We start from the raw sequence: 57,671 nt of genomic DNA, 5'->3' as shown, positions 1-57,671 counted from the left end.
AAGATCCCATGGTCAGCGGCCTGATTACCAAACCGCTTAGTCATTATACTATTAAATCCTTGAAAATGTCAAGCACTTTTTTTGATTAAATTCTACTTTTTCTCCGTCAGGACCAACTACCGTAAAAAACTTGACTCCAAACTCGAAAAACGGAAGTTCTTTTACCAGATAATCCAGGCTGTGAAGCCCGATCTTCTTCGCTTCATAAAAAGCTTCATCAATATCATATACATCCAGGGCAATGTGATCAATATGGCCTGCCCCTCTGGTTTTTAATTCTTCCAGACCTGCTCCTGCCATCTGTATTAATTCCAGAGTAAAACCTTTGAGATAAACAAAAGCAATCTCTATTCTTCCATCCGGTGTATCCAGATACCCTTCTCCCGTCTTACGGAAGCCAAGCTTTTCATAAAATACAATGGAATCCTTCAGGCTTCTTACTTTAACTGCAAGATGTGCCCAGCCCTGTAATCCGGATTTACAGCCATATTCCGCACTGTTATCGTGGCAGAATTCCACAACTTCGTGATTCGGTCCGACAAAATTTGCCCCTCTCACCCCCTTCGTGCCAAGATGCTCATAACAGGTAATCCCGTTACTGGTAGATGCATGATATTTCAATCCTTTTTTTAAAGCCAGTTCCACACATTTTTCTAAATCCGGTGTATCAATTGCATAATGGTCTAAAATGCCGTCTTTTCTTTTAGCCACTTCAGCCAATTCGCTGCCGGAAGGCTGAAATAACTCCAAAACCAGATCACCCAGCTGCAGAAAAGCGACATCAATTTTATAGGGATTCATTACTATTTTTTCATGAAATTTTTTAAATCCCAGATTCTCTTCATACCAGGCAACAGCCTCTTTTAAATTTACTACCGGTATCCCCAGATGCTGAACTCCGGTTATATTCTCACTCAAGTTCATAGCCTGTCCTCCTTGCCATTTTCTTACTTTATTGTAGCACAACTATCGGCAATGAGAAACCTTAATTTTTCTTTAATTTTTCCAAAATAGCATTATAGTAATTCCTTTTTTTCGTTATTATATATATAGGAATTAAATCTGCCTGTATTCCCTTCGGTGATAGCCTTTGAATTTATACAAGGCTGTTTCCTGATCTGCATCCAGATAATTCATCCAAACTTCTGTATCAATAATTCCGGTTTTATATCTGCCAATGTAGTCATTGTAACTGCACCACCAGTAATCTCCCAGATTTTTTACAGTATGACAGACAACCGGAATCAAATGTATCTTACCACAATATTTAAATACATTCACCCAGCCTTCGATTTCCTCGCTTTCATAATATCCGCAGATCCGCTTCTGAAGCCGGTGATCTGCATTTTGATTATAATAACGGGAAAACTCTCTGGTTACTTCTTTCAGCACTTTTGTATTCACCCTGCTATTGTGCGTACTGATCACCATATGTACTTCTGTATCAGTGATACAATATGCAAAAATCCGGAATTCTATTTTTCGCCGGACTAAGGCGACAATATCCAGAAACTTTTTCTTGTCAATTTCATCTGCAAATACATTTTTTTGATTTTTCCATTTTAGATTTGAATAATAGACGTGCGTATCCCTCACTATACGTGGCATTAGATTGCCCTCCTTCATATCAGCAAATTTTCATATACTCCATTTCTCACTTTTACTGCCCCTCTTAGTCCTATGATGGTGCAGTGACAATATATCCCATTTTTCGACAAATTGCAATATGTTTTAATTTTTTGCAATAAGTTGTGTCAATTATTGCTTTTTCTTATTCCACAAGAAACATTCTGAATCTTAAGTGCCACGTTTCGTTGCTGTTTTATACAGGATTCGACAAGGTAATCTGGGTCGTTTGGGCCTAAAAAAACAGGCATCCCGCGAAAAAGCGGAATACCTGCCTCTATTTTTTATTTAAAATAAGCTACACCGGATTCAAAGATTTTCAGATCCTGTTCTCCGTAAATATTAATTGCCACAGAAGCATCACGTCTTTCTGAATGTGCCATTTTACCAAATACACGGCCATCCGGGCTTGTAATACCTTCGATGCAGCAATAAGAACCATTTACGTTCCATTCGCCATCTGCGCTCAGTTCTCCGTCAGCATTTACATACTGAGTGGCTACCTGTCCATTGGCAAATAGTTTCTGCAGCCATTCTTCATTTGCTACAAATCTTCCTTCCCCGTGAGAAGCCGGGTTTACATAGGTCTTTCCAAGTTCCGCCTGTGCAAGCCAGGGAGATTTATCGGAAACTACTTTTGTATATACCATTTTGGAAATATGGCGTCCAATGGTATTGAAAGTCAATGTCGGCGAATCGGCAGTCTGTCCTGTAATTTCTCCGTTTGGTACCAGCCCCAGTTTAATCAGAGCCTGGAATCCGTTACAGATACCAAGTGCCAGACCGTCTCTCTCATTTAATAATTTCATAACTGCTTCTTTGATTTTCGCATTCTGGAATGCGGTAGCAAAGAATTTTGCAGATCCGTCCGGTTCATCACCTGCAGAGAATCCACCCGGGAACATAATCATTTGGGAGCTGTTAATTGCTTTTTCAAAGATATCAACAGAATCACGAATATCAGCAGCACTTAAGTTTTTGAAGACTTTTACAATGACGTCTGCTCCGGCACGTTCAAATGCCTTCGTGCTGTCATATTCACAGTTGGTTCCTGGGAATACAGGTATAAATACCGTTGGTTTCGCCACTTTATTTTTACATGTATAGACATTTTTCCCATGAAACAGACCATTTTCGATCACTGCATCTTCAACTGCGGATGTTACACTTATCGTAGATGGAACATCTGATTCTTCAGAATCCGGTACAGACTTAAATACTTTTTCCAATGTTCCGGTCCAGCTTTCCAAAGCTTCCTCCAAAGTGATCCTGGTATCTGCATATTCAAATACCGGAGTATCCAGTACTTCACCGATTACGGTATAGGAAATGGAAAGTTCTCCTACTTTACCATCCGGTACTTCTGCCACAATATTACCAAATCCTGCTGCAAACAGATCTCTCTTGTCTACATTATGCTCTATTCTTACTCCCATATGGTTTCCAAATGCCATTTTACTTACTGCTGCAGCCAGTCCTTTGGCATCCAGTGTATATGCGGAAATAATCTTTCCAGCTTTTACATCTTCAAAGAACCTGCCATACTGATCCATGATCTGTGTATAATCAGGCAGATCATATTGATCTGTCTCTATCTTTAACAATACCAGCTTACTTCCGGCTCTTTTAAGTTCCGGTGTGATTATGTGTTTGTCACTGGCAACGTCTACTGCAAAAGATACTAAGGTAGGCGGTACGTCAATTTCATTAAAGGAACCGGACATACTGTCTTTTCCGCCGATGGATGGAAGTCCAAATCCAAGCTGTGCGCTGTATGCACCTAAAAGTGCTGCAAACGGCTGGCTCCAACGGGAAGGATCTTCTGTCATACGTCTGAAATATTCCTGGAATGTAAAACGGATTTTGCTGTAATCCCCGCCTGCTGCCACTATTTTTGCAACAGATTCCAGAACTGCATATACAGCACCGTGATATGGACTCCAGCTTGATAAGTACGGATCAAATCCATAGCTCATCATGGTTACGGTATCTGTCTTTCCTTTTAATACCGGAAGCTTCGCTACCATAGCCTGGGTTTCTGTCAGCTGATATTTTCCTCCAAATGGCATAAATACAGAGCCTGCTCCGATGGAACCGTCGAACATTTCAACAAGTCCCTTCTGGGAACACGTATTTAAATCTTTCAGCGTATCCAGCCATTTTTCCCTGACATCCCCTACTTCTTCTCTTACAAAGAATTTATCCTGCTCGGATGGGATATCTACCGAGACACTGGTTTCCTGATGAGCACCGTTGGTATCTAAGAATGCTCTGGAAATATTAACGATCTCTTTTTCTCTCCAGATCATAACCAGTCTCTTCGCTTCCGTTACGACTGCCACTTCGATTGCTTCCAGGTTTTCTTCAACTGCATAAGCCAGGAACTGCTCTGCGTCTTTTGGATCCACTACAACTGCCATTCTCTCCTGTGACTCTGAAATCGCAATTTCTGTTCCATCCAGACCTGCATATTTTTTCGGGACTTTATCCAGGTAAATATGAAGTCCATCCGCTAATTCTCCGATTGCAACGGATACTCCGCCTGCACCAAAGTCATTACATTTTTTAATTAACTTACTTACTTCTCCACGGCGGAACAGACGCTGGATTTTACGTTCCGTTGGTGGATTTCCTTTTTGTACCTCTGCACCGCAGGTTTCAATGGATTCCTCCGTATGTACCTTGGATGATCCGGTTGCACCGCCGCAGCCGTCACGTCCGGTACGTCCGCCCAGCAGGATAATAATATCACCCGGATCAGATGTCTCACGGATAACGGCTTTTCTTGGAGCTGCCCCCAGGACTGCACCGATTTCCATTCTCTTAGCAACGTAATTCGGATGATAAACTTCTTTTACCAGTCCCGTTGCAAGTCCGATCTGATTCCCATAGGAACTGTAGCCGTGTGCTGCGCTTCTTACAATCTTCTTCTGGGAAAGTTTTCCCTTTAAAGTCTCTTTAACAGACACCGTAGGATCAGCCGCTCCTGTTACACGCATTGCCTGATACACATAAGTACGTCCGGAGAGAGGATCACGGATCGCTCCGCCAAGGCAGGTTGCCGCACCGCCAAATGGTTCGATTTCAGTCGGATGGTTATGTGTTTCATTTTTAAAGTTGATCAGCCATTCTTCTGTCACACCGTCGATTTCTACCGGCACAACAATACTGCAGGCATTGATTTCATCTGATTCTTCCTGATCCTCCAGTTTTCCTTCTTTTTTCAGCTTGCGCATCGCCATCAGAGCAAGATCCATCAGGCAGACAAATTTATCGTCTCTTCCTTTAAAGATTTCTTCTCTATCCTTTAAATACTGCTGATAAGTTCCAACGATCGGATCTTTATAATAACCTTCTCCAAATACTACATCTTTTAATTCCGTTGAGAAAGTAGTATGGCGGCAGTGATCGGACCAGTATGTATCCAGTACACGGATCTCTGTCATGGAAGGATCTCTTTTTTCTTCACCCTTGAAATAATTCTGGATATGTTTGAAATCCTTAAATGTCATAGCCAGATTTAAAGAACCATAAAGCTCTTCTAACTTTTCTTCGTCCATTATGGTGAATCCGTCAAATATTTTCACATCTGCAGGCTCATCAAACTTCGTTACCAGAGTCTGTGGCTTTACCATGTCAGTTTCTCTGGAATCTACAGGATTGATACAATAGGATTTGATTGCTTCGAATTCTTCCTCGTTAATGCTTCCTTCCAATACGTAGGTAGTAGCTGAACGGATAATCGGTTCTTCATCCTCATTCAGGAACTTTACACACTGTACTGCGGAATCTGCCCTCTGGTCAAATTGTCCCGGAAGGAATTCTACCGAAAACACTTTTGCCCCATCTGCTATATCAAAACTCTCTTCATATAAGGTATCTACCGGCGGTTCGGAAAATACCGTATTGCAGGCAGCTTTATAAACTTCGTCGGAGATATTCTCCACATCATAACGAATCAATACACGAACACCTGTTAATGAACTGATTCCTAAATAACTGTGAATCTCATGTCTTAATTCTTTTGCCTGCACTGCATATGCCGGCTTCTTCTCCACGTACACTCTTCTAACGTTGCTCATAGGTTCCTCCATGCTTTTGTGATTATTTCTTAGGTTTAACTTCTTTTTTATTCTACCACCTGGTGGTAGTTATGGCAAGGAGGGTTTTTCGTTAAAATTTACGGGGCATTTCTTTCCTGCCAAAACGCCTCCAGCTTCCCCTCCAGATTATCCAGTCGGCAAGTCTCATAGTTATCCCACTCCCTTGGGAACAGATACTGGTACTGCCTCTGCATAAACCGTTCATCTAACAGCATGATCACCCCCTGGTCATCATCTGTCCTGATTACCCTGCCCGCTGACTGCAATACTTTATTCATTCCCGGATACAGATATGCATAAGAAAATCCATCCATATTCCGTTTATCATAATAATTTTTCAGAATTTCCCGTTCATTGCAAATCTGCGGTAATCCGGTACCAATGATCAGTGCTCCAATCAAACGGTCTCTTTTCAGATCAATCCCTTCGGAAAAGATCCCGCCCATTACGCAAAACCCTACCAGACTGTTCTTCTGCTCACGCTCAAATTCCTGCAGAAATTCTTCCCGTTCCTCTTCTTTCATATTGCTGCTCTGGCATATGCAAATCACATCTTCTCCCATCTCTTCCCGAAAGATTTCCTCTACTTCTGTCATCAGCTTATACGACGGAAAGAACACCAGATAGTTCCCTTTCTGTCCCTCTATGGTTTTTTTAATATACCATGCCATTTTCTGATATTCGCCAAAACTTCTTCTGGTATATTTACTGCTGATATCCGTACCGATTAATACCTTTTTTTTACCGGGATCGAAGGATGATTCTGCATAGATTGTATAGTCGTCTTCTGCTTCACTTAACAGCTCCATATAATATTTTACGGGAAGCAGCGTTGCCGAAAAGTATATGGTACTATTTCCTTTATCCAGACATTCCTGGATATTTTTTGACGTATCTATACAAAAAAGTTTTACCTTGAAGCGTCCATCCTCTTCCATTTCTGAATATATGACATAATTTTCATCCAACCGCTCATGGGTATCCAAAAATGCCCTTGCTTCAAAATAAAGATTTGTAATGATTTCTTTTACACTGGGTTGTTCCGATTCCTCCAGGAATTTTTCAATTTCAGCACACAAATTCATTAATGCAATGACAAGAGGACCTACATTTTCTAAAACTTCATAATTCTGGCACTCCCTTTTCATTTCCAGCATAATCTTATTACATTTTTCCAATTGGCGTTCCAGTTTCCTGCTGTATGGCTTAACGGCTCTTTTAACCTCCAGAAGCTCTTCTTTATACAGGCTTGCACTGAACATCTGCCTCCCACGTTCCACCAGGTTGTGGGCCTCATCTATCAGAAACAGATAATCTCCCTGCATCCCCTCCCCAAAAAAGCGCTTCAGACTGGCTCTGGGATCGAATACATAATTATAATCGCAGATAATGGCATCTACCCATACGGATAAATCCAATGATAATTCAAAGGGACATACCATCCATTTTTCTGCCTGCTCCAAAATATCCTCCCGAAAAAACCGGCTTTTTTCATTCAGAAGTTCATAGACGGCATCGTTGATCCTGTCATAGTGGCCCTTTGCATAGGGGCAGTCCTGAGGATTACAAAGAGTCTCTTCACAAGGGCATATTTTCTCTTTTGCCGTTAAGATAATCACTTTGTACTGAAGTCCCTGCTCTTTTAAAAGTTCAAAGGCTTCTGCCGCTACTGTTCTGGTAATGGTTTTTGCAGTCAGATAAAATATCTTATCTCCTAATCCTTCCCCCACCGCCTTCACTGCAGGGAATACCGTTGAAATCGTCTTGCCAACCCCGGTCGAAGCCTGAATAAATAATTTCTTTTTTCTTTGGATCGTGCGGTAAACAGCACCAGCCAATCCTTTCTGCCCATCTCTGTATTCAAAGGGAAATGCGATCTCCCTGATAGAATCTGTCCGTGTCTGTCTCCATTCCTTTTGAAAAACCGCCCATTTCTGATACTCCGCCACCAGTTTTTGAAACCATTCCTGCAGATCTTCAAATCTGTATTCCTGGTAAAACCGCTTTATCACCTCTGTATCCAGATTACAATAGGTCATCTGTACTCCTATATTTTCCAGCTTCTCTTCATTGGCATAAATATAGGCATAACACATTGCCTGTGCCAGATGAACCCCCACCGGTTCATTCAAAAACTCCAGATCCCGGTAAACACCTTTGATCTCATCAATCATGACCCCTGATTCATCTACCTGTATTCCGTCTGCCCTTCCCTCAATACTGATTGCAAAATTTTCAAACTCCACCAAATGTTTCAGCGGCACCTCTGCCTTATATGCCGCCCCCATCTGACCCTGGATTTTCCGGTGCAGCTTACTGCCAAGCTGCATAGCTTCTTTATCCGCCATCGCCCCTCTTCGATTATCTATATCACCGCTGCGCAAAATGAATTCTACCAGATTACGCACTGAAATCCGTATTACATCCAATTCCCTGTCTCCTCTTCCAACCGATTCCTGAAAATCGTTCTTAAAACAGTACTAACGATAGTATGTTCGTATATGGTTCTCATTATAGCACAAAAAGCGCATAACCTCTATCCAAGATTATGCGCTTGCTTTTCCATATGATGTGAAACGGCTTTTCGGGGTAAATCCCCCCGAAGTGGGGCGTGCAGATGGCGGAAATGAATATTCAAACCCGCTCTAAGATGCGCAATACTTACTTAATACATTCTCGAACTGCATATCTTCTCCGCCGTATTTTACAGTAAGTACACGTGTCAGGTCTAAGCTTAGCACACCTAATATAGATTTGGCGTCAATGACAACTCTGTTATAGAATACATCGATATCAAAATCACATTTACCTGCAGTTGATACAAATTCCTTTACTTCATTGATTTCGGAAAGCTTAATTTTCCTTTCTGACATACTTTTCACCTCACTTAACCATGTTTGACTAATTTATTTGTTGCCATATTATGTCATGTCAAAAAGAATTTGTCAACACTGCATTTTTGTGATCTTTTTATGGTATCGATTTCGCTCCGTCATTTTATCCAATTATATTAGAAAAGAATTTTTCAATCTATGAATTATAACTATTCTATTTCGTTTCCAACTCTGATGATTACCTACAACACCAGCAAATTATCTATGAATATCTTCCAAAATTTTACATATTAAAATTAAAATTCCAGCATGTATTTTCTTCGCTTTAATGGTACAAGTTTACGTTGCAGCTGCTGATTCTGACGTTCTTTGATACCAATACTGTTACAGAATCCTTTCCAAAGCTTTTGAAACTCCAGCTCCCTTTCCGATGCCCGGTATAAATCCTCCGGGTCGTTCACTTCGCCGGAAACCACTACCCACTCTTTTCCAATCTCATGCACCATAAGCATCTGATTAGTTTTATCAAATAACAAAAAATTTTCATTGGGAAAACGATTGGCAAAATGATCTCCGATTATAGGAATAATTTTATTTTCAGGCTCGATTACAGAACTGAGTATTTTATTTTGAAGTTCCTTAAACCGTATAAACCCCAGATAGTGATGTGCTTCATTCCCCACGCTTCGGGATAACTCAAATACTTTACATACATGAGGGTTTCCCAGGTTCTGTATCACCGGTCCCCGGTAATTACCGCTAAGCCCCAGCACAATCATGCGGTAAATTGCATCTGCTTTGTCATTCTCTTTGGACAGGGTGGCCTGATAAAGCGCCTCATAATCTTCTTCCACCATCTTTTCCCGTATTGTTCTGGCTACCTTAAATGCTTTCTCATGATCCACCGGAACATCCACATACCTTGCAAAAAGTTCATAATTAACATCCGTTCCTGTCTGCAGTGCCACATTGCCGTGCCCCAGCCTGCTGGCCCAAGCATCGTACACTCCGGTAAAGATACCATCCGTACTGTCTTCACATCTGAATATTGTCTTCTCCATATGCTTACCTCCTGATTTCTATAGAGCGTTCTTAAATTACTTATGCCTGAACAATCAGCTTTTGTGCATAAGCATTCATATTTGCATCTACGTTATAATCATCAAACAGGCTCAGCTGGCGATATCCGTTTGCTTCAAAGGGAAGCTTTTCTCCAACGCTCAACAGATTGCGCAGAATATAATCTTCATCAATTTTAACAGGATACATCATTCTTCCCTGACAGGTAATAAAATACAATGCTCTTTTGAGTACTACTCCCATCTTCTTTAAATCCTCAAACTTCAGATTCCCAAATCTTCTTGCCTGCACTATTCTTCTTGCCGATTTTGTTCCTATTCCGGGTACCCGTAGTAATGTAAAATAATCTGCCCGGTTAATTTCAATTGGAAAATTCTCCAGATGCCCCAATGCCCAGTCACATTTCGGATCAATCAGCACGTTAAAATTCGGCCGTTTTTCTGATAGCAGTTCTCCCGCCTGAAATCCGTAAAAACGCAGCAGCCAGTCAGCCTGATACAGCCGGTGTTCCCGTAAAAGGGGCGGTCCCCCCGGCAGCATGGGCAGATTTGAGTCTTCATTCACATGCACAAATGCAGAATAAAACACACGCTTTAAGTCAAACTTCTGATACAGGGACTCTGCTACCGAGATGATCTCATAGTCATTCTCCGGCGTCGCTCCGATAATCATCTGGGTACTCTGTCCTGCCGGCACAAATTTTGGTGCACTTCGATATACCGCCACGTCATATCGGTTCTCTTCCCGTCTGCTCTGAATCTGCCGCATAGGTGCCAGAATTGTTTTGCGGGACTTATGAGGCGCCAGCTTCTTCAGACCTTCTGACGTGGGGAGTTCCAGATTAATACTCATCCTGTCTGCCAGAAACCCGGTCTTATCTATTAAATCCTGGGAGGACCCCGGAATTGCTTTCACATGGATATATCCCTGAAAATGATATTCATTTCGCAGCTTATACAAAGTCTGATAAAGAAGCTCCATAGTATAATTTGGATTATGCAGTACCCCGGAACTTAAGAATAACCCTTCAATGTAATTTCTGCGGTAAAATTCCATTGTCAGCTCACATACTTCTTCCGGTGTAAAGGAAGTACGCACTACATCATTGGAAGCTCGGTTGATGCAGTACTTACAGTCAAATATGCATTCATTTGTAAATAAAATCTTTAACAGCGATATACATCTGCCGTCTGCTGAAAAACTATGGCAGATTCCCGGGGCTATACAATTGCCGATTCCTTTTCCATTTCCCTTGCGGTCAACACCGCTGGAAGTACAGGCCACATCATATTTCGCCGCATCCGATAAAATCTGTAATTTGTCATATACACTCATCGATTCCTGAATCTTCATATATAATCACACCCCGAACATTTGTTTGTATCTATTGTAGCACACGTTTGTCCGGGATGCAAGTTTTTTTCGAACATATATTCGTTTTTTATTTGTTGATGAACCCTTAGAAAAAGCAAAAATATCTTCCCGTTATCTGCTTATAGACGAGATACTCTTCGCCAAACACAATCTCAAGATATTTTTCTTCCTGTAAGATCTGAAGATGAAGCACCAGAATCGTACATACCGTCACGGCCAAAAGTACAGGATTAAAAAATGCGGTTAAGATTCCAAGATACATCAGATCAAATCCTAAGAATGCAGGATTCCTGCTATATTTATAGATGCCTTCTGTTATCATACTGGTATCTTCCTGATCCGGTATCCCTGCACGCCAGCTGTCTCTCATAGTCCACATGGCAATGATAAAGATTACTACTCCTGCTGCTGCCGCAATAATGCCTGCAATACGGATGAATTCATTAAAATACCAGTGTGTTCCTTTTAATATACTGCCCAGTTCAAAAAAAACAATAAGTACCGTCAACACACCCAATACTCTTTCCACCAAAAGCGTAACAAAGTCTTTTTTGCCTTTTCCCATCTGATTTGTCTTTATTCCCTTTTTTCTCTGAAATAGCATTTTTGAAAAGTATGCCCCATAAAAGCATATTAGAATAATAACTCCACTTATTTGCATAATACTCATTTTCATCCATACTCCTCCTCTTTCCATAACATATGTTCATCTGTTCACATATGATAACATATATTTCCATAAATGCAAAGTATTTTCTGAATTTATTATTTCATTTCAGGTGGTTTTTATTCCAAAATTTTCAATATCTGCAAATGGTATGTAGTTTACCCTCTGATATGCAAAACATGCAGTGCTGAAAAAGCCACTGCATGTAATATCATAACTATTTAATTTTCCGCAATGCTTCTGCAGCATCACTGATATACTCATTTTCGGCCTCTTCAAAACATCCTTCATCCGCCATTCTTGCGAATTCCGGATCGATCGGCATTTTGCCTAACAGTTCTACGTCCAGCTCTTTTGCAATGTCTTCAATATGGCTTTCTCCAAAGATCTTAATCTCTTTGCCGCAATCCGGACATTTTAAATAGCTGTAGTTTTCAACGATTCCAAGCACCCGGATGTTCATGCTCTTCGCCATACTGTATGCTTTCTTTACGATCATACGTACTAAATCCTGCGGGGAAGATACAATCACAATTCCATCTACCGGAAGTGACTGGAATACCGTAAGGGGGACATCACCTGTTCCCGGAGGCATATCCACAAGCAGATAATCCAGTTCTCCCCAGATTACGTCCGTCCAGAACTGTTTTACCATATTAGAAATTACCGGACCTCTCCAGATTACCGGAGCTTCCTCGTCCGGAAGCAGAAGGTTTACAGACATAACTTTAATATCATTTTTAGCGAGCATCGGATAAATTCCCTGATCGTCGCCCTGTGCAGGACCGTGGAGTCCATACATTTTAGGAATAGACGGACCGGTAATATCCGCATCCAGAATTCCTACCCGGTACCCCTGAGCGGTCAGCTTATTTGCAAGAGATGCGGTAACCATAGATTTACCAACTCCACCCTTACCGCTGACGATTCCGATTACATGTTTGATCTCCGTATAGATATTAGGTTCCACAAGAAAACTTTTCGGATTCTTGCTTGGACACCCTTCGCAACTTTCTTTGGTACAGCTTGAATTGCTGCATTCTTTTTCTGACATGATTTTTCCTCCTTAAAACTTATTATCTTTTTATATCCATCATTTCTGATTTTTTGATTTTTGAATTTTCTCTCCTACAGACTCAATGTACTTAGCTTCCGGAACAGCTTTCTTTTTTAATCTTCCATATACGGACTCCCGGAACAGTGCATATAGGACTGATACCAGTGGTACAAAGACCAGCATTCCGAAAAGTCCCATCAGGCTTCCGCCCAAAGTTACGGCAATCATAACCCAGAGGCTTGGCAGCCCTACGGAATTTCCAACAACTCTCGGATACATAAAGTGCTCATCTATCTGCTGAAGTACAATAATAAATACAACAAACCAAAGTGCTTTAATTGGGTTGGTTACCAGAATCAGCAGCGCTCCCAGTCCGGTACCGATAAACGCTCCAAGCACCGGAATTAAGGTTGTAAATCCAATCAGTACCGAAATACTGATCGCATATGGAAAATTGAATATTAACATTCCAATATAGCAGAGCAGTCCAAAGAGCAAGGCTTCCATACACTGCCCCGAAATAAACCCGGTAAATGTCCTGCTTGTCAGATGTCCGATTTCCGTAATTCGGTCCGCCCTGCCCTGAGGCAGATAAGCATACAAAATTTTACGGAACTGGGTACCCAGTTTTTCTTTTTGTGCCAAAATGTAAATAGAGAAAATGACCCCCAGCATGATAGTTGTCAGCACACCGATCACTGATGTTGCCACTCCAAGAGTGGAAGACAATACATTTGTAACCCCGCTTTGCAAGACTCCCAGCACCCGTTCTACGATAGACGGCCAATTCACTTCTAATTTTGAGATATAGTCCGTAATATCCGGATAGTTCTTCGCCAGACCTTTAAGCCAGCCGTCTAACTGGTCTATAAATTGCGGAAATCCCTGATTCAGTGACTTCACTGTGTTTACCATTTCCGGAATTACAGTCATAATAACAAATACGATAATTCCGATCGCAAGGGCATATGAAAGGATAATGCCGGTAAAACGAAGGACATTTTGCTTATCTTTAATCACTTTTCCCAGGTACTTCTCAAAAAACCGAAGGGGCACATTTAGCACGAATGCGATCGCACCACCCAAAATGATTGGTGAGCAAATGCCGATGACATAACTTAACCCCCGAAAGAGTAAGTCATGATTATTCAACCCCCAATACAGCACAATAGCAAAAGCGATTGCAATAAAAATAGTTTTCTTATTATTGATTTTAAATTCCAAGCTTTAAGCTCCTTCCTTATCCTACAAGTATTTTTTCCTGAGGAAGCTCGATTGGAGATATCTTTTTTCTTTCTGTAAAGGAAAGAGCAAATGACAGACTTCCTAATCTTCCGCAGTACATTAGTATCATAACTGCAATTCTTGAAACCGGCAGTAACTCTCTGGTAATCCCAGTGGTCATGCCTACCGTACCGATACCGGACATGGCTTCGAACATTACATCCGTAAGCTGCAGGGGCTGAATGGTACAAATCAGCATTACTGCCCCCAAAGAAAGAATTAGGTTAATACACAAAACTGCACTTGCCTTCTTAATGGCTTCATCATCTATCCGGCGCTTAAATATATTAATTCCTCTGGTCCGCATCATGGATGCACGCATGTACATGATAAATACCACAACCGTAGTTGTCTTGATACCTCCCGCTGTAGAACCGGGGCTGCCGCCAATAAACATCAAAATGGTTGTCAGAAGCTTACTGCTCTGGGACAGCGCCGCAGTATCGGTTGTATTAAATCCAGCCGTTCTAGCTGTTACTGAATCAAACATCGCGGTGAGAAAAGCTTCTCCATTCCCCATATGGGCTGATAAATTATTTCTCTCAAAGATGGCAAACAGAAATGCTCCGCCAAATACCAGAATACCGGTTGTAATGATAACAATTTTTGAATGTACATGAAATTTCTTAAAATGCCATTTATGAATGATAATATCATCCCACACCAAAAATCCAATTCCACCAATAATAACCAGAGACATGATTGTCAGGTTTACCAGCCAGTCCCCGGAATACTGCGTCAGGGAAGCATAGGGTTCATATTTCCCCATCAGGTCAAATCCTGCATTACAAAAGGCGGATATGGAATGAAAAATTCCGTTTCCAACTCCTTCAATCAGCCCGAATTCCGGAATAAATCGAATGGAAAGCAGTATTGCCCCGGTTCCTTCTATAATCAGGGTCCCAATCAATATCTTTTTTACGAATCCCACCACTCCGCCAAGCTGCATGGCATTGAGGCTCTCAGATATCAAGCCCCTTTCCCGAAGGCCAATCCTTCTGTGCAAAGCCATTGCAAGAAGCACTCCAAATGTCATAAACCCAAGCCCGCCAATCTGTATCATTGTAATAATGACAATCTGGCCGAAGAGACTCCAGTGGGTATACGTATCAACCACTACAAGCCCTGTGACACAGGAGGCACTCGTTGCTGTAAACATACAGTCTAAAAACGGCGTTACGGTCCCATTTCTACTGGAAACAGGAAGCATCAGAAGCAGTGTTCCACCCATAATCAGAAGAAAGAATCCCAGTGCAATAATCTGCATTTTTGATAGTTTCTTACGAGTTATTTTTATCATTCTGCCAATTCTGATTTCACCAATGTCCTACGCTCTAGAGACTGCTCTAGCCAAGACTTTTCAGGAAATCCAGAACCCTTTCTTCATATTCTTTTCTTGCAATATAATAGCTTTCCGCATGTGAGGCTCCTTTTACAATCCAGATCTGTTTTCTGGACGCACATGCATCGTAGATTTCTCTGCCCATGCTGGCGGGAACAAATCTATCCTTATCGCCATGAATAATGAATACAGGAATGTCTGTATTCGCTACTTCTTTTCTGGCATCACAGTCTTTAAAACCATACCCGGCTGTAAATTTATTAATCAGATTCACTACCGGCAAAACCGGATATACCGGACAATGATATTTATTCTTTAAAAGATACGCAAATTCTTCCCAGGGGGATGTGAATCCGCAGTCCGCCACAATTCCCTTTACGGAAGGAGGAAGACTTATGGAACTGGCCATTAGTACAGCTGCCGCTCCCATTGATATTCCATGCAGGTAAATAGAACATTTTCCATTATAACGGTCATGCAGAAAACGTGTCCAGCGGTAAACATCTTCCCGGTCCAGACAACCATATCCCACATATTTACCTTCGCTGGCGCCATGTGCTCTGTCATCCACCAACAGAACGTGATAACCGTTTTCATGGAAGAAATAGGACATGGCTGCATACTCATTATCCCCACAACTGGTATATCCATGTACTGCCAGCACAACTTTTTCTGAATCTTCTTTCGCCGGAAGCAGCACACCTTTTAACTTAAGTCCGTCAAAGGAAGTGATACTGACCGGCTCAGTTTTTTGCTGATCCAGCCATGCCAGCCTGTTGCGTATAAACGGCAGGGTTGTTTCCCAATGAGTTCCCGCTTTCGCTTCTTCCGTTGCATGTCTGGGTGGATTTTCCACTCTGGGCACTGCCCTTCTCCAGAAAGCATAGGAGCCTGCGCCTACTGCTGCGATCCCTGCTGCAATTGCTGCTTTTATTACTTTTGAAGTTTTCATAAACATCTACTCCTTTCTACTACCATTCCAATAGCTTCTTTAAATAAAGGCAAACGACATTTGAAAAGCTGCTGATATCACGGATATATGCAAAATCTTTCCCGAAAATCTTTTTCTCCGCTGCCAGGTCATGTTCTTTCCCTGCAAATACTCCCAATACAAATATTCCCATATTCCGAAGCTTTCGCACCTCGAAAGCAGTATCTGACACTGCATAATCCCCATGATACGGTTTGGGATTCCGACTACCTGGACGGTTTACAATCACATCATTCGGCCTGCCATCACTTAATACAATCAAAATTTTATTTTCTTCTTCCCGCTGATACAGGGAATCACCTGCCGCCCGGATTGCCAGACCATCACGGTTATTCGAAGACGTGGTATACTCAAATATCTTACGGTTTGCACTTCTGCTCTCGTCATATTCACGAAAACGCTGCATTACCGTATAATCCCAGAAGCTGCAAAAACTCATAACCCGGTGAGGAATCCCCACGTTACTAAGCGCCTCACTGATTATAAACGACTGAAGTGCTACCTGCCCCTGACGGTCCCTCTGGGATCCGCTGGCATCCATCAGAATATCCACTACAAATTCCGAAGAATTCTGCTTACATGCTTTTGTAAAGAGCTTCCCGGAATCTGCCCTGCCCACCCTCCACAGGCGGCTTGGAACAATCTGACCATAATCCGATTTTACATAATCGATCTCATTGCGAAGCATCAGGGAACGTCTAAGATTATCTGTCATAATTTCAATATTGCGTCTGGAAAGCGTTTTGCTGTTATGATAGACCAGACGATTCTTATCCGCCTGCTTTTTGGCATTTACATATTGTGCATTTACACGTACTGTATTTTCCAATACACCATCGGTATAATACAGGCTGCAGTCTGCATGGGCTCCGGTACACAATCGGTGATTGATACGCTTTTGTTCCAGCGGATTTAAATATGAACGGCCATAAGTCAATTCAATATACCCATAGACTTTTGCAGCTGCTTTCTCATCCAGGATAATTACACGCTGACCGCTTTTTTTCTTTTCCTGCTCCAAAGACTCTTCTTCCTGCATTTCATCAAAGGAAGTAACCTGATTGCCCACCTGCTCCAGGTACTGTTCCAGCAAATCTTCATACATGTCTTCTTCTAACAGGTCTTTCCAGTCAAACTCTTTCAGATCCTCAAATGTAACCGCAAGAACGTGTTCCAGGTCCCCATGCTTTTTCACAAAATTTTTGTCTACTACAGTGTTATAAAGATGATCCACCGTTTTAATAATCTCCATGGTATCCTGTACTTCTTCAAGCTGCCTTACCGTCTCTGCCGTATCCAGAATCATCTTCTCCGCCGTGAGATTACCGGTGAGCGCCTGGCGCATCAGACAGATCTTTACTCTGCCCATAAAAGACTGGGTCATTTTCCCAAAGTCATAATCTAATATAGCTTCAAACGCTTTTTTACGTATTCTAGGCACTCCCGGCCGTTCCGCTGATACTTTTCTGACAGATGCAGCATCAACGCAGATCTGCGCAATATTCATAAGCTGGGCTTCTTCTGCACCGTAGTATACCTTCTTAACAATATACATCGCAAACTGATCTTTGTCAAAAAAGCGGGCAAAAGCTCCCTGCTTTATTGCATCATAAAGGGATATATATTTAGACTTGCGAAAAGAAGCCACATCCAGCTTTACATCCAGCTGGTAATCGCCGCTTACTGTCCACATCAGATTCTTTATTCGGTTTTCTATCTCTATTTCATCCTCAAGGGGATCTGTATTCTGTTCTAAATCTGTCATCTGTCTACCTCAAAACTGTTATACTGCCAGTGACTATATCTTCAAAATATACTGGCACTGCTCCAGTCCTCCGGAATACGCGTCATTACGATATCTTCAATGAGTTCCCGTTCAAATATATCAAAACTCTTATTGATGATCCCCATGCGTATAGCCAGTTCCGGCGCAAGTCCTGCCTGAATCGTTTTGATCGCCCCAATCAATCCGCGAAGATCCAGCGGTTTTGTAGAAATCTCATTATTAGAAGCTTTCTCCTGTAAATCCATAAATACACCTGTCAGCTGCTTCAGCCCGGTTCCTTTAGCATCCGGGAAAAGTTCTATTAATATTTGCAGAAGCGTTTCCTCTGTAACCGGAGGCATATCAATTACCATAAACCTGGAAACCAACGCTTCATTTAATTCCTTTGTACCTGCATATCCGTAATTCATGGTTCCTATAAAACGAGCCGCTTCGTGCAGTTCGATTTTTTCATATCCCGGAATATCGATCATTCTCCGGTAATCCAGGGTTGCATGCAATACGGATACCGCATCATTTTTTGCCATGTTAATTTCATCAAAAATTCCAAAGCCGCCATTTACGGCACATTCATATACCGGACCGGTACGCAGCTGAACCTCGTTATTTTTAAATGTATCCGTTCCGATCAAAGAGGAACTGTCTGTATTCACATTAAACGATATATTATAGGAAGGCCTTCCAAATATATATGCCAGATTTTCAGCCAGGACATTCTTTCCGGTAGCCTTAGTTCCGGAAAGTAATACATTTTCGCCCTGAAGAAGGGCTGTTGCTGCCATTTCAAATACTTCTTTTCCAAGAAACGGTATCTGCGGCTTTACAATACGGTTTGTAAATCTCTCTTCTGCCGGGTATTTCTTCCGGAACTTTTCTATATCCGCTAACAGCCCTTCGCTTACCTGCTGCTCTTTCAACGACGCAAATATCTGTTCCATGTTTTCCTCCTGTGATTTCACATTTCTTATTTGCAAAAGTGGATACATCTAAATGTACCCACCCAATTTTCTTATATTTCTGTAAAAGAATAACGCTGTTTAATTCCGGATGCCATAATATCAAAGACGATCGTGCCGTCTATTAAAACGGATTTCTCAAATGATACGTTTTTCCCTTTAAATTTATCCAGGATGAACTGTTCCGGATCTTCTGTATCAATTTCATCCACAAAGATGTCCCGCATTTGATTGTTGGAACATTGATTATATATTTCCCAGACTGTTTCGTAGCTCTTCATATGAATCCTCCCAGACATTTCTGAACTTCCACGGTTGCAGCGCGCAGACTGTATGATCAGGCGGGCACTGTTTTTTCAAACACGTTCTAACAATAACCGTTCTGTTTCCCCCGGATTTCAACCATGATCTCATCTAAAATACAGTTTGCCGCATCTTCTTTTGACATGATGGAAAGCGGTATTTCTTTCTTTTCTGTTATAATTGTTACCACGTTGGTATCCGTACCAAATCCGGCACCATCCTCTTTCAGGTTATTTGCAATAATCATGTCCAGATTTTTCTTGTGGAGCTTACCCCTGGAATTCTCAAGCATATTTTCAGTCTCCATGGAGAATCCGCAGAGAAACTGTCCCTGCTTTTTGTGCTCACCTAAAAACTTTAATATATCATCTGTTCGTTCAAGCTCCAGAACCAATTTCTCCCCGGATTTTTTCACCTTTTCTTCGCTCACAAACTGAGGACGGTAATCTGCCACAGCGGCTGCTTTGATAATAAGCTGCTGCTGTTCATAACGGCTGCAGACCGCTTCGAACATCTCTCTTGCGCTCTCAATCTGAATTACTTCTACAAATGGCGGTTTCCCAACGCTTGTCTGTCCCGTAACCAGAGTTACCTTTGCACCTCTTAGCATACAGGCTCTGGCAACTGCATAACCCATTTTTCCGGTAGAATGATTGGTAATATAGCGAACCGGGTCTACCGCTTCCTGGGTAGGGCCTGCGGTTACTAAAACATTCATGCCTTCCATATCTTTTTCATGGGCGATTTCTTTTAGAACATAATCCAGAAGTACTTCTGCATCCGGCAGCTTTCCTTCTCCCACATCCTGGCATGCCAGCATTCCGGTAGCCGGGGCGATCACTTCAAAATCATTCATTTCCAGCTTTCTTAAATTATCCTGGACGATTTTATTCTGATACATACGGGTATTCATGGCTGGTGCCACTATTTTTTTACAGGTACATGCCAGAACGGTAGTTGTCAGCATGTCATCTGCCAGCCCGTAAGTGAGTTTCGCGATAACATTTGCCGTAGCAGGAGCCACAAGAACCAGATCCGCTTTTTTAGCCAGTGCCACATGTTCCACATTATATTGAAAATTCCGGTCAAATGTATCTACCAGACAGCGGTTATTCGTCAATGTCTCAAAGGTAATCGGATGAATAAAATTCATCGCATTTCTGGTCATAATAACATGTACATCACAGTGCAGTTTGACCAGCATACTTGCCAGATTCGCAATCTTATATGCCGCAATACTGCCTGTTACTCCTAAAATTACAGTTTTTCCTTTTAACATCTGTTTGTTCTTCCTCTCAAATCCTGTATATATTATCAAGTCAGATACCATGCCCAAGCGGCGGTTATCTGACCCTAGCAGCAGCCACCAGATGAACATGCGGACATGTCCGGCTGGCTTGCTGCACGCGGAAATAAACTTTTTAATCGGCGTTGATAGCGTTTATTTGAGTATTTTTGAAAACTCATGCCAATATTCTAACATATCTTTCTATAAAATGCACCTGTAATTTAAATCTTGTTTTTGGACACTGATCGTGCTATACTAACGCCGTAATTGTATTGTATCCCATAAAAGTGTGTCCTAAAAATGATTTTCAAGACACAATCCCGGGAATAATAACAAGGAGGAAAAAAATGAATAACACAAACACAGTAATGGCGAGAAAACCTCGCACACTGGGCATGGTACAGGTTGCACTGTTCGCAGCACTGATTATAATCCTTGCCTTCACACCATTTCTGGGGTATATCCCGCTGGGCTTTACGCGAGCGACGATTATCCACATACCGGTAATTATCGGTTGTCTTTTATTAGGTCCGAAAAAAGGTGCCCTTTTAGGGTTTGTATTTGGACTGACAAGCTTTATTAATAATACGATTAATCCAACAGTTACGTCCTTTGTTTTTTCGCCATTTTATACGCTTGGCGATATACATGGCGGCATTGGCAGTGTTATTATCTGTTTCGTTCCAAGAATTTTAGTTGGTATTGTACCTTATTATGTATATCACGGGCTTTACCGGCTGACCAGAAAAAGCAGCTCCGGTCTTCTGGTATCTCTGGGGGCAGCCGGACTGATTGGATCCCTGACAAATACGCTTCTGGTTATGAACCTGATCTTTGTATTTTTCAAAGATGCTTATGCCACAGCCAATAAAGTAGCTTCTGATGCAGTATACACATTCATCCTTTCCATCATTGGAATCAATGGTGTGCCGGAAGCAATCGTTGCTGCTATTCTGGTTGCCCTGATTGGACGTATTCTTTTAAAATCCAGAATCACACAGCAGTAAATTAACTGCCAGAGTGTGCTTGAATAATACCGTTAACCGGAACATGCAGATACATGAAATGCAATTTTCAAACAGACTCCAGATTATACATTCACAAAAGTTGCAAAAGGAGATACATTTATGATTCTAGCCATTGATATAGGAAATACAAACATTGTTATCGGATGCATTAAAAATGATAAAATCCTCTTCGTGGAACGTCTTTCCACAGACCATACACGAACGGAATTGGAATACGCCATAAGTTTTAAAAATGTCCTGGAAATGTATGCCCTGACCCCAAAAGAGGTAACCGGCTCTATTATCTCATCCGTTGTACCCCCGATCACGAATATTGTGCGGGATGCTGCCGAGAAAATCACCGGACACTCTGCCATGATTATCGGTCCCGGAGTCAAAACCGGCATGAATATCTTAATGGACAACCCTGCCACTGTAGGAAGTGACCTGATTGCCAATGCAGTTGCCGGCATTCACAAATACCCGCTGCCCCTGATTATTATTGACATGGGAACTGCTACTACAATTTCTGTAGTGGACGCGAAAAAAAATTATATTGGAGGCATGATCATTCCCGGAGTGAAAGTTTCTTCCTCCTCCCTGACCAGCCGCACTTCCCAACTGCCGAAAATAAGCATGGAAGCACCGAAAAAATTAATTGGTACAAGCACCATTGAATGTATGAAAAGTGGTTTGATCTATGGAAATGCATCCATGATCGATGGCATGATAACCAGAATCAATAAACAATTAGGGCAAAAAGCAACGGTTGTGGCAACCGGCGGACTGGCTAAAAGTATTGTTATCCACTGTGTGGAAGATATTATTCTGGATGATGAACTTCTGCTGAAAGGTTTGTTGTTGATTTATAAAAAAAATATGGGATTATAATCTATTTATAAAACAAGGGATCCGGACAGATTGTCACGGATCCCCTATTGCTATGTATAACTATACTCTCCTTACTTTTATTCCAATCCTCTGCTTCAAGGATTAAAATACCCATATACCATCTGACTTATATTCTGTATATTAGCCACTGCTTCATCATCGGATGTCCACCCCTCGGACATAACACATATAATATAGTCTCCCCCGTCGGAATACACAATCGCACAATCGTTTTCACAATCATCCGTTTCCCCTGTTTTATTTGCAACCTTAACATCTGATGGCAGGCTCTCCGGTATTTTATAATCAACTTCCTGCTGCAGCAGCAGGGACAGCATCTCATTTGATGCTTCTTCTGAAACCAATGTCTTATTATAGACACTTTCTAAAAATTCCCCGCAGTCATTTACAGACGTTGTATTTACCCCTTCTCCGCTCCACAGAGAAACATCTCCAATTCCATTAATCTGTCTTGTATCTGAGAATCCCGCTGTTTCAATATAATTATTCACCTTTTCCAGGCAATCTGCAAATTCACTGTCCGGTTCCAGCTCACGTACCAATTCATTTGCACTTTCGTTGTCACTGATGGTTATCATCTGCTCCAGTTCTTCTGCTATCTGGTTTCCGTCAAGAATCAATCCACCTTCTTCTGCCTGCTGATACACGGCTCCCATAATATAGAGCTTAATGAGACTTGCCGCCTGCATCTCATGGCTGTTCAGACTGATGCTCCTGTCCTCAGCTAAATCTTTGATATAAAGGCTCCAGTCTCCATCATACCCATTCAGGCAGGATTGCAGGTTCAGTTCCAATTCCTCCCAGGAAATATTTTTGTTTATCAAATCCTCATTGCTCTTTTCCACCGACGCTAACAGAGAGATATCAGCGCTGGTAGTGTCCTCCGGTTCTAAAATGGTAAGACCTGCTGCCTGCACTGTATTCCTGTTGTTTGTAACGTTTTTGCTTTCCGATTCATCCACAAAATGCTGAAACCCGGTTCCTGCAGTGACCATGACTATTGCAGTCACTACTGCCCCTATCTGTATCCATTTCCAATACCTTCGCTGTTTATTTATACGATTCCTATTCTTCATTTCATTCCCTTTTGCTTGCATGTATGCTTTTTTTATTTTACGACTCCATCATACTCTTACAAACTGAAATTACTCTGAAAATTCGCAAAAAAAAATAACGACCCTTTGCAAAATCAGTATCTGCGATGTAAACACACCGCATACAACATTTTACAAAAAATCGCTATCTCTTAACTTTTCCTATCTTACTCTCTGTTCTTCCCGTTTCAAAATCACAAAATATGCGATGATCAATGGAATATTAGCTGCAACCCATGCAATCGGATTAGCCGTACAGATACCTGCATAAGAACCAATACCGGAAGCAATCACTGCCACGGCCGCTCTTGCAGCTAATTCAGCCACGCCTCCAACCATAGGCATCAAACCGTAACCCATACCCTGAAGTCCGTTTCGGAATGTAAAGATGATTCCAAGAATCGGATAAAATGTACCGCAAATCACAAAATATGTCTGTGTATACCCCATAATATCCTGTGGCTGTCCAACAATAAAGAAATTAACCAAATGCCTTCCAAAGAGAATAATACCGCCTCCGGCCAAAACCCCATAGATAATGGTATATATTACACTCAGGCGAATTCCCTGCCGGATACGTGATATCTTATTTGCCCCTTTATTTTGTGCACAATAGGTTGCCATCGTAACTCCCAGAGCACTAAAAGCCTGAGTCAGAAAGATTTCAATCTTAGACGCAGCAGAATAAGAAGCAATTACCCTGGAACCCAGGGTATTCAGTGCACTTTGAATCATAATTGTACCAATTGCTGTAATAGAGAATTGAAGAGCCATCGGCAAACCAATGCCAAGCTGGTTCTTTACACAATAAAAATCCAGTTTGAAATGTTCCCTTTTTAATTTCAGCATTGGAATTTTAAATACTATATAAAGTATACACAGCACACCGGATACTCCCTGTGAGATAACGGTAGCATACGCTGCTCCTGCAACTCCCATATGGAATACAATGATAAATACCAGGTCTAATACAATATTTAAAAGCGCTGATACCACAAGAAAATAAAGCGGCACCTTACTGTTTCCCAGCGCCCTCAGGATGCTGGCAAAAAGATTATACATAACCTGTGTGAAAAATCCACATGCTGTGATCATCATATAAGTATATGTATCCTGGAAAATATTTTCCGGTGTGTTCATTAAATGCAGCAGCGGTTTCAGCCATATCACGCTGACAAACGTAATAACAATCGTAACGAACACAGATAAAATAATAGCCGATCCAACCGTCTTACGCATACCTTCCATATCGCCATAGCCAAAACGCTGGGCTGTTAAGACCGTGAATCCGGTCGTCATTCCCATTAAAAATCCTAAGATCAAAAAAATAATTGTCCCGGTAGCACCAACTGCTGCCAGAGCATCCACTCCAACAAACCGTCCCACGATAACCGAGTCAATCATACTATAAAACTGTTGAAATACATTTCCAATAAATACCGGTAATGCAAACGACAAAATAAGCTTCGCCGGTCTTCCAACCGTCATATCTCTTTCCATGAAAAAATGAATCCCCCTTTATAAATTTCCTTTCGTTTCCCTGGCAAAACACCAGTTTGAATATTATACAATATCCGTTCCATATATTCCAGAATTAATATTACAGAAATATATTGGATTTTGCAGTGCTTTTCGATAAATGTTGACAAAGTTTACTTTTCCACACATTCCCATCCTCTTACACATTTTCGTTTTTAGACAAAAAAATAACCAACCTTCCGGTTGATTATTTTTGTTCTGTAATAGCAGGGGATGAGAGAATCGAACTCCCACTAAAAGTTTTGGAGACTTCTGTCATACCACTTGACCAATCCCCTCTGTAAAATTACCGACTTGTTATTTATACCATAAAATTGGGGAGACGTCAATTCATTTTTTCTTTTTAATTGTGATTTTACATTGGTGGATGATTTTATGATTAATCTTGAAACAGAATTGTTAAAACTGTAGAAGAACTGTTTTAATATATCCTGTATTACTTTTAATCAAAGTTACTAAAACAAATTTCTCAATAAGAATAACGTTTCAATATATCCTATATTACTATTAATCCGCACTCAGATTGTAGTGACATAACCGTGTCAAAAGCTTCAATACATCCTATATTACTATTAATCAGAAAAAAAACCAATTTGGATATATGTAAAGTCGAGTTTCAATACATCCTATATTACTATTAATCATTTTATGATTGCATAGAATTGCACACTATACATGGTTTCAATACATCCTATATTACTATTAATCATGCCACGGTATGTGGGAGTTACTTGCGATTTTATGTTTCAATACATCCTATATTACTATTAATCAAGACCTTAGAGAAGGATCCTAAGAAGTATTACTCGTTTCAATACATCCTATATTACTATTAATCGTTGCCATAATTTATCATACTCGGCACGCTGTTCGGCGTTTCAATACATCCTATATTACTATTAATCCAACTTGCGCTTGTATTGTATCACTGTTAACGTCGTTTCAATACATCCTATATTACTATTAATCCCATTTGCGACAATATTAGTACCACACTGGAAACGTTTCAATACATCCTATATTACTATTAATCTATGCTGGGGCTGTATCTGGATTGGAAAAACGTTGCGTTTCAATACATCCTATATTACTATTAATCTCGCACCAAAATAAGGAGAAAGTAGGTGAATTCAGTTTCAATACATCCTATATTACTATTAATCAATTTGTATCCCATATTCTTTATGCTGCAGTTTCGTTTCAATACATCCTATATTACTATTAATCGAAAATAAAACAGCATAGTCGAGGTTTTAAAAATTGTTTCAATACATCCTATATTACTATTAATCAAATACTTGTGAGATATCCAACACGGTACTGACATTGTTTCAATACATCCTATATTACTATTAATCTACCCATGTTCTAATAGGTGTGACACCACCTAACGTTTCAATACATCCTATATTACTATTAATCACTTTAAGACTGCTTCGAAATTCTTCGAACACTAGTTTCAATACATCCTATATTACTATTAATCAAAAACCCGTTCAGGTTCCGATTGGAATGTCGGTCGAGTTTCAATACATCCTATATTACTATTAATCGCTTTTGCATCTGGCACCTGGGGACTTCCTCAAGTTTCAATACATCCTATATTACTATTAATCCAAATGCTCATAATAGAGAACACTACGCAGCTCCGTTTCAATACATCCTATATTACTATTAATCTTGAATGCAATGCCATCGTACCGAAATTTGAATTGTTTCAATACATCCTATATTACTATTAATCATTTTTACATAGCAACACATTATCTGCGCACAGTAGTTTCAATACATCCTATATTACTATTAATCCAATTGCAAGTTCTTTATTTACATTGTCTGCCAGGTTTCAATACATCCTATATTACTATTAATCGTACAGGGGGGAGCAGGTAAGACCACGAGGTTTACTAGTTTCAATACATCCTATATTACTATTAATCATAACGACGATACAGTTAAGTGGCTTATTCCTTTGTTTCAATACATCCTATATTACTATTAATCCAACCAAAATTCAACATTCTTCCTTCCCACTATATCCCAATTCCCCTATAAAATCAAGGATTTTCTTATTTTTTCCCAGCCGACATCGAATTTTACAAAATCTAATACAAATACCTTATTTTCGTTGAAAATACAATGATTTTAAACGTTCTCGATTTTACCGCCTGGTAAATTACTCTAGATAATGTTACCCTGTGCTGGTCCTGCTTCATTTGTCTGGTACTTTCCATATTCCAACACTCCCTCCTTACTTCTTCATCAGACAAAGTATGGGTAATGGATATAATATCCACCAATTTTAAGTGTCTACTCATGGCTTATATGCTCAAAGTATCCTTGGATATCTGCATCTACTACATAATTGATGCGTTTTCGTACCATGCTGATGCACATCTCTTTCACTGCCACATAGAAGCTCCGGTTTGGGCGGAAGCCATACATGTTCACCTGAAATTTCAGTTCATATACTGCTTCCTAACTGCCTACACCTAGCCCTGCCTGTTACCAGACAGCACCCAAGACTCGCTAACGTTGGTTTGCTAGACCTTGCCGTACATCATCTCCACACGCTAAACCTATCCGCCCTTTTCTCTAGGCGCAACTATCCCTTCACGGCTCCGATCATAACCCCTTTTTCAAAATATTTCTGAATAAACGGATACACACATAAAATCGGCAGTGTGGATACTATAATCACCGCATACTTCACCTGGTCAGCAGAGCTTTGGGCATAACCGCCTCCTACTGCACCGCTGCCACTGGCAAATGCTTCATTTAAAAGAAGTATCCGCCGCAGGACAATCTGCAATGGTTCAAACTTATTATTACTGTTAAACATCAGGGCATTGAAAAAATCATTCCAATGAAACACTGCATAGTACAAAACCAATACAGCCACAACCGCTTTAGATAGCGGCATAACCACTTTAAAGAAATATTTAAAATGAGAACATCCGTCAATCACCGCAGCCTCATAAAGATCATTGGGAATTGAGGACTCTATGAACGTTCTTGCTATAATCAGGTTATACGTATTTACTGCCACAATCGTAATCAAAATCGTTCTGGTGCTGATCAGCCCCAGTGAACTGATTGTCATATACAGAGGAACCAGCCCTCCGCTGAAAAACATGGTAAAAACAAAATAGAACATAATTTTTCCACGTCCTTTGAAGTCCGGTCTGGACAATGCATAGGCTGCCGGCATGGTAACAGCCATATTCAGCAGTGTGCCAAGAACTACGTAAATGATTGTATTCAGATATCCTCTCCAGATTCTCACATCCTGGAAGACCTGTTGATATCCATAAAACCGGATATCTTTTGGCAGAATAGTTACCTTCCCCAGATTTACCAGATTGGAATTGCTGACAGATGCAATCAGAACAAACCAAAGAGGATAGGCAACAATTGCAAAAACAAGGATACTTAAGATTATCACTGCTGCCCCAAAGATTCTGTCAGCCGGACTTTTGTATTTCATTTTACTCTTTCCCATTAAATCCCCTCCTTACATCAGACCGGTTCCTGTACTGCGCTTTGCGATTGCATTGGTAGCCATCAGGAAAACAAAATTAATCAGCGTATTGAACAAACCCACTGCCGCACCAAAACTAAACTGGGATGACTTAATTCCTACCGTATATACATAAGTAGAAATTACCTGGGATGCGCCCAGATTCAAGCTGTTCTGCATCAGGAACACTTTATCGAAACCTACATTCAGAATATTTCCCATATTCATAATCAGCATAATGATAATCGTCGGCATGATTGCCGGAAGATCTATATGAATCATAGTCTGCCACCTGTTGGCGCCATCAATCCTGCACGCATCATAAAGCTGCGTATCCACAGAAGCCAATGCTGCAATGAAAATAATACTGTTCCATCCCATAGTCTGCCATACCCCAGACAGCACATAAACCGGCATGAATGTGGACTCTGATCCAAGAAGATTCACATCCTTTCCCACAAGATGGATTGCTTTTAGGAAATTGCTGATGACACCGGAGTCGTCCGCCAGCATAATCCGCAGCATGGAAACCAGTACAACTACAGATATGAAATAGGGGATATAAACCGTTGTCTGTACCGTCCTTTTCCACTTTTTATTCCGAATCTGATTTACCACCATCGCAAGAATAATTGGAATGGGAAATCCCACAAGGATACTGGCAAAGGAAATTACAAATGTATTTTTCAGAGTCGAGAAAAACATAGGGCTTTCAAAATACTGTTTAAAATATTTGAATCCTACAAATGCACCGCCCGTCAGCCCCTTAGAAAAATCATATTCCCGGAAAGCCAGCTGGATACCGTACATGGGCACATAGCAAAATATCAATATGTATAACATAGCAGGGAACAGCATGACCCATAACTGCCAATTGCGTCTGAAATATTTTTTTACATTTACCATAAATATTACTCCTCTCGCTGTATCACAATTCAAGGTGAAAACGCGGGATGAACAGTCTGATCACATCCCGCGGTTTTTATTATTTTGCCAGATAATCATCGAAAGCTTTTTGGCGTATTTTGAGTACATCTTCAAGCCCTGCCGCTTCTACATTTTTTACATAAGTATCCCAATCTGCATCGATATCCGATTCTCCTGTCATCCACAAAGACCAGTAATTATCTATAATGTTATTGATATTTGCCTGGGTGAGTGCCATGGTATTCTGATCTTCTTCAGAATATTTCATAAAGAGCTGAGGGTAATAATCCTGATCCGTTACCTTTGCAAGCGCATCTTTATATACCTCTCTCTCCTTTAACGCATTGTTCATATCCTCTGACATCTCGATATTACAGTCTTTCCGGATATATAATGGGCCGAAGTCTGCAAAGGTGTTTGTCCACTTCCAGGTTCCTGCATCGGTAGTCGGATCCGTAGGCGGCAGTACTTTAAAATTATTATCGTCAGTCTTTTCCAGACATCCGTCACTGATACCTCCAAATAATGTCTCAACACTTCTGGTTTTATCATAGAATCCATCTATAAATTTTATAGCTGCATTTTTATCCTCACACTTTGCACTCATCGCAACACGGTTCGCCTGCATATTCAGCTGGTCAAAGTCATAACTCCAGCGAGTATCATAAGTCCCGGGCGCACAGTCTATATCGTAATCCAGAGGCGCCAGCGCAGTATACTGGCTATATAACTCCGGACCAAATTTGTCCGTCTCTTCCCATCCAAAGACACAGCCTACAACGGCTTCTCCGTTTTCATTTCCCCTTGAAAGAGATTGAAATGCGGAGTAATCATTTGTAATTGCATTATTGTTAATCAATCCCTGGGCATACAGCCTGTTCAAATATTTCATGAATAACTTATAGCGTTCATCCACAGCAAAACATTTTACTTTTGCATCTTCTGCAAAATATCCGTCTGTCACAATATCGGTCATCTGGATTCCCATGGACGGCAATAATTTTAACAGGGAATACGCACTGTTGAACCATGCATTATTCCCGCCATAAGCATTAAAATCCAGCGGAATCTCGTCATTTGGATCTCCGTTTCCATTGGCATCCTGTTCTTTAAATGCTTTTAAGACTGTCTCCAGCTCAGTGAAAGTTTTCGGCTCTTTCAGCCCCAGATTGTCCAGCCACTGTTTATTAATAAATAAAACTGTATTGGTATCCGGCCACTTGCTCTGGCATTTCGGTATCCCAAATATCTGTCCTTCCGGCGTCTGTGCCAAAATCTGAGTATCCGGCTCAGCCGTAAACATTTCCCTGATATTCGGAGCGTCTGTTTCAATCAGCTCTGACATATCCTGAAACAATCCGCTGTACTTGGTATAGTCTGAATCCGTGGTAGCGTTAAACAGTATATCCGGGATATCCCCGGAAGCAAATCTGGTTGATTTAACCGTTTCCCAGTCCTGATAGATCTGTTCCCATTCTATCTCCACATTGCACTGGTCTTCTAATTCCTGCAGCCATTTCATATCCTCTACGCTTTTCGTCAGTGCATGGGACACAAACACTGCTTTTAACTTTGTTTTCTCCCCGCTGCCTCCCGTATCTGAATCGCTGCCCTTTCCTGCTGCCTCAGAGTTTTGCCCGGTTTCTCCGCTGTTTCCGGTAGCGGTACTGCTTCCTGCACATCCTGCCAATGATGTAAATGCCATAGCAGATGCCAGTAAAATTGCTGTTGTTCGTTTTTTCATGTTCACAACCTCCATTTATTTATTTCTTTCATCGCATTTTTTCAGATAAAGCTCATCAAAAATGCGGAAAGTTCCTTCTCCCGTTAAGTTTTGAAATTTAACTGTAATGATTTTTTCATGATCGGGTTTTGACATTAGAGGCAGTTGATAAGCAGCCTGATAGAACTCATCTTTCTCTTTCTTAACTACGTCTTCCACCAGTGTTGCACCATCCACAACAATCCGATAGGAATTTCCCACATCCTGACCGCACAAGGTCATACACAATTCCTGTTTTTCGTTTTGTAATTTCATCCGGTAAGAAAACCATCCATCTTCCCTGCAAAAGCGGTAGGGATGTCCGTTAAGACGCATCGTATCTGTCTTTTCCCCTTTAATGCCGTGGGCAAGCTCATATTGGTCATTTCCCACTGGAATTACATCCGTCATAACATTTTTTAACCTTTTCGCCTGCTTTTCTTTTTCCAGTAAATTTACCAATTCCCTGGATTCCTTTTTATACAGTCTGAAATAAATCCCATATCGATCCCGATACCTGGCATAATGGGGTGTGAAAATCAGTTCCTCCCCCTGATTGTTCAAACGAAAAGCAACCCGCCCTTTTTCCTTTACCAAATACCGTTCTATATGTTTTTTCCAGTTTTTAATTTCTACATCCTGCAGTATAAGATAATCCTTCACAGTAATTTCCTTCTGGGGAACGAATACGTCAACCCCGGTTACCGTCATATCCATCATAACATTGCCAAGACCTGCACTCAGCAGATAAGGACCATATGAAAATGCCGCCACCCGTTCATTATCCGGCAGTCCCTGTATTTTCAATGTCATCTTCATATGCAAATCCAGCATATCATTTTGCTCCCATTCCCGGGAAATAAATACATATCCGTTATGGATTTCACCCTTTAGATATGTCTCGTTCAGAAATAACTCCGTATCCTCTTCCAGCCAATCCGGAATTCTCAGATACAAGCTGAATTTACGACCGGGTACCTCTGCAAATCTAATCCTGACTGCCAATGTATCTTCCTGAATCACAGCTTCCATTTTCAAAGCAATTCTTCCATTTGTCCATACAAGATCTGAACTCACATACCTGCAGATATAAATCCCCTCTTCATTATGAAAATAAATCCCCTCCTGCAGTTTTGTAAAATTCTCCATCCCACTTCCGGTGCAGCACCAGAAACTGCTGTAAGGCGTTGTAAATACTTTAAAATATCCGGTCTCCATAGGCTGGAAATACATTGTCATTCCCGTTTCGGGATTCTGAGACGCTAATATGGCATTTAATTTTGTATGATCATAATAATCCATATATTTTTTATCGCCTGTGATCTGGAATAACCACAGTGAAAGTTTAAGCATATTATATGTATTACAGGTCTCACAATTGCATGCTGTTCGTTCTGCATCCAGCACATCCGGTTCACCGAAATGTTCCCATTCGCTGTTCCCTCCCGTAGCATAAGTATGGTGTTTTACAACAATCTCCCAAAAGTTCTGTGCCGTTACCAAATAAAATTTTTCGGTTTTTCCAAATACCATGTAACGCTTTAAAGCTCCCAGTATCTTGGGTATTGTGGTATTGGCATGAAGCCCATTTAAAACATCCCTTTGATCATGCAAAGCCTCAAATAAAGTCCGTTCATCAAATTGATGTGCCGCTCGTGCAAAACGTTCCTCACCGGTAATCAAAAACAAATCATACAGGCAGTCATTCATGCCTCCATATTCTACTGACAGAACCCGGTCTCTGATTTCCTTTGTCCACCCTTCGGTACGATCTGCTATCCAGGTACCAAGCCTTCCCATTATCCGGTATGCAGTCTGATGATTGGTAATCTCATATACCTTGATAATTCCACTGAGTATCTTATGCATGGTATACCATGGAACCCATGCTGGTTGCCCATTTTCCACACGGTCAAATATCTCTCTGGGAGATGCAAATAAATAACCATCCTCCTGCTGGCATCTGTACAATTCCTCTATGATGTAGTCCATCTTCTCCAGCCACAAGGGGTTCTTAGCAGATGCATAGATCTGGGCAGCTGCTGTAAGAAAATGCCCCAGAGTATGTCCCTGTATCTCGGTCATTTCCCATCCCGGATATCTCTCAGCTTTTGGCCGATATCCCGCCGTTTCCAAAAAACCCGCCAGCAGACGGTCCGGATTCAGGGTTGCCAGATATTCCTCTTCCAGTCTGAAGGCATGTGACCATTCCGGATCTGTTAATTTTATTTTATCATAAGCAAATTCATAGATTGCTATATTTCGACAATTCTTCTCTGTATTCATATTTTGGCTCCTAATTTTCTTTCTCATCTCTATGTGGCTAATATACTCTGAGTTTGGGGATTCGTAAATATCACTTTCCTGTAAAAAGTATCAAAAAGTCACTTCTTTTTTTTATTTGCTTATCTTCTATCCTTTTGACACTCTTTCTATCGTTATGTACACATCGAACATTTTCCTTTACTTTTTTATATTTTCATTGTACAATATCCACAGTTTTATCTCTTTTTTAGCATTGTTGAAGATTTTATTTCTTTGCTAAATCGTTAAATGTTCTATTAAATATACTTATGGAGGTGTTAGAATTACATGTACGTATTTGAATTTCCCATCAAAAAACCAATATCTTATCATTTCACAGGAAAATTTGAAGCACCTTCCAATCACTGGGTGCACGAAGATCTGTTATTGCATAACTACGAACTTTTCGTCATGACGGAGGGCACTTTATATTTAACCTATAACAAGGAGGATTTTATCGTATCAGCGGGGGAATTTCTTTTACTGCCACCCCTTCCCGCTCCCAATAACCACCGCCGGGGATTGCGTCCCTCCCGGTGTTCTTTCTACTGGCTGCATTTTGAAACCGGCTCTCCTTTAGTCTTAAAAGACATACCCGGCAATGCTTTATTGTCCTGCGTCTGCGATCTGCCGGAAGATACCATATGCATTCCCAGACAGGGAACTGCCGATAACCAGGAGAAAATCATTGTATTAATGAAACAGCTGCAGGATGCTGTTAAAAATGCATATAAGCCGGTGATCCTGAATTATATGTCAACCGTAATTTTATGTGAATTATTCAGTCAGTTTTATACTAAAAAGGAAGTTCTGGGAAAGTCCAGAAAGACACAGAAACAGATCTATCATGATATCATTGATTTTGTAAAATTAAACATAAATCAAAACTTAAAAGTATCGGATGTCGCTGCACACTTTGGCTATAATGAAAAATATCTTTCTCATTTATTCAGCACTGTTGCGGGAATTCCGCTGAAACAGTTTATCCTGACAAATAAAATCAATGCCGCTAACTTTATGCTCACCGATACGAATAAATCCATTTCAGAAATTGCACATGCACTGGGATTTTTGGACAGCCATAACTTTTCCCGGGCTTATAAAAAAATATCCGGACTTTCTCCTTCTGAATACCGGAATGCTTTTGCTCAGAGAATGCTTTTTCATGTCTAGACAACTTGCTCATTTGAGACAACAAAAAACACCTTCCGTTTGGAAAGGTGTTCTTATCAGTTAACAGGGGATGAGAGAATCGAACTCCCACTAAAAGTTTTGGAGACTTCTGTCATACCACTTGACCAATCCCCTCTGTAAATTACCGACTTATTATTTATACCACAAATTACATATAATTTCAATACAAAATTGCATTTTTCCACAAATTTTTTTCATTTTTCCATAAATTACAGCAGCAGCCCATCACTGACAGCTGCTGCTTCTGTGTATATTCCCATTTCTTTTCCGCATTTTTATTTCCCATGCAGCTGAATGATTGCCAGCTCGGAATCTGTGCCAATACGTAACGGAGGTCCCCATGTGCCGATGCCCGATGTTACAATTACCGGAACTCCTTTTTCCGTAGTATAATAACCGTAGTTAAATTTTTCACTCAGCCGGGTCAGCAGATTAAACGGAAACACCTGGCCAGCGTGGGTATGTCCACTCATAACCAAGTCCACATTTTCATATTCCTCAGCATTAGATGGCCGATGGTCTAATACCAGCAAGGGTTCTTCTCCCTGGCTTATTTCGCTGATTTTTCCCAGCTCCCTGCGATCACTTCCCTGACTACCAATAGGTGCCGAATCTCTTCTCCCTGCAATGGTGCAGACTCCTTCAATCGTAAAAATTTCATCTTCTAAAATATGGACACCTGTTTTTTTTATCAATTCTTTCATGTCTGCGAATCCTGTGCCTGCATCATGGTTCCCCCAGCATAAAAAAACACCATATTTACTTTCTATCATACCAATCAGTTCTGCGATTCGTTTTGGATTACGTACCCCCTCATAACTGCTGTCAAACAAATCACCTGCTATACAGACCAGATCTGCCTGTTCCGCATTCACTGCTTCTACAATCTGCTCCATTCTCTTCTCCCCATTAATATGTCCCAGATGCACATCGGACAATAGAGCCACTTTAAGCGGCGGGCCATCCCAGTTTTTTTCCAGCGTAATATCATAGTTAATCTTTTCTATATCCTGGGCATGCATTCTCCCGCCAATGATTAATAGAGTACAAAGCAGCAATACCACACCCGCAGAAATTACCTGATATTTCCCACGCCCCTTCTCACTAAGCCGACGCATCACCAAACGTCTTACGATCTCTAAAACACAAAAAAATAACATACTATATGCAAAAAAACCCATCCAGTAACAGCCTATTGCACCGGCAATCCTCACCCATCCCCACATAGGCAAACAGGATGGCAGCACATAGCTGCATCCCAAAACTGCAAATACAACTGCTACCCACCAGAACTTCAGCTTTGGTATAACCGCCCGGATAAAGGGCGTATACCTCCATGCCAGATATACGTTTAATAACGTATACACTGCGGCAACAATTACAATACCTATAATCAAATGCTCTTCCTCCTTAGTTTATCCCCAACATACTTGAACATATTATACTTCTCTTTCCGCTGCCTGTAAAGAAACTATATCGCAAATGCTTCAATAACCCTAAAAAATTTTCCCTCAGCAAAGAAATGGAGGAAAGATATTGTGATCTCTTTCCCCCATTTTATTACGCTACACAATCTGAATATGATACTGCTCCAGCCAGTAATTCACCTGAAGCATGAAAGCGAGCATCTGCGGTCCCGCCATGAGCTGCCCATACCATGGTTTCCCGTAATCAGAAGGACTGTTCACAAAATCATTTACTTTTTTCGTATCCAGAAGCTGCCTGATCGGTGCATTTGGATCTGCAAGCACTTCCTGCAGACGTTTGCCAAGCAGCTGTTCATATTCCGGATGATAGGTCTTGGGATACGGACTTTTTTTCCTCCACAATACATCATCCGGCAGCATTCCTGCACCTGCTGAACGCAGCAGCCCCTTTACAATACCATCCGGACACTTCATTGTCCATGGGACATTCCAGATATATTCCACAATTCTGTGGTCAGCCAGGGGAACTCTTGCTTCCAGACCGGAGTACATGCTGGTACGATCCATACGATCCAAAAGAGTCACCATAAACCACCGCAGATTCAGGTATGCAATTTCTCTCCTTCTTTTCTCTTCCTTACTTTCTCCAGGAAGCAGAGGAGTCTCACGAATGGTCTTCTGATATGCTTCATGAGCATATTCCTCCATATGAAGCTGGCGGATGACATCTTCAGACAGCAGCGTCTTTCTGGGCTCCATGCTCATGGACCATGGAAATGCATCTGCTTCAAAAGCCTCTTTCTTATGGAACCATGGATACCCTCCGAAAATCTCATCGGCACATTCTCCAGTCAGGGTTACGCTGTTTATACCTACCACTTTTGAGCAGAAATAAAGAAGTGAGGATTCTACATCTGCCATGCAGGGAAGATCCCTGGCATCCACCGCCTTAAACAGGTAATCGATTAATTCCATATTGTCACATTCCAGATAATGATGGTTTGTCTGGCAATAATCCACCATCTGATCAACCCATGGTCTGTCTTCACTGGGCTGGAATGAATTTGATTTAAAATACTTCTTATTATCCTTAAAATCAAAAGAAAATGTATTCAGTACTTTTCCCTGCTTCTTCAGTTCTTTCGCACAAATTGCCGTAACCAGGCTGCTGTCTACACCTCCGGATAAAAACGTACTGATCGGAATATCGGACAGCATCTGCTTTTTCACAGAATCTTCTAACAGCCAGGCTGTCTTCTCCACCGTCTCATCAAATGAATCCTCATGGGGTTTACTGACCAGTTCCCAGTAAGGCTTCTGCTCCCATGTGTGTTTGGCAAATCGGATAAACTGCCCCGGCAGAACTTCCATTACATTTTTAAAAACACCTTTGCCATATGACTTTGCCGGTCCCAGTGCAAAAATCTCACATAAGCCATCCCGGTCCAGAACAGGAGTGATCTGGGGATATTCAAACAACCCTTTTATCTCTGAAGAAAATACCAGGGTCTCACCTGCCATTGTATAAAATAAAGGCTTTACGCCCAGACGGTCACGGAACAGATATAAACTCTCCTGATTCGCATCCCAGATTGCGATCGCAAAGATTCCATTTAATCTCTTAATATAGTCCACTCCATGAAGCATGTATCCTTCCAGTATCACTTCTGTATCGCTGGTGGTTTCAAAACAGGCGCCTTCGTTTTGCAGCTCTTTTTTCAATTCGCCCATATTATAAATCTCACCATTGTAGACAATGGCACACTCTCTGGCTTCTGCCTTCTTTATCATTGGCTGATGCCCGGTGACCAAATCGATAATGGAAAGACGCACATGGGCAAGACCGCACCCCTTATTCAGATAAGTTCCCTCATCGTCCGGTCCTCTGCGCTTTTGTACCTGATTCATTTTCTCCAGAATACCCCTCCATTTTCTTTCCTCCTTGGCAAATTCCGTAAACGGATTACAAAATCCGGCAATTCCACACATAGCATCACCTTAACCTTTCTAACAACGTACTTTTATTTACTGAATAATCGGCTGATATTGCCTGCCCTGAAGTGCCGCTTCTACTGCCGGAATCAAAAGTTCCGTATGCGCCACCATTGAATTCGGCTTTTTCACCGGGTCATCCTGACCAAAAGGAACAAAATAAATATGCTTTGCATTTAAAAGCAGTCCGATATTTTTCATATTCATTCCCAATGCATCATTTGTGGAAACAGATACAACTAATGGCTTTTCATTACGCAGATGCGCCTTAGCCGCCATAAGAACAGGGGTATCTGTAATACCATTGGCAAGCTTAGCTATGGTATTTCCGGTACAAGGCAGGATAACCAGCAGATCCAGCAGACTTTTAGGACCGATCGGCTCCGCCTGATTGATTGTCATCATAGGTTTAATACCTGTGATTTTCTCCGCATCCGCTACAAAATCTGCGGCTTTTCCAAATCTGCTGTCAATCGTCTGAGAGGCATTGGAAAAGATAGTCTGTACCTCAGCACCGGCATCCACCAGCTTTTTCAGTTCTTCAAATACTTTTTTATACGTGCAGAATGATCCTGTAAAAGCAACCCCTATTTTTTTACCCTCTAAAGACATATCACTTCACTCCTTCTTAACATGCTGCTGCATTACTTGCATCAATACGTCAGTCATTGCTCTTGCAGATGACTCGGGTGCATATTTTCCAGGAAGCCCCGGACACAGCCATGCCGGAATTCCCAACTCTTTCGCTGCCGTAAAATCAACTCCTCCGGGAGCGGATGCTATATCAATAATAATCGCTTGTTTTTTAACGGACTTTAATAAACTACGGTCCATTATCATGTTGGGAATTGTGTTGAATATAAAAGAATACTGCTTAAGATTATCCTGAATTTCATCAAAGTCAATTACTTCATCTGCTAAAACAGAAGCCTCGGACCGGACATCCGGCCTTCTTGCACAGACAGTAACCTTACAAAACATACCTTTCAAATATGCCGCAAGTGTCTTACCGCATTTTCCATACCCCAGTACCAGACAATGGCTCTTGTGGAGGTTCAGTGGGCTTTTCTGAATCGCTTCCGCAATGGATCCTTCCGCAGTAGCAATGCTATTGTATGTCGCCAATTCTTCGTTTTTCATAAAATCACAGCATACAACACCTTTATCCGCTGCCATAACCTGAAAGCTTTCCGGAATGCAGCCTGCAAAAAAGTACTGTCCTTCCTTTAACGATTCCATCAGTACATTTAAACGCAAATCATCTTTTCCAGTCTGATTGTTCAAATCTATTTTATTTTTAGTCATTGGAACCGGTGCAATTATAATCCCTGACTTTTGAACGGCATTGGTCAAAGACTTTTCACACAGAACAGGATCTCCCTTGATCCCGTCCGTCTTTTTATCCAGGCTTATATCTTTGCATAAACCATAGACACAGACACGGTAACCCTGCTCTGCCAATATCTGAGCCATATAAACCTGGCGCATATCCCCGCCGATTATCCCAAAATCATAAATATTGGTAATCATCCTTGTTCTCCTCGCTGCATAGGCTCTTATTACTATATGATAGCAAAAGTAAATTGCGCACAAAAAAAGATACTTTCCATTGGAAAGCATCTCAATCTGCAAATCGTCTCTTTAATCAGCACCCCCATTTTATCAGCACCCTCTCCTGAAATACCTCCCCAGCAGATAAATCGGGCTGGCTCCCCATGCGTGGCAGAGGCTCTTTCCATAAGGATCGCCATACATTGCATAACGCTCTTTTTCATCTTCACCCGGATCATAGGTTTCCCAAAATGTGGTGGCTCCTTTTTCAACCATTCCGCCCCAATAGTTCCGGATCTGGTCCAAAACATACTGACACTCCCCGATCTTTCCCATCATATCCAGTTCAAAAAATTTAAAATAAGGTGTAACAATCTGCGGGATCTGTTCATTATGAATCACATTTTTAATTATTTTATTTTTCTTATCCACATCTGCAAAATCATATAGCACTGCAAAGATATTAGCATGGCGGGTTACCTGTTTTTTACCGGATGAAAAACTGCTGATATATGCACCCTGGTTCTCATCCCAGAAATGCGTATCTATATCTCTGCACAATTTTTCCAGACGTTCCCGGTAACCGCACTCCTCAATCCCCAGAATTTCAGCCGATAGCAAAATGGCCTCCAGACTCTTTGCAAACAAAATCTGTTCTGCACATACAGCCCCCTCTTTGTCAATATCTGCCCAGTCAATAAAAATCCAGTCATTGCATTTCTTTACAATAAACCCTTCAGCATCCGTTCTGCCAATACAGAATTCCATCAGGCTTTTCATTTTAGGATAAATCAATTTTAAAAATTCTTTATCTTCATATCCCAGATAATATTCATATACACTCATTATCCAGAAAAAAGAATAATCTGTAATCGTATTAATATGACATTCTACCGGATCTTTCCCTCTGAGTGCCAGAATCGTTCGCCTGCTTATATCCTTATCCTGGTAAAGATACTGGTTTATTTTATATGCCTGATAAGCATCCCCTGACCAAATCCAACGGTCTCTCTTAATCCCATCCAGAAAAAATTCTCTGCTGTTCAAATGGAAGGTATATTCCGATATCTCCCAAATTCTATTTAATAAATCATCATTGCACTGAAACCTTTTCACCGGTTCAAGGTGAAGATATTCTTCTTTTGCAGATACTTCAATTTCGTTTGAGGTCTCCACCAGAATATAGCGAAAGGCTCTGTTTCGGAATACCTTTTCTTCCTGTACATGATCAGTCTTTTCATATAGGTAACAATGTTCTTTATCAAGCGCTTCCGTTCTGGATTCCCCATAATAAATGTTAAGTACCCCTTCTTTTCCGCTGCTTCTGATCAAAACCGAAGCAAATATCTCTTTCCCAAAATCGTATAAAATCCCTTCTTCCAACCGTTCTTTGGAAATTGGCACGATATCCTTATATGAAAACGGGAATATGTCGGGCGTTCTGTTTTTATCAAAATACAGCTCATTAAAACCTGCCTGCACCCATTCATCACTGTACATATTTGCTTCCCAGGAAGAATCACTGGCCGCATCCGCTCCCTCTGCATAGAGTGCCGGCAGCCCCTCCAAATGGAATACAACCGCCAAAAAGTCGTGTTCTCCTTCCGGCAATTGAATCATTTCCCCATATGGATATTTTTTTCCATCCACGTCAAAATATCCATTTCCATTTGCATAAACACAGATTCTGGTTTCCTTTTCAAAAACTGCTTTTTTTCGGAATCTCACATTGTGGCAGCAATCATCAAGGCGCCAGAATGCCGGCCACATAATATTCCTTTCTTCTCTCCTGGTATTCACCTTTAATGCGTGATATATCTCAAAATCACCCGGATACCAGATCCACCGTGCTCTTTGACTGTTACTGCCCTCTTGTGCGTTAAATTTGCCATAATTATCTGTCATAGTTCTACCATCTTTCTTCTATATATTAAGGTCTAGCCTTTGACTGCACCATCTACTAATCCCTTTACAATATATTTTTGAGCAAAAATAAAGAAAAGAACCACCGGGATCATAGATAATACCGCGGCTGCAAAAGCCAGATTATAATTTGATGAATACTGACCAAAGAAAACATACTGCTGTATCGGAATTGTTTTCACCGTATCTTTTTGCAAAACCAACAGCGATACATTAAATTCATTCCAGGTCCAAAGTGTCATCAGCGTTGCAATGGTAAAGGTAATGGGTTTTAAAAGAGGAAATATAATACTCCAGAAAATTTTTCCTCCAGTACACCCCTCCATTTTCGCTGCCTCCTCCAATTCCACCGGAAGTGCTTTTACGAATCCTGTATAAAGCATCACTGCAAAAGGAAGATTTACTGCGGCAACAATAATCATAACTCCCATATGGGTATTGAGCATCCCCAGTGATTTGAACATTTTATAAATCGGAATCATTACGGTCTGAAAGGGAAGCATCATAGATGCCATTAATACCATTTCATAGATTTTCATGGAACGTTTATGATAGAACCTGCCGATTGCATATCCCGCAGTAGATGCGCATAATACAATAAGTGCAACCGTCCCCACTGTAATAATAATACTGTTTAAGAAGCTTTGAGCAATTTTAGCCTGTTCCGCTGCCTGGGCAAAATTTTCAAAATGCAATATCTTTGGAAGCCCCAGAACATTGCCGGTTGTTTCTTGTGGGGTCTTAAAAGATAAAAGAATGCTGATCAGAAATGGAGCCAGAAAGACAACTGCCAGCAAATATACAGCAATGTTAGCAACAATTACACCAGGTGTGAATTTTTTTCTCATCTTAGTACTCCACCTCTCTTCTTCTGAAGAATCTCAGCATAAGCGTCCCGATGAGAGCCAGCATCACCATGAAAACAAAAGATACTGCCTGCCCATATCCTGCTTTTTGGAAAGAGAACAGATTTTTATATATATAAATAGCCAGTGTTTCGGAAGACCCTGCCGGACCTCCCCCGGTTGCAGCCATTACTGTACCAAATTCACGAAGGGCGGTAGTAAATGTTAACGTAATGCAGATCGTAAATGTAGGAATCAGCATGGGCAGAGTCACATACCGGAATTGCTGCCATAAAGTTGCACCATCTATCGCCGATGCTTCATAATACATATCCGGGATGTTATCCAGCCCAGCCATATAAATAATCAGATTAGATCCAACTGCATTCCAAAGTGCAATCACGATGATCCCTGAAATTACCGTAGACGGATTTCCTAACAAACTATGTATCCCAAATACTGCCGAAAATACATCTTTGTAAATAAATCCCCATACAAATGCAGCCAGCACAGAGCTGAGTACCATCGGAATAAAGAACACCGTCTTTAAAACCTTACTTCCTTTAATCCATCTGTTCAATAATAATGCCAATATTAAAGATAAAATATTATTCAGTCCGGTGTACCCAATCCCATAAATGAAAGTATTCTTAATTGGCTGCAGTACACTTTTATCTGTAAAAAACGTCTTGAAATTCTGCAAGCCATTATAATTGTATGTTTGAGAAATGCCATCCCAATCCGTAAACGCAATATTAATCCCCATAATAAATGGAATTACAATAGCAAAAATAAATAGAATGGCAGACGGCAATGCAAATAGAAGATAACTCTTGTTCGATTTCATTTCCTCATCCTTTCTGTTCCCACATCCCAAATACCGGGATGTGGAATACTGGAATTATTCTATTTACCTTCAGCCCCTGCGATACGGTCAAACTCTTCATCCAGGTTCTTCAATAATACCTCTACATCCTTCTCTTCCGACAGCAAGTGTTTAGAAACCAGTGTTTCAAGTGCCGTTCTGTATTCATTTGGGAAATTATGGTCAATAGCCCCCTGACTGAACGTCTTGCCGCTTTCCACATAAGCATTGATATCCTGTAATGCAGGATCATCCTCCGGTGCTTTTGCTCCCTTCACAATCGTTGGCGTGTGAGATAGTTCCGATCCTCTGGTCGCCGCTTCCGGAGATGAAATATACGCAAGAAATTTAAGGGCTTCCTCTTTATTCGGTGAATCGCTGTAAACACCCGATCCGGATGCTGCGGACTGAATGACCATAACCGTATCATCTGCCTCATTGCTGTAAGGCATGGCAAAGATCCCAAGGTTAACATCCGGATTCTTTCCCTGCACATGTGTAACAGCCCAGTTTCCGCACAAAATCATTGCCGCTTTTCCAGTTGCCATTAAATCACCGGCACCATTCCAGTCTGTACCAAACGGATCATCATTCGTATATTGAAAACGATCTGTAAAACGCTGAAATTCATCTCTCCAAAGATCACTGTCCACAAATTTTTTCTGTCTGCTGATCACATCAATAATCCCATTTTCATCCTGAGCCAATACCGAGGTAATATAATCCGTCTGCAAATTCCCCGAAATGCACCAGGACTCTTTAAATCCATTGGCAATAGGTACAATACCGGCTGACTGCAGCTTCTGGCAGGCTGCATCAAATTCATCAATTGTTTTGGGCACCTCTTGAATTCCTGCCTGTTTGAACAAATCTTTGTCATAGGTCACGCACATCGTACCAAAGGAGTTAGATACTGCCATTATCTTATCATCTACCGTAAGGCTTGCAAGATCCTTCTTATCAAAGTTCTTCATAAACTCTTCGTTAGAAAGATCCGTAAGGTATCCGTTCTTTGCAAAAGACTTTAATAAATCCCCCTCCACATACATAAGGTCCGGCGCATCGCCGCTTGCGATTTTCGTCTGTACGGATGTCACATAATTATCAAATGCCAGCCTCTGGATATCCACCTTAATATTCGGATTCTCTTCCATAAACTTCTTTGCCATTTCATCTTCCCATTGTGTATCTGTATCCTGCCCCGTATTTTTCATCCAGGTAATCGTAACATTTTTATCCTCTTTATTCCCCGCCTTTGCTTCATTTTGTGCCCCAGCGCAGCCCGTACACAATCCAGCCAGCAATGTACCTACAATAACCGTTGCTAAAACCCTCTTCATTTTCAATTCCTCCTGTTCCTTTTGATAGGTATATTGTAAGTCCTGTAACGGCAGCGGAACAATTAACAAATTATCCATTTCTTTCACTATTTATGGTTTTTAAACTCCTGCACCGTCATATGAGTCATTTTCTTAAAGATCGTGGAGAAATATGTAGTATTTTTGAAACCGACTTCCTCTGCAATCTCATATACTTTCATACCTGTATTTGTAATCAGCTCTTTGGCAAGTTCAATCCGGCATCGATTCATATATGTCACCATATTTTCTCCCGTCTCCTTCTTAAACAAATTAGATAAATAATTTTCGCTAAGTCCTATATAACCAGCTACCTCCCTCAAATTAATATCTTCTTTAAAATGTTCCCGTATGTATGTAATCGCACGGGTAATATCTTTGCTATAAGCCTTTTTTCCAGCCATCATGACTGCGTAAACCGGTCGTAAGTAATTATTCAGTGCCTCCATTTTACCAAGGAAGCTGTTTTCTTTCTCCAAAGATTCTTTTAATCCGTCCAAATCACCCGCAGATATTCTCTTAATTGATTTCTTTTTCAAGACCTCCGTATAAATAAAGATATAGACATCCTGCAACAGTTTATTCAAATACTCCACCGCTGGCTGCTCACGCAATATCTGCTCTCCCAAATGGTGTAATTCTACTGTAAGTCCTTCCATGTCCTGATGAAAAACTGCATATTGCAGAGACTCATAATTCACCTTCACTACAGACGATTCTATAACTGTACCCAGAGACCCGTAATCATAAATCTGATCTTTCCCCAGGTAAACACTTCTTGCAAATGCCGATTCTGCCTGTTTATAAGCCAGCTTTATTCCATCCCATCTGTAGCAAAAATCACTTACACCCAATGTAACTTCCTGATATCCCTTATCCTTTAAGTGATGATAGATATCCATCATAAATTTCTGCTTTTTCTCATGCGCCTCACTCATACTTTTACAAATCCCAAAGTCATATATTAAAAAACATCTGCATTCATCTATCGGACAAAACGCTAAACGCTTCGGCCTGATTATTTTTAAAGTATTAATCGTATCTTTCCCCATGTCCCGGTTTGTTTCAATAATTATAACACTGATTTGCACTTCACTTCCAATTTCTAAAAGCTCCATACATGTCCTTAACTGTTCCCTGGAATACTCCTTTCCTTCCACAATACTTTTCAGGAATCCTTCAATAAAAAAGTTTTCTTTTTGCATTATAAACTGCTGATGCGCTTTCGACTTCTGCATGTGCAGCAATTTATTTTTCATTTCCATAATCACCTGCTCGGTTTTCTCTTCCTCCATATCATATTTCAAAATATAATCTTCAGCCCCGCATTTTAGAGATTCTTTCACAAATTCAAAATCATCGTAAGCACTTAATGCTACAAACAACACGTCCGGATATTCTTGTTTAGCCATTCGGATAAGCTCTACCCCATTTATAAGCGGCATACTCATATCAGTAACAACCAAATGAAATATCTCCTGATGCATGAGCTCCAATGCCTGTTTTCCATTTACAGCTTCCGCTGAAATAACAAAATTATACTTTTTCCAGGGTATCATTTCTTTCGCTGCATATCTGAAATTTTGATCATCGTCAACGATTAGTACTTTATAACTGCTCATAAAGCTCTACCTCCTTCGTTTCCTGATACAATGGCAGTCTGATTTCAATCTTCGTTCCTTCTCCTTCTTCACTAGTAATTCGGAAATCATAAGCATTTTTGTAATATGCAGATAATCTTTCCATTACAATTTTGATACCTATACTATTAAAACCCTTATACTTTTTCTCTTTATGCAAAATCTCATCCAGCCTTTCTTCTGAGAATCCTACTCCATTATCCTCAATCCTTAAGACTAAAGAATGATCCTCTGCTGATACCTTTATCCTTATTTCTCCCTCACCCGTAGACATGTCAATCCCGTGATAAATAGAGTTTTCTACTAATGGCTGCAATATAAACCCCAGCATCTTAAATTCCTTTGCAAGAGGATCCACTTCATAAACAACTTGAAAAGCATCTCCATATTTCGCCTTTTGTAAAAATATATACTGGTGAATGTAGTTTACTTCTTCTTCTACCGTAATGAAAGCATCCGTCTTTTTTATAGCAAAACGCATAAGGGATATTACAGAATCCACCATTTTCTCCACTTCCGGATCATTTTTCTTGTGAGCAAGCCATTTCACAGATCCCAGCGTATTGTAAAGAAAATGGGGATTAATCTGTGCCTGAAGTGCATTAAACTCGGCCTCTTCTTTAGCAAATTTCTCTTTTGCTAAATTGTCAATCAGATTCTCAATCTGAACAGACATATAATTAAACTGTAATCCAAGCATACCAATTTCGTCATAGCTAACCGGCCGGACTCTTGCTTTAAAATCCCCCTTTTCAATCTTCTTCATATTCTCTTCCATAAGTGTTAAATTCCTGGTAATCGTTTTGGATATAATCCAGGTAAATAATATTGCAAATCCAATGCTCACCAGTGCAATTAGAGCAGCTGCCAGAAAAATAAACTCCTCTTTCTTCATCAGTTCCCGCACTTTTATCAGACTTATAACATGCCACTGCTTCTTACTGCTTAAAATACTTGTTACCTGATATTCCTCATTCTCATAACTCACTCTGTAGTTTTTGAGAAAATAATCCTTATCTTCATCAAATACAATTCCCTGTAAAGATTGATTCTCTAAATCATAACAATAGTTTTGCAATACTGCTGAATGGGCATTGGTAATAATAAGATTCTCATTCGATAACAGCTCGTCTCCCCTGTCAATAAAGTCAAAAAAGGTCTGGTTCATAAAAAAGCACAGCAATCCCTTTTCCTCAAAATTCTTGTCATTTACAATCATTCTTACAAATACAATCTCACCATCCAGCACCGTCCATGCAATCGGACTGCTTTTTGTCACTAATCCCCTTAGATCATTCAGCTTCTTTTTAGCATCTGACATATCCTGTACCTCAGTTCCGCTTCTGCTAAACCGATATACCATTCCATACTTTGATTCTAGAATCGCTGCCCTGGAATACTGATAAAGGGATGGCTGCTGTATAATTGTATCTGCAAAGTTCGTGTTCTTCTCCTCGTATTCGACAGAATCATCTTCAATATTTTTCTGCGACAGTAACTCCTTTGTACTCTGAAAATTAACAATTCGATATGATGTACTTTCGAACTCCCCAATACGTTCATCCAGATTATAAGCAATTTGCTTTACCAGGTTATTCGATAACTTTTCAGCATTTTCTACCATAATCTCCTTAAAAATAATAATACCAGCAATACCTGAACATAATATTGCAAATACGCTGACAAATATAAGAGAAATCATAATCTTCCTCTTCAATTTCATATTTTTCAACTGCTTCATCATCAGTAATAGATTATCCCACATAATATTCATCTTTTAGAAGAGCCGATTGGTAATTAAAATATTATTACTTCAATAATACTTCAATAAATCCTGCCCTTCTTACCTCCTCCTTTTCTGATATGATCCCTCCTGATGTTCCCTCCCAATATATTTCCTCCTAATATGTTCCACTAATATATTTCCTCCTAATATGTTTCCTCCTGATATGTTCCCTCCTAATATGTTCCACTAATATATTTCCTCCTAATATGTTCCCTCCTAATATGTTCCCTCCTAATATGTTCCCTCCTAATATCACCTACAGTTTAATACATTACCTTAGAATCTACAATATAATTATTAGTCCCATACGGCACCTGATCCGTAGATAAATTAATCTCGAGCTTATAAAAAAGCGCACAAAAAAAGCAGCTATCCTTAGCTGCCTTACATGCATATACCTTCAAAATCACACATAGAAATTCATCAAATTATCATCCGTTCTTGCATTACCAACTTCGTTGATCATATCAACTTTATTGACATTATCCTAAACCTTATGGATAAGCCTTCGACCTATTAGTATTAGTCAGCTCCATACATTACTGCACTTCCACCTCTAACCTATCTACCTCGTCGTCTTCAAGGGGTCTTACCGCTTATGCGGGGGATATCTCATCTTGAGGGGGGCTTCACGCTTAGATGCCTTCAGCGTTTATCCCTTCCCGACTTGGCTACCCGGCCATGCTCTTGGTAGAACAACCGGTACACCAGAGGTCAGTCCAACCCGGTCCTCTCGTACTAAGGTCAGCTCCTCTCAAATATCCTGCGCCCACGCCGGATAGGGACCGAACTGTCTCACGACGTTCTGAACCCAGCTCGCGTACCGCTTTAATGGGCGAACAGCCCAACCCTTGGGACCTACTACAGCCCCAGGATGCGATGAGCCGACATCGAGGTGCCAAACCACTCCGTCGATGTGAACTCTTGGGAGTGATAAGCCTGTTATCCCCAGGGTAGCTTTTATCCGTTGAGCGATGGCAATCCCACTTTATACCACCGGATCACTAAGTCCTACTTTCGTACCTGCTCCACCCGTCGGTGTCACAGTCAAGCCTTCTTTTGCCTTTGCACTCTGCGAATGGTTTCCAACCATTCTGAGAAGACCTTTGAGCGCCTCCGATACCCTTTCGGAGGCGACCGCCCCAGTCAAACTCCCCGCCTGACATTGTCCCACCACCGGATCACGGTGGCTGGTTAGAAATCCAATACTGCAAGGGTGGTATCCCAACAATGACTCCTTCACAACTGGCGTTGTGAATTCTCAGTCTCCCACCTATCCTGTACATGCAATACCGAATCCCAGTATCAAGCTGGAGTAAAGCTCCATGGGGTCTTTCCGTCCTGGCGCAGGTAACCAGCATCTTCACTGGTATTTCAATTTCACCGGATGCATTGTCGAGACAGTGCTCAAATCATTACGCCTTTCGTGCGGGTCGGAACTTACCCGACAAGGAATTTCGCTACCTTAGGACCGTTATAGTTACGGCCGCCGTTTACTGGGGCTTAAATTCAATGCTTCGCTTGCGCTGACATCTCCTCTTAACCTTCCAGCACCGGGCAGGCGTCAGCCCATATACTTCACCTTGCGGTTTTGCATAGACCTGTGTTTTTGCTAAACAGTTGCTTGAGCCTATTCTCTGCGGCCTCTTTCGAGGCACCCCTTCTCCCGAAGTTACGGGGTCATTTTGCCGAGTTCCTTAACAATGCTTCTTCCGTCGGCCTTAGGATTCTCTCCTCATCCACCTGTGTCGGTTTACGGTACGGGTATAATATAAACAATAGCGGCTTTTCTTGACAGCTGGCTCACACACTTCGCTACTTTAGTTCGCTCCACATCACGTCTTCGGATTGTAGTACGGATTTGCCTTTACTACTCCTACCCCGCTTGTACCGGTTTTTCCATTCCCGGATTGTGCTTTCCATCTGTGTCCCCACAGTTCTGTTATACTATAGTACAGGAATCTCAACCTGTTGTCCATCGACTACGTCTTTCGACCTCGCCTTAGGCCCCGACTTACCCAGAGCAGATCAGCTTTACTCTGGAAACCTTGGATATTCGGCCGGAAGGATTCTCACCTTCCTCTCGCTACTCATTCCAGCATTCTCTCTTCTTAACAATCCACTGCTCCTTACGGTACAGCTTCGTCTCAGTTAAGAATGCTCCTCTACCAATGGGTACACCCGTAGATGTACTTCCATTCCTCAGCTTCGGTGTTGTGTTTCAGCCCCGGACATTTTCGGCGCAGGACCTCTCGACTAGTGAGCTATTACGCACTCTTTTAATGTATGGCTGCTTCTGAGCCAACATCCTAGTTGTCTTCGAAATCCCACATCCTTTTCCACTTAACACACACTTTGGGACCTTAGCTGGAGGTCTGGGCTCTTTCCCTTTTGACTGCCCAACTTATCTCGTGCAGTCTGACTCCCATACATCATCTATACGGCATTCGGAGTTTGATATTCTTTGGTAAGCTTTGACGCCCCCTAGGAAATTCAGTGCTCTACCTCCGTTAGACTAATATGAGGCTAGCCCTAAAGCTATTTCGAGGAGAACCAGCTATCTCCGGGTTCGATTGGAATTTCTCCCCTATCCACACCTCATCGCCACCCTTTTCAACGGATGTGCGTTCGGTCCTCCATTACCTTTTACGGTAACTTCAACCTGGACATGGATAGATCACCCGGTTTCGGGTCTACTCTGACTGACTCTTTCGCCCTATTAAGACTTGGTTTCCCTCCGGCTCCACACCTTGAGTGCTTAACCTTGCCAGCCAGCGTAACTCGCTGGACCGTTCTACAAAAAGTACGCGGTTCCACATATAAAGTGGTTCCACAGCTTGTAAACACAGGGTTTCAGGTTCTTTTTCACTCCCCTCCCGGGGTTCTTTTCACCTTTCCTTCACAGTACTATGCACTATCGGTCACTAAGTAGTATTTAGCCTTGGGGGGTGGTCCCCCCGACTTCCCACAAGGTTTCTCGTGTCTCGTGGTACTTTGGATACTGCCTGCTCTCTTCTGGTTTCAAATACGGGGCTTTCACCCTCTCTGGCCGGATTTCCCAAAACCGTTCTTTTACCATTCAAGTCACGTTATGCAGTCCATAACCCCGGAATGCACGCATTCCGGTTTAGGCTCCTCCCATTTCGCTCGCCGCTACTTTGGGAATCGAGTTTTCTTTCTTTTCCTCCGGGTACTTAGATGTTTCAGTTCCCCGGGTTCCCTTCCATACGTTATGTATTGGCGTATGGATACTTGAGGTTTGCTCAAGTGGGTTTCCCCATTCAGATATCTCCGGATCGTAGGATATTTGCTCCTCCCCGAAGCTTTTCGCAGCTTATCACGTCTTTCATCGGCTCTTAGTGCCAAGGCATCCACCCAGCGCTCTTGTTCGCTTAACCATTTTTTCACCTCACATAGCGTTGTTCGGTGTTGGTTTAGTTTTGTTGCTAGTTTAAAATAATTACCTTTTTTAAAAGATAACTACCTCGGATGTCTTATCTAATTTAGATATTTTTAATTATTTCTATATGTGATTTTCAAGGTACATATTTTACTGACTGAATTTTTATCAGTCATTTAAAACCAAAAGCATTTTGATCTTAAATCACTGGTAAAAACAGTTATTCCATATTATTTTTTTATAATCTGGCAGCCACCTGCTCTCCCACACCGTTACCAGTGCAGTACCATCGGCCGCTTAAGTCTTAACCATCGTGTTCGGGATGGGTACGGGTGTTTCCCCTAAGCGCATCGCCACCAGAAATTTTATATTATTATAGTAATTTCATTTCTGCATTTCGTTCTGCCCGGCTTTTGCCCGGCTTTCCAGAATACTCTTTTTATTACTTAATAATTGAACAGTAAAACAACCTTTACTCATTCTTTCCTTAGAAAGGAGGTGATCCAGCCGCACCTTCCGATACGGCTACCTTGTTACGACTTCACCCCAGTTACCGGCTCCACCTTCGGCAGCTCCCTCCTTACGGTTGGGTCACTGACTTCGGGCATTTCCGACTCCCATGGTGTGACGGGCGGTGTGTACAAGACCCGGGAACGTATTCACCGCGACATTCTGATTCGCGATTACTAGCGATTCCAGCTTCATGTAGTCGAGTTGCAGACTACAATCCGAACTGAGACGTTATTTTTGGGATTTGCTCACCTTCACAGGGCTGCTTCCCTTTGTTTACGCCATTGTAGCACGTGTGTAGCCCAAATCATAAGGGGCATGATGATTTGACGTCATCCCCACCTTCCTCCAGGTTATCCCTGGCAGTCTCTCCAGAGTGCCCAACCGAATTGCTGGCTACTGAAGATAAGGGTTGCGCTCGTTGCGGGACTTAACCCAACATCTCACGACACGAGCTGACGACAACCATGCACCACCTGTCACCTCTGTCCCGAAGGAAAGGACACGTTACTGTCCGGTCAGAGGGATGTCAAGACTTGGTAAGGTTCTTCGCGTTGCTTCGAATTAAACCACATGCTCCACCGCTTGTGCGGGTCCCCGTCAATTCCTTTGAGTTTCATTCTTGCGAACGTACTCCCCAGGTGGAATACTTATTGCGTTAGCTGCGGCACCAAAGAGCTTTGCTCCCTGACACCTAGTATTCATCGTTTACGGCGTGGACTACCAGGGTATCTAATCCTGTTTGCTCCCCACGCTTTCGAGCCTCAACGTCAGTTACAGTCCAGTAAGTCGCCTTCGCCACTGGTGTTCCTCCTAATATCTACGCATTTCACCGCTACACTAGGAATTCCACTTACCTCTCCTGCACTCCAGCCTGACAGTTTCCAATGCAGTCCAGGGGTTGAGCCCCTGCCTTTCACACCAGACTTGCCATGCCGTCTACGCTCCCTTTACACCCAGTAAATCCGGATAACGCTTGCCCCCTACGTATTACCGCGGCTGCTGGCACGTAGTTAGCCGGGGCTTCTTAGTCAGGTACCGTCATTTTCTTCCCTGCTGATAGAAGTTTACATACCGAAATACTTCTTCCTTCACGCGGCGTCGCTGCATCAGGGTTTCCCCCATTGTGCAATATTCCCCACTGCTGCCTCCCGTAGGAGTTTGGGCCGTGTCTCAGTCCCAATGTGGCCGTTCACCCTCTCAGGCCGGCTACTGATCGTCGCCTTGGTAAGCCGTTACCTTACCAACTAGCTAATCAGACGCGGGTCCATCTCATACCACCGGAGTTTTTCACACTGTGCCATGCAGCACTGTGCGCTTATGCGGTATTAGCAGACATTTCTGTCTGTTATCCCCCTGTATGAGGCAGGTCACCCACGCGTTACTCACCCGTCCGCCGCTCAGTCATAAAAATTTCATTCCGAAGAAATCTGTTTTTATGCTTCGCTCGACTTGCATGTGTTAAGCACGCCGCCAGCGTTCATCCTGAGCCAGGATCAAACTCTCAAATAAAGTTTTGATCTTAGTTCAAAAATCAACTACTAGCTAATTTTATCCCTTTATTACTGTTTTAAGGTTGTATCATTTCTGATACGGTTCTTAATTTTGAAATCTCTTTTAATAGAATCTTTCAAGGTTGTTTCACTGTTCAATTATCAAGGTTCTGCTTGTCACCATGTTGTCAGCAACTTTGTTAGTATAACAAGTTAATTGCTTTTTGTCAACAACTTTTTGACATTTTTTAGAATTTCTTTTCTAAATTTGTCGATGTATCGAAGCGACTTGATAATAATAACATCTTCCCAATTAATTGTCAACATATTTTTTCATTTTTTTAAATAATTTATATTTTTTGATTTTTATATTTAATTTAGATAATTTAGCAAGTAATTATCGTCTCTATTATAGAAGATATTTTCTATCTCCTAAAGCGTGTTTTAAAATTGCTTTCTGGCAGCTGTGCGTCACAATTTGTGGGAGATTTCTCCCTGATGAAGGGCGCGTAGCGGGCTACATAACCTGAATTTGGGGCAAATATGCCGCAAAGTGGGGCATGCAAATGGCTGGAATGAATTTTCAAATACTCTCTAGCACTACAGAAAACAGTTTATTAGTGGCTTATGGCTCACTATTCAAAACAATCTTATGAGTTATTACTTGAAATTGAGACTCTGCAGGTTCTTATATTGGGGTTTAGCTGAGAAGGGGACACTTTGTAGATTGAGATGGTGAATAGAAAGATGGTTGATTTATATAAGTTATACACATGTATAGCTTATATTCTTTTTTTCATCCACTTAATTCTTATAATAGTCCATACATATTTCAACCACACTCAAAAGTGTGTTTAAATATTGCTGCTGATTTTACCAAGATATACTGACCAATGTTCTGATCAGTTTGTGCTAGTGATGTGCCATAGCAAATTACATCAATTGAAAACTATGCTGCTGTAAAAAAAGATTCATTCAATAATTATTTGCAAAGAAAAAAGCAGCTATCCTTAGCTGCCTCACATACATATACCTTCAAAATCACACACAGAAATTCATCAAATTATCATCCGTTCTTGCATTACCAACTTCGTTGATCATATCAACTTTATTGACATTATCCTAAACCTTATGGATAAGCCTTCGACCTATTAGTATTAGTCAGCTCCATACATTACTGCACTTCCACCTCTAACCTATCTACCTCGTCGTCTTCAAGGGGTCTTACCACTTATGTGGGGGATATCTCATCTTGAGGGGGGCTTCACGCTTAGATGCCTTCAGCGTTTATCCCTTCCCGACTTGGCTACCCGGCCATGCTCTTGGTAGAACAACCGGTACACCAGAGGTCAGTCCAACCCGGTCCTCTCGTACTAAGGTCAGCTCCTCTCAAATATCCTGCGCCCACGCCGGATAGGGACCGAACTGTCTCACGACGTTCTGAACCCAGCTCGCGTACCGCTTTAATGGGCGAACAGCCCAACCCTTGGGACCTACTACAGCCCCAGGATGCGATGAGCCGACATCGAGGTGCCAAACCACTCCGTCGATGTGAACTCTTGGGAGTGATAAGCCTGTTATCCCCAGGGTAGCTTTTATCCGTTGAGCGATGGCAATCCCACTTTATACCACCGGATCACTAAGTCCTACTTTCGTACCTGCTCCACCCGTCGGTGTCACAGTCAAGCCTTCTTCTGCCTTTGCACTCTGCGAATGGTTTCCAACCATTCTGAGAAGACCTTTGAGCGCCTCCGATACCCTTTCGGAGGCGACCGCCCCAGTCAAACTCCCCGCCTGACATTGTCCCACCACCGGATCACGGTGGCTGGTTAGAAATCCAATACTGCAAGGGTGGTATCCCAACAATGACTCCTTCACAACTGGCGTTGTGAATTCATAGTCTCCCACCTATCCTGTACATGCAATACCGAATCCCAGTATCAAGCTGGAGTAAAGCTCCATGGGGTCTTTCCGTCCTGGCGCAGGTAACCAGCATCTTCACTGGTATTTCAATTTCACCGGATGCATTGTCGAGACAGTGCTCAAATCATTACGCCTTTCGTGCGGGTCGGAACTTACCCGACAAGGAATTTCGCTACCTTAGGACCGTTATAGTTACGGCCGCCGTTTACTGGGGCTTAAATTCAATGCTTCGCTTGCGCTGACATCTCCTCTTAACCTTCCAGCACCGGGCAGGCGTCAGCCCATATACTTCACCTTGCGGTTTTGCATAGACCTGTGTTTTTGCTAAACAGTTGCTTGAGCCTATTCTCTGCGGCCTCTTTCGAGGCACCCCTTCTCCCGAAGTTACGGGGTCATTTTGCCGAGTTCCTTAACAATGCTTCTTCCGTCGGCCTTAGGATTCTCTCCTCATCCACCTGTGTCGGTTTACGGTACGGGTATAATATAAACAATAGCGGCTTTTCTTGACAGCTGGCTCACACACTTCGCTACTTTAGTTCGCTCCACGTCACGTCTTCGGATTGTAGTACGGATTTGCCTTTACTACTCCTACCCCGCTTGTACCGGTTTTTCCATTCCCGGATTGTGCTTTCCATCTGTGTCCCCACAGTTCTGTTATACTATAGTACAGGAATCTCAACCTGTTGTCCATCGACTACGTCTTTCGACCTCGCCTTAGGCCCCGACTTACCCAGAGCAGATCAGCTTTACTCTGGAAACCTTGGATATTCGGCCGGAAGGATTCTCACCTTCCTCTCGCTACTCATTCCAGCATTCTCTCTTCTTAACAATCCACTGCTCCTTACGGTACAGCTTCGTCTCAGTTAAGAATGCTCCTCTACCAATGACTATGTCATTCCTCAGCTTCGGTGTTGTGTTTTAGCCCCGGACATTTTCGGCGCAGGACCTCTCGACTAGTGAGCTATTACGCACTCTTTTAATGTATGGCTGCTTCTGAGCCAACATCCTAGTTGTCTTCGAAATCCCACATCCTTTTCCACTTAACACACACTTTGGGACCTTAGCTGGAGGTCTGGGCTCTTTCCCTTTTGACTGCCCAACTTATCTCGTGCAGTCTGACTCCCATACATCATCTATACGGCATTCGGAGTTTGATATTCTTTGGTAAGCTTTGACGCCCCCTAGGAAATTCAGTGCTCTACCTCCGTTAGACTAATATGAGGCTAGCCCTAAAGCTATTTCGAGGAGAACCAGCTATCTCCGGGTTCGATTGGAATTTCTCCCCTATCCACACCTCATCGCCACCCTTTTCAACGGATGTGCGTTCGGTCCTCCATTACCTTTTACGGTAACTTCAACCTGGACATGGATAGATCACCCGGTTTCGGGTCTACTCTGACTGACTCTTTCGCCCTATTAAGACTTGGTTTCCCTCCGGCTCCACACCTTGAGTGCTTAACCTTGCCAGCCAGCGTAACTCGCTGGACCGTTCTACAAAAAGTACGCGGTTCCACATATAAAGTGGTTCCACAGCTTGTAAACACAGGGTTTCAGGTTCTTTTTCACTCCCCTCCCGGGGTTCTTTTCACCTTTCCTTCACAGTACTATGCACTATCGGTCACTAAGTAGTATTTAGCCTTGGGGGGTGGTCCCCCCGACTTCCCACAAGGTTTCTCGTGTCTCGTGGTACTTTGGATACTGCCTGCTCTCTTCTGGTTTCAAATACGGGGCTTTCACCCTCTCTGGCCGGATTTCCCAAAACCGTTCTTTTACCATTCAAGTCACGTTATGCAGTCCATAACCCCGGAATGCACGCATTCCGGTTTAGGCTCCTCCCATTTCGCTCGCCGCTACTTTGGGAATCGAGTTTTCTTTCTTTTCCTCCGGGTACTTAGATGTTTCAGTTCCCCGGGTTCCCTTCCATACGTTATGTATTGGCGTATGGATACTTGAGGTTTGCTCAAGTGGGTTTCCCCATTCAGATATCTCCGGATCGTAGGATATTTGC

At 41.7% G+C, this 57,671-nt stretch carries 36 protein-coding genes, 3 tRNA genes, 4 rRNA genes and 1 CRISPR repeat array (2 of these 44 cut by a window edge); of the genes, 3 read left to right on the top strand and 40 right to left on the bottom strand.

The genetic code is table 11. From position 1 onward, the window contains the following. From CD03_RS0109690 to coaBC, 17 genes are all read right to left on the bottom strand, one after another. Positions 1-8: transfer RNA gene (locus tag CD03_RS0109690), tRNA-Val, on the bottom strand; it reaches 65 nt to the left of the window's first position. A gap of 43 nt (positions 9-51) precedes the next feature. Next, positions 52-924 carry a VOC family protein gene (locus CD03_RS35945; RefSeq protein ID WP_052377749.1) on the bottom strand — a complete coding sequence of 291 codons (873 nt, stop codon included), beginning with the start codon at positions 922-924 and terminating at the stop codon, positions 52-54. 132 nt (positions 925-1,056) lie between these two features. Then, positions 1,057-1,608, bottom strand: a complete 552-nt coding sequence (locus CD03_RS35940; protein WP_027293457.1) for a transposase — start codon at positions 1,606-1,608, stop codon at positions 1,057-1,059. A 302-nt stretch (positions 1,609-1,910) separates the two neighbouring features. Continuing rightward, a complete protein-coding gene (locus tag CD03_RS0109675; RefSeq protein ID WP_027293456.1) occupies positions 1,911-5,708 on the bottom strand; it encodes a phosphoribosylformylglycinamidine synthase in 3,798 nt (1,265 codons plus the stop codon). 98 nt (positions 5,709-5,806) lie between these two features. Further along, positions 5,807-8,158: an ATP-dependent DNA helicase gene (locus CD03_RS0109670; protein ID WP_027293455.1), complete on the bottom strand. Its 2,352-nt coding sequence runs from the start codon at positions 8,156-8,158 to the stop codon at positions 5,807-5,809. 216 nt (positions 8,159-8,374) lie between these two features. Further along, on the bottom strand, positions 8,375-8,602 hold the full coding sequence (locus tag CD03_RS0109665; protein ID WP_027293454.1) for an HPr family phosphocarrier protein: 228 nt from the start codon (positions 8,600-8,602) through the stop codon (positions 8,375-8,377). A 257-nt stretch (positions 8,603-8,859) separates the two neighbouring features. Further along, entirely contained in the window at positions 8,860-9,624 is a 765-nt protein-coding gene (locus tag CD03_RS0109660; RefSeq protein ID WP_027293453.1) for a TIGR03915 family putative DNA repair protein, read from the bottom strand. 40 nt (positions 9,625-9,664) lie between these two features. Beyond that, positions 9,665-10,996 carry a putative DNA modification/repair radical SAM protein gene (locus CD03_RS33065; RefSeq protein WP_044289274.1) on the bottom strand — a complete coding sequence of 444 codons (1,332 nt, stop codon included), beginning with the start codon at positions 10,994-10,996 and terminating at the stop codon, positions 9,665-9,667. Positions 10,997-11,102: 106 nt separating this feature from the next. Then, complete coding sequence (locus CD03_RS0109650) at positions 11,103-11,693, bottom strand: methyltransferase family protein (protein WP_242849075.1); 591 nt, start codon at positions 11,691-11,693, stop codon at positions 11,103-11,105. A 208-nt stretch (positions 11,694-11,901) separates the two neighbouring features. Next, complete coding sequence (locus tag CD03_RS0109640; protein ID WP_027293451.1) at positions 11,902-12,738, bottom strand: Mrp/NBP35 family ATP-binding protein; 837 nt, start codon at positions 12,736-12,738, stop codon at positions 11,902-11,904. Positions 12,739-12,777: 39 nt separating this feature from the next. Then, positions 12,778-13,965 (bottom strand): AI-2E family transporter, encoded by a 1,188-nt coding sequence (locus CD03_RS33060; RefSeq protein WP_044289273.1) that lies wholly within the window; start codon positions 13,963-13,965, stop codon positions 12,778-12,780. Positions 13,966-13,981: 16 nt separating this feature from the next. Continuing rightward, positions 13,982-15,292: a TrkH family potassium uptake protein gene (locus CD03_RS0109630; protein ID WP_242849074.1), complete on the bottom strand. Its 1,311-nt coding sequence runs from the start codon at positions 15,290-15,292 to the stop codon at positions 13,982-13,984. 79 nt (positions 15,293-15,371) lie between these two features. After that, positions 15,372-16,319, bottom strand: a complete 948-nt coding sequence (locus CD03_RS0109625; RefSeq protein ID WP_027293449.1) for an alpha/beta hydrolase — start codon at positions 16,317-16,319, stop codon at positions 15,372-15,374. 19 nt (positions 16,320-16,338) lie between these two features. Further along, positions 16,339-18,123, bottom strand: a complete 1,785-nt coding sequence (locus tag CD03_RS0109620; RefSeq protein WP_027293448.1) for a hypothetical protein — start codon at positions 18,121-18,123, stop codon at positions 16,339-16,341. 41 nt (positions 18,124-18,164) lie between these two features. Beyond that, on the bottom strand, positions 18,165-19,082 hold the full coding sequence (locus tag CD03_RS0109615) for an AAA family ATPase (RefSeq protein WP_027293447.1): 918 nt from the start codon (positions 19,080-19,082) through the stop codon (positions 18,165-18,167). A 71-nt stretch (positions 19,083-19,153) separates the two neighbouring features. Beyond that, on the bottom strand, positions 19,154-19,381 hold the full coding sequence (locus CD03_RS0109610; RefSeq protein WP_027293446.1) for a hypothetical protein: 228 nt from the start codon (positions 19,379-19,381) through the stop codon (positions 19,154-19,156). An 86-nt stretch (positions 19,382-19,467) separates the two neighbouring features. After that, positions 19,468-20,682: a bifunctional phosphopantothenoylcysteine decarboxylase/phosphopantothenate--cysteine ligase CoaBC gene (gene coaBC, locus CD03_RS33055; protein ID WP_044289864.1), complete on the bottom strand. Its 1,215-nt coding sequence runs from the start codon at positions 20,680-20,682 to the stop codon at positions 19,468-19,470. A gap of 356 nt (positions 20,683-21,038) precedes the next feature. Here coaBC and CD03_RS0109600 point away from each other — a divergent pair, with 356 nt between their 5' ends. Together CD03_RS0109600 and CD03_RS0109595 are read left to right on the top strand one after the other, a co-directional pair. Next, positions 21,039-21,698 (top strand): ECF transporter S component, encoded by a 660-nt coding sequence (locus tag CD03_RS0109600; protein ID WP_044289271.1) that lies wholly within the window; start codon positions 21,039-21,041, stop codon positions 21,696-21,698. Positions 21,699-21,818: 120 nt separating this feature from the next. After that, on the top strand, positions 21,819-22,589 hold the full coding sequence (locus tag CD03_RS0109595) for a type III pantothenate kinase (RefSeq protein WP_027293444.1): 771 nt from the start codon (positions 21,819-21,821) through the stop codon (positions 22,587-22,589). A 95-nt stretch (positions 22,590-22,684) separates the two neighbouring features. Here the strand turns inward: CD03_RS0109595 and CD03_RS33050 are convergent, their stop codons facing one another. The 7 genes from CD03_RS33050 to CD03_RS33045 all read right to left on the bottom strand — a co-directional run bounded on the left by CD03_RS33050 (position 22,685) and on the right by CD03_RS33045 (position 33,738). Continuing rightward, positions 22,685-23,686 carry a serine hydrolase gene (locus CD03_RS33050; RefSeq protein WP_197041652.1) on the bottom strand — a complete coding sequence of 334 codons (1,002 nt, stop codon included), beginning with the start codon at positions 23,684-23,686 and terminating at the stop codon, positions 22,685-22,687. Between the two features lie 180 nt (positions 23,687-23,866). Then, positions 23,867-25,204 carry an MATE family efflux transporter gene (locus tag CD03_RS0109585; protein ID WP_027293443.1) on the bottom strand — a complete coding sequence of 446 codons (1,338 nt, stop codon included), beginning with the start codon at positions 25,202-25,204 and terminating at the stop codon, positions 23,867-23,869. A gap of 246 nt (positions 25,205-25,450) precedes the next feature. After that, positions 25,451-25,521 (bottom strand) — tRNA-Trp (locus tag CD03_RS0109575). 140 nt (positions 25,522-25,661) lie between these two features. Beyond that, positions 25,662-27,247: direct repeats of the CRISPR family, unit length 30 nt; unit sequence GTTTCAATACATCCTATATTACTATTAATC. A 601-nt stretch (positions 27,248-27,848) separates the two neighbouring features. Beyond that, positions 27,849-28,745: a carbohydrate ABC transporter permease gene (locus CD03_RS0109560; RefSeq protein ID WP_027293442.1), complete on the bottom strand. Its 897-nt coding sequence runs from the start codon at positions 28,743-28,745 to the stop codon at positions 27,849-27,851. Positions 28,746-28,757: 12 nt separating this feature from the next. Further along, positions 28,758-29,669 (bottom strand): ABC transporter permease, encoded by a 912-nt coding sequence (locus CD03_RS0109555; protein WP_027293441.1) that lies wholly within the window; start codon positions 29,667-29,669, stop codon positions 28,758-28,760. 79 nt (positions 29,670-29,748) lie between these two features. Continuing rightward, positions 29,749-31,434, bottom strand: coding sequence for a DUF3502 domain-containing protein (locus CD03_RS0109550; protein ID WP_027293440.1), 1,686 nt, complete (start codon positions 31,432-31,434; stop codon positions 29,749-29,751). Between the two features lie 15 nt (positions 31,435-31,449). Beyond that, entirely contained in the window at positions 31,450-33,738 is a 2,289-nt protein-coding gene (locus tag CD03_RS33045) for a beta-L-arabinofuranosidase domain-containing protein (RefSeq protein WP_044289270.1), read from the bottom strand. Positions 33,739-34,044: 306 nt separating this feature from the next. Between CD03_RS33045 and CD03_RS0109540 the strand changes: the two genes are divergently transcribed. After that, positions 34,045-34,929, top strand: a complete 885-nt coding sequence (locus tag CD03_RS0109540; RefSeq protein WP_027293439.1) for a helix-turn-helix transcriptional regulator — start codon at positions 34,045-34,047, stop codon at positions 34,927-34,929. Positions 34,930-34,993: 64 nt separating this feature from the next. Here CD03_RS0109540 and CD03_RS0109535 read toward each other — a convergent pair. The 16 genes from CD03_RS0109535 to CD03_RS0109455 form a co-directional block, all read right to left on the bottom strand. After that, positions 34,994-35,064 (bottom strand) — tRNA-Trp (locus CD03_RS0109535). Between the two features lie 161 nt (positions 35,065-35,225). After that, entirely contained in the window at positions 35,226-36,347 is a 1,122-nt protein-coding gene (locus tag CD03_RS33040) for a metallophosphoesterase (RefSeq protein WP_052377747.1), read from the bottom strand. A 168-nt stretch (positions 36,348-36,515) separates the two neighbouring features. Next, positions 36,516-38,366: an asparagine synthase (glutamine-hydrolyzing) gene (gene asnB / locus CD03_RS0109520; protein ID WP_027293438.1), complete on the bottom strand. Its 1,851-nt coding sequence runs from the start codon at positions 38,364-38,366 to the stop codon at positions 36,516-36,518. Between the two features lie 36 nt (positions 38,367-38,402). Beyond that, positions 38,403-38,981, bottom strand: coding sequence for a dipicolinate synthase subunit B (locus CD03_RS0109515; RefSeq protein WP_027293437.1), 579 nt, complete (start codon positions 38,979-38,981; stop codon positions 38,403-38,405). Positions 38,982-38,987: 6 nt separating this feature from the next. Continuing rightward, positions 38,988-39,899, bottom strand: a complete 912-nt coding sequence (gene dpsA, locus CD03_RS0109510) for a dipicolinate synthase subunit DpsA (RefSeq protein WP_044289268.1) — start codon at positions 39,897-39,899, stop codon at positions 38,988-38,990. 132 nt (positions 39,900-40,031) lie between these two features. After that, positions 40,032-41,825 carry an alpha-L-rhamnosidase-related protein gene (locus tag CD03_RS33035; RefSeq protein ID WP_044289267.1) on the bottom strand — a complete coding sequence of 598 codons (1,794 nt, stop codon included), beginning with the start codon at positions 41,823-41,825 and terminating at the stop codon, positions 40,032-40,034. Positions 41,826-41,857: 32 nt separating this feature from the next. After that, positions 41,858-42,691: a carbohydrate ABC transporter permease gene (locus CD03_RS0109500; protein WP_027293435.1), complete on the bottom strand. Its 834-nt coding sequence runs from the start codon at positions 42,689-42,691 to the stop codon at positions 41,858-41,860. Between the two features lies 1 nt (position 42,692). Beyond that, the gene (locus CD03_RS0109495) at positions 42,693-43,535 is read right to left on the bottom strand and encodes a carbohydrate ABC transporter permease (RefSeq protein WP_027293434.1); all 843 of its coding nucleotides are present in this window, start codon (positions 43,533-43,535) and stop codon (positions 42,693-42,695) included. Between the two features lie 59 nt (positions 43,536-43,594). Then, positions 43,595-44,893 carry an ABC transporter substrate-binding protein gene (locus CD03_RS0109490; RefSeq protein ID WP_197041651.1) on the bottom strand — a complete coding sequence of 433 codons (1,299 nt, stop codon included), beginning with the start codon at positions 44,891-44,893 and terminating at the stop codon, positions 43,595-43,597. 86 nt (positions 44,894-44,979) lie between these two features. Beyond that, positions 44,980-46,533, bottom strand: coding sequence for a response regulator transcription factor (locus tag CD03_RS0109485; RefSeq protein ID WP_027293432.1), 1,554 nt, complete (start codon positions 46,531-46,533; stop codon positions 44,980-44,982). After that, on the bottom strand, positions 46,520-48,316 hold the full coding sequence (locus CD03_RS0109480; protein ID WP_027293431.1) for a sensor histidine kinase: 1,797 nt from the start codon (positions 48,314-48,316) through the stop codon (positions 46,520-46,522). Before CD03_RS0109480 ends, CD03_RS0109485 begins: the two co-directional genes overlap by 14 nt. 517 nt (positions 48,317-48,833) lie before the next feature. Beyond that, positions 48,834-51,735, bottom strand: a 23S ribosomal RNA gene (locus CD03_RS0109475). A gap of 245 nt (positions 51,736-51,980) precedes the next feature. Continuing rightward, a 5S ribosomal RNA gene (gene rrf, locus CD03_RS0109470) occupies positions 51,981-52,098 on the bottom strand. A gap of 130 nt (positions 52,099-52,228) precedes the next feature. Further along, positions 52,229-53,759 (bottom strand): 16S ribosomal RNA (locus tag CD03_RS0109460). Positions 53,760-54,165: 406 nt separating this feature from the next. Next, entirely contained in the window at positions 54,166-54,306 is a 141-nt protein-coding gene (locus tag CD03_RS39475; RefSeq protein ID WP_442969734.1) for a DUF6783 domain-containing protein, read from the bottom strand. Between the two features lie 565 nt (positions 54,307-54,871). Next, positions 54,872-57,671: ribosomal RNA gene (locus tag CD03_RS0109455) — 23S ribosomal RNA — on the bottom strand; it runs 87 nt beyond the window's last position. Together the 16S, 23S and 5S rRNA genes form the textbook arrangement of a ribosomal RNA operon.

Origin of the sequence: Robinsoniella sp. KNHs210 (genome assembly GCF_000686105.1) — a bacterium.
In the GTDB taxonomy this organism is placed as follows: domain Bacteria; phylum Bacillota; class Clostridia; order Lachnospirales; family Lachnospiraceae; genus Robinsoniella; species Robinsoniella peoriensis.
Note: the sequence above shows the minus strand (reverse complement) of the source record. Positions and strands in the feature narration are given on the sequence as shown.

Coding starts and splice junctions, on each gene's coding strand:
- CD03_RS33050 (WP_197041652.1), bottom strand. CDS start 23,686: ATGAAGAATAGGAATCGTATAAATAAACAGCGAAGGTATTGGAAATGG.
- CD03_RS0109610 (WP_027293446.1), bottom strand. CDS start 19,381: ATGAAGAGCTACGAAACAGTCTGGGAAATATATAATCAATGTTCCAAC.
- CD03_RS0109650 (WP_242849075.1), bottom strand. CDS start 11,693: ATGAAAATGAGTATTATGCAAATAAGTGGAGTTATTATTCTAATATGC.
- CD03_RS0109490 (WP_197041651.1), bottom strand. CDS start 44,893: ATGAAGAGGGTTTTAGCAACGGTTATTGTAGGTACATTGCTGGCTGGA.
- CD03_RS33035 (WP_044289267.1), bottom strand. CDS start 41,825: ATGACAGATAATTATGGCAAATTTAACGCACAAGAGGGCAGTAACAGT.
- CD03_RS0109660 (WP_027293453.1), bottom strand. CDS start 9,624: ATGGAGAAGACAATATTCAGATGTGAAGACAGTACGGATGGTATCTTT.
- CD03_RS0109675 (WP_027293456.1), bottom strand. CDS start 5,708: ATGAGCAACGTTAGAAGAGTGTACGTGGAGAAGAAGCCGGCATATGCA.
- CD03_RS0109600 (WP_044289271.1), top strand. CDS start 21,039: ATGAATAACACAAACACAGTAATGGCGAGAAAACCTCGCACACTGGGC.
- asnB (WP_027293438.1), bottom strand. CDS start 38,366: ATGTGTGGAATTGCCGGATTTTGTAATCCGTTTACGGAATTTGCCAAG.
- coaBC (WP_044289864.1), bottom strand. CDS start 20,682: ATGTTAAAAGGAAAAACTGTAATTTTAGGAGTAACAGGCAGTATTGCG.
- CD03_RS0109550 (WP_027293440.1), bottom strand. CDS start 31,434: ATGAAAAAACGAACAACAGCAATTTTACTGGCATCTGCTATGGCATTT.
- CD03_RS0109560 (WP_027293442.1), bottom strand. CDS start 28,745: ATGGGAAAGAGTAAAATGAAATACAAAAGTCCGGCTGACAGAATCTTT.
- CD03_RS0109555 (WP_027293441.1), bottom strand. CDS start 29,669: ATGGTAAATGTAAAAAAATATTTCAGACGCAATTGGCAGTTATGGGTC.
- CD03_RS0109620 (WP_027293448.1), bottom strand. CDS start 18,123: ATGACAGATTTAGAACAGAATACAGATCCCCTTGAGGATGAAATAGAG.
- CD03_RS0109595 (WP_027293444.1), top strand. CDS start 21,819: ATGATTCTAGCCATTGATATAGGAAATACAAACATTGTTATCGGATGC.
- CD03_RS33045 (WP_044289270.1), bottom strand. CDS start 33,738: ATGAATACAGAGAAGAATTGTCGAAATATAGCAATCTATGAATTTGCT.
- CD03_RS33065 (WP_044289274.1), bottom strand. CDS start 10,996: ATGAAGATTCAGGAATCGATGAGTGTATATGACAAATTACAGATTTTA.
- CD03_RS0109480 (WP_027293431.1), bottom strand. CDS start 48,316: ATGTGGGATAATCTATTACTGATGATGAAGCAGTTGAAAAATATGAAA.
- CD03_RS0109495 (WP_027293434.1), bottom strand. CDS start 43,535: ATGAAATCGAACAAGAGTTATCTTCTATTTGCATTGCCGTCTGCCATT.
- dpsA (WP_044289268.1), bottom strand. CDS start 39,899: ATGATTACCAATATTTATGATTTTGGGATAATCGGCGGGGATATGCGC.
- CD03_RS0109615 (WP_027293447.1), bottom strand. CDS start 19,082: ATGGAACAGATATTTGCGTCGTTGAAAGAGCAGCAGGTAAGCGAAGGG.
- CD03_RS0109585 (WP_027293443.1), bottom strand. CDS start 25,204: ATGGAAAGAGATATGACGGTTGGAAGACCGGCGAAGCTTATTTTGTCG.
- CD03_RS0109515 (WP_027293437.1), bottom strand. CDS start 38,981: ATGTCTTTAGAGGGTAAAAAAATAGGGGTTGCTTTTACAGGATCATTC.
- CD03_RS0109540 (WP_027293439.1), top strand. CDS start 34,045: ATGTACGTATTTGAATTTCCCATCAAAAAACCAATATCTTATCATTTC.
- CD03_RS0109630 (WP_242849074.1), bottom strand. CDS start 15,292: ATGCAGATTATTGCACTGGGATTCTTTCTTCTGATTATGGGTGGAACA.
- CD03_RS0109625 (WP_027293449.1), bottom strand. CDS start 16,319: ATGAAAACTTCAAAAGTAATAAAAGCAGCAATTGCAGCAGGGATCGCA.
- CD03_RS35945 (WP_052377749.1), bottom strand. CDS start 924: ATGAACTTGAGTGAGAATATAACCGGAGTTCAGCATCTGGGGATACCG.
- CD03_RS0109640 (WP_027293451.1), bottom strand. CDS start 12,738: ATGTCAGAAAAAGAATGCAGCAATTCAAGCTGTACCAAAGAAAGTTGC.
- CD03_RS0109485 (WP_027293432.1), bottom strand. CDS start 46,533: ATGAGCAGTTATAAAGTACTAATCGTTGACGATGATCAAAATTTCAGA.
- CD03_RS0109500 (WP_027293435.1), bottom strand. CDS start 42,691: ATGAGAAAAAAATTCACACCTGGTGTAATTGTTGCTAACATTGCTGTA.
- CD03_RS35940 (WP_027293457.1), bottom strand. CDS start 1,608: ATGCCACGTATAGTGAGGGATACGCACGTCTATTATTCAAATCTAAAA.
- CD03_RS0109665 (WP_027293454.1), bottom strand. CDS start 8,602: ATGTCAGAAAGGAAAATTAAGCTTTCCGAAATCAATGAAGTAAAGGAA.